We start from the raw sequence: 57,671 nt of genomic DNA, 5'->3' as shown, positions 1-57,671 counted from the left end.
CCTGAGCTTGCACGCAGGCTGATAAGTCTTTGGCTGTCAGCGCTTGCACGTCGTCCCAGCTGGCAAACTCGGTAAAATTTAGGCTGTTTAAGTAAAGCTTCAACGATTTTGACTCGACAATAAATGGCGAGCTGGCAGGAATACCAAAGCGCGCAATGGCAACTTGCGAGACGCCTTGCTTATTTAACCAAGAAATCTCAAAGGCTTGCCACCAGTCCACCCCCACCGCTAATTTATCGTCTTGCCAACCAATCGCGTCACGACCCAGACTGCGCGCAATCGGATATAGCGTCTCTGGGCTATACTGCGTCGGATAATCGGTGGTTTGCTCACCTAAGATGCCATGTATGCTCATTTACTTTCCTACTATTTAATCGTTAAACCCTAACTGCTCAACCGACAGCGCTTTGGGCATCGCTATCGCTTCACACGCTGACCATTACAAGCGCACGCGTGAGCCATTATTCAACAAACGATAAGCGATGGTATAAAATATCGCACAGAATACAAAAATCGCCGCCATCGAGTACCAAACGTTGACATCAGAATACCCTAAGATCCCATAACGGAACGAATTCACCATATAGACAATCGGGTTCAATAACGAGACGTTTTGCCAAAATGGTGACAGATTCTCCATCGAATAAAACACCCCGCCAAGATACGTCAGTGGTGTCAGCACAAAGCTTGGAATGATAGAAATGTCATCAAACGAGCGAGCGAATACCGCGTTGATAAAGCCGCCTAATGAAAACAAAGTCGAGGTGCCAAGGACGGTAAACACCGTGACAAATAAGTGCTCAATACCCAAATCGGTAAAAAATAACGCCACAATCGAGACAATGAAACCGATCGCCAGCCCGCGGAAAATACCACCACTGATATACCCCATCAAAATCGCATGCTTGGAGACCGGTGAGACCAAAAGCTCCTCAATACTGGCGGTAAACTTGGCGCTAAAAAAGCTTGAGACAACGTTGGAGTAACTATTGGTGATAATCGCCATCATGATTAGACCAGGCACGATAAACTGCATATACGGCACCCCGCCCATCTCACCGACACGTGAGCCGATCATCTTACCAAAGATGACAAAATACAGGCTCATGGTAATGACAGGTGGCAGTAGGGTCTGCGGCCAGATACGTAGGATTCGGCGCACCTCTTTTAGCCAGATGGTACGAAAAGAGATCCATCTTTTATTCCACGACATGGTTTTGTGATAGTCGATGCTCTGATCTTGATCAACGGCCTTTTGACTCATAATCCCGCCTCCTTCATACTGTCTGCACTTTGAATGTTTTTTTCTACCAAGCGCATAAATAGCTCTTCTAAGCGGTTGGCTTTGTTGCGCATACTGGCCACCGTAATGCCTTGAGCAGATAATTGGTTAAACACACCATTTAACGACTCGCCTTCTGTTAAGGTTACCTCTAGGGTCTGCTCATCTGGCTGCGACAACCCTGTCACCCCATCCAGCTCTAGCGGCTGGGTCAACGGGGTTTCAAGATCAAAAACAAATGTCTCCACCGATAATTGAGCGAGCAAATCTTTCATTTCGGTATTGATGCGTATCTCACCATGATCCAAAATCGCAATGCGTTTACACAGCTGCTCTGCTTCTTCAAGATAGTGAGTGGTCAAGATAATGGTGGTTTTTTCTTCGATATTGATCTGCTGCATAAACTCCCACATAGATCGGCGCAGCTCGATATCGACCCCAGCCGTCGGCTCATCCAAAATCAATAGTTTTGGTTTGTGAATCAAAGCACGAGCAATCATCAGACGACGTTTCATCCCGCCAGATAGCTCGCGTGATTTACTGTTGCGCTTATCCCACAGCCCAAGCGCGGTCAACAAGCGCTTGGCTCTTGGACGAGCTTCTTTGGCCGGGATACCAAAATACCCTGCTTGGGTAATCAAGATATCTTGGACTTTTTCAAATTGATTAAAATTAAACTCTTGCGGCACCACGCCAAGATACTGCTTGGCCAGCGCTGGGTTTTCGAGCAAATCGGTGCCAAAGATTTTGACACTGCCAGTGGTGGGTTTAAAAAGTGAGCTAATAATGCCAATCATCGTTGACTTACCAGCACCGTTTGGCCCCAGCAGCGCAAAAAAACCACCCTGCGGGACGGTTAAACTGACATCTTTGAGTGCCGAAAACCCATTACCATAGGTTTTGGATAAATTCTGGATAGCAAGTGCTGGTACCTCAGACATGAATACCTCTTTATTGGTTATCGATGTAAAAGCGTTTGAGAAGAGAAAAACAGCTAAATGAGACGATGTAATCTCATAAAATGAGGCTACTAGGGTCGGATTTCAACGGTGCTATACCAGAACCATCCGTTTGATAATACTCATCATAAAAAAAACGCCTACCTCATAAAATGAAATAGGCGAGTTATGGGCTTTATACATATAGCTTACAGATACATATAGTTTGCGGCAAGTCGCTCACGACAAGTCAACAGACCGTGACAGGTTACGGATGCCTATTTAATCTACATCAGACACCCCAAGCCGATAAAAGCAACTGTTTAGCTTGCTTCACCAACCATATAATCGACAGCGTTTTGGACTTCTTCATCAGGGATATCCGCACCGCCTTTGGCAGGCATGGCGTTAAAGCCATTGATGGCATGGGTATATAGGGTGTCTTTACCTTTTGAGATACGTGGACCCCATGCGCCAGCATCGCCTAACATAGGTGAGCCAAGTAGGCCTGCACCGTGACATGTCTGACATACCGCATTATACACAGCTTTGCCGTCGCGAGGACCATCGCCAGCGGCTGGGCCAGCGGCGCGCGCGGTCACGTCACACACTTCGTCGTCTTCGAAACAGACTTTGGCAACTGGCTGAATACGAGCAATCAAGTTTGGATATAGCGCGATCAGCTTTTGCACTTGCGGCGTATCCTGTGGAATCTCTTCTTCGGCGGCAGGTGCGGCAGCGGCAGTTTCTACTGCGTCATCTGCTTGACCATCTTCTGAGGCCGCAGCGTCAGTCGCAGCGTCGCCATCAGTGGTATCTGCAGCAGCTTGTGGGTCATCGCCCAACTGCTCAGGTGCGTTTTCTGCCACTTCCTGCGCTTCTGCTACATCAGAGACAGTCACAGGCGTGTCGACAACACTTTCAGCTTGGCTCACCGCGATACTAGCGATTCCTAGAATGGCAGCTGCCGATAACATAACTACTTTTCTCATTCGTCACGTTCTCTTATTACGTATACAAAGGCTGGCACGGCTCGGACATTCTGTCTGTCCTCCTTTGACGACCTCTCGTCATCAATAGCAAACAGCCATCCCGCGTGCCAGCACACTTGCAATCGGTGATTATAAATATGAATTCTCCCTGACATTATAAGGGAAAAGGCGGGTAGATTGCCATGCTTGTTTGATGACTATCCTGTTTTTTCTTAAAAAACCTCAATCTCTGCCTTCGTTTATTGGCTTTCTGACTTTTATTTGTTAGACTAAGCGGTCTTGATTTTTAAGTCTGTTTTATGCGCTCGTAGCTCAGTTGGATAGAGTATCGGTTTCCGAAGCCGAGGGTCGTGGGTTCGATTCCCGCCGAGCGCACCAATCATCGTATTTCACCCTTTCCCAGCATTACCTCAAACCTCTAAAGCCCTTTAATATCAAAACCTCAAGTCTTTTGATATTATTTATCATGACCTAGTAGCCTCTATCAAGTGTTGTTAAATTTACTCGCAGCTTCTCGCTTGTTATTCGTCAATTGACTATTTAAGCCGCCCTTTTTAAACGGTCAGCTTGTTAAATGACCAGCTCTAAAAAAACTTTCTCTTAAAATACCTACTTGCTCTTTGTCCATTAATACAAGCGCCGCCTACTCTGCCTCTTGCAAATGAGTAGCGAGCTGGGCGCGGCTGGGCACGCGGTGATAATTAATCACAGGTACTTCACCCAAACGACGCTTACCTTCAGCAATTTTTTTATCAATGGTAATCATCGCCACTTTTTTATTGTGTTTACAGATGAGCAAGTGCTTGGCTTTACGCGTGACTTGATAATCAGGAAAAAACTGCTTAAACAGCACTGAGGTTTTTTGTAGCGCGTCATTAGAAGGCAGCTGGTTTGATTGCTTACCACTGCGCCCTGTGTCCGTCTTTGCGCCACGTGATTTTGCCAATAGCCACAAGGCGGCAATCACAGTGAATAGTATGACAAGCCACCACATTCCGTCTATCATAAGAAAACATATCCATCATTAATAAGGGTTGGCTCATGTTAGCAGAATTAACACCCGCACTCATAACAGAAGTACAGCGTGCAGCACAACTGTTGAAATCGAAATCACGTATTTGCATTTTGACTGGGGCTGGTATTTCTGCAGAAAGCGGCATCCCAACGTTTCGAGATAAGCAAACAGGGTTATGGGAAAACTACGGCGTCGAGGATTTGGCAACCCCTGAGGCCTTTACTCGTGATCCAAAGCTTGTATGGTCGTGGTATCAGTGGCGCAGGCAGTTGGTGGCTGATAAAGCACCAAACCCAGCGCATCATGCACTGGCTCAGTGGCAGTATCATGCGCAAATCTCCGATCAAACAGTGACACTCATCACCCAAAATGTCGATGACTTGCATGAACAAGCGGGTAGCTCGGTGACTCATCTACATGGGCATCTGTGGCGCAACCGCTGTGGTCAGTGTAATGCGCCCTATCAGGAGCAATCAAGCGCCGCATCCGACCATCAAGACACTATGCAAAACACTATGAGCGTTAATATGCGTCTCGATATGAGCTTTGACAATACCCTACTCACCTGTCCGCATTGCGGTGGTTATATCAGACCAAATATCGTTTGGTTTGGCGAAGCCCTACCTGTACAGGCGTGGCAGAGTGCAGAAGAAGCTGCGGCTAATTGCGAGATGTTTATCAGTATCGGTACCTCAAGCCTCGTCTATCCTGCTGCGGGATTGGCGCAGTTAGCCAAACAAAACGGCGCGCAAGTTATGGAGATAAACCCTAATCCCACACCAAACACCATCGTCGATATCACATTTGCAGAAAAAGCAGGCGTGATACTGCCGCCGCTGATAGAAGCGATTACTGATTTATAAGTGCGGCCAGTGATATCGTTGAGTCCAAATAACTCAGATACGTGGCTATCAAGCCGCGCAATAAAAAGGGAGCGCGTTATATAAAGCGCTCCCTCTTTTTTGACATCGTGAGCCGTGCTTATTGCAGCGCAAGATCCACTCGTGCCAAATACGCTCGTTTTAGATCATCATCTATGAATGACGCTCTAAAGGAGTTTTTTACCAAAGTGACGATATCGTCTTCTGTCAGCGGCAAGTTTTCTACCAGATTGATAAAGTTTTGATTGATATAGCCTTTAAAATACGCAGGGTCATCAGAGTTAACGCTGACATTTAGCCCATAGTCTAACAGCGTTTTTATATTGTGATCTTGATAGCTCTCAAACACCTTAAGCTCGATATTTGAATTCGGGCATACGGTCAGCGGCATTTGCTCCGCTTTTAGGCGCTGCATCAGCGCCGCGCTATGTATCGCCTGCACGCCGTGATCGATTCTGTCACTGCGCAAAACGTCTAACGCCTCATAAATATAAGAAAAATCTGCCTCTTCGCCAGCATGGGCGACCACTTTGAAGCCAGCGGCTTTGGCCTGTCTAAACACTTCTGTAAACTTAGACGGCGGATTGCCCAGCTCGGATGAGTCAAGCCCCACTCCGACGATATCATCTTTGAATGCCATGGCCGCCTCTAAAGTTTCAAATGCTGCATCTTGCGACAAATGCCGTAAAAAACACATGATGATACAAGAGCTGATACCGTACTCAGCCTTGGCATCTGCCAGCGCTGATTTGATACCATTAATGACGGTTGCAAACTCAACACCTCTTTCGGTATGGGTCTGCGGGTCAAAAAATATCTCGGTATGAATGACGTTGTCTTCGACACACTTTAGGATATAGGCCCACGTCAAATCATAAAAGTCCTGCTGGGTGATAAGGACATTGGCACCAGCATAATAGATATCTAAAAAGGTTTGTAGGTTGGTAAAGTTATAGGCGCGGCGGACGTCGTCTATGTCTTTATAAGGTATTTGGATGTCGTTTTTTTGCGCCAATCGAAACATCAGCTCAGGCTCGAGAGAGCCTTCGATGTGCAAATGTAGCTCAGCTTTTGGCAGTTTTTTTATTAATTCAATCATAATATCTCAGTAAGGGCGATTTGTCTTAGGACAGACGATATTATATTTGAATTGACGCAAAAACCCTATAGACAAACCCTACAGGTGAATAGGTGAGCAGCACAGCACTTTAAGAATTTAACAAAAGCCTGCTAAGTAAAAGCTCCTAAGTGAAAACATTTAGTAAAATGCTTAGGGCGTGTTGATCAGGCTTTCTTTAAAAACTAGCAAGTAAAAACTAGCAAACTTACTTCAAATACACCACTGTATCAGACAGCTCGTTGCCTGCAGGGTCATGCTCGAGATGATAATACTGCCGCAGCACTTGCCCCACTTCATCTAATAGCTCAAGCAAGCTTTCTTCTGTTTTTTGGTTGGCAATACCAGCGACAGCTTTGTCACACATGGCGCGCCACACTGTCGGGCTGACATGGGCGCTGATGCCACGATCTGCCACAACCTCTAAACTGTGCTCACAGATATTGACATAGACCAGCACGCCTGTGTTTTCTTCGGTATCCCACACACGGTACTCACTAAACAAATCAATGGCGCGCTCACGGCAGCCTATATGATAAGCCTGCTGAATAGGAAGGTGGTTTTCGATAATCAAAAATACCTCGCCGCGATGACCACGCTCCGCGCTAGTTACTTTTGCTGTCAAGCGCGCTTTGGCAGCCGCTGTCAGCCACTTGCTGTGCATCAAAGGCACAAACAAGACTTGGCGCCACCAGCGGGCAAAGCTGGGATGTGCAGTATTGTTTTCTGCCATTATATTACTTCCTCAAATACGTCGTTGCTCACGATTGTTTTTTCATTGTATAAAGCTACCAAGAGCCACCGGCACCGCCGCCGCCAAAGCCACCACCGCCGCCGCCGAAGCCGCCGCCACCAAAACCACCACCACCGAAGCTGCCGCCACTACCGCCGCCCATGCCCGGTAAGAAAATCATGCCACCACCGCCGCCGCGGCCACCACGGCCACCGCCTGAGCCACGTGAGATAAGGAACATCCACAAAAATATCGCCATAATGACGGTCATAAAAAATCCGCCACCCAGCGCCAGTGAGCCTGCAAAAAAGCCGCCAGCCGTCAAGATAGAGCCAAACACACGGCCAAATATGTTGGTGATAAAACTACCGAAAATCATCGCCATGATAAACAAAAAGATCGGCGATGGTACCTCGTCACCTCCCTGCTGCGCACTACGCTCTGCTGCTTGGGCGTCGGCACGCGCCAGCACCTCAGGATCAGCGCTTAGGCGTGTCTTTAGCGCGTCTACCCCTGCCAATATACCAGCACCATAATTGTTTTGTTTAAATAAAGGGGTGATGTCTTCTCGAATGATGCGATTGACCGCAGCATCAGGCAACACGCCCTCAAGCCCATAACCGGTCAAAATATACATATTACGGTCATTGACCGCGACAACCATCAGCAAACCATCATCGATATCTTGGTCGCCAAGCTGCCATTTTTCTGCCACTTGTAACGCATAGTCAAATATCGGCAGCCCGTTGGTCGTCGGTACAATCACAACCGCCGCCTGCGCCAGACCTTGCTGATAGATGCTCTTAAGCTGCGCCTCTAAGCGCTGTTTTTCTTGCGGGTTTAAGATATTGGCTTGATCCACCACAGGCGAATTTAGGATCAGTTTGTCAGCATCGACGCTTTTGGCGCTTGATTGTATTGGCGCAGCAGTCGTTTGCGCTGCATTAGCATTGATGGCGTCATTGCTAAGAATGGCTTCGTTGATCGCCTCATTACCCAATACTGCCTCATTAATGGCTTCATTGGATTCGCCTGCTTTGGCAATTGCCACCAATTCTTCGACACTGCGGCTCTGCGCGTTTGAGCCATTATCTACAGCGACCGCATTATCAGCAGCGTCGTTGGGCGCGGCGTGCAGCATCGGTGCACCGCCCAGACTCAGTGTAAATAGTAATACTGATAAGATTGCTTTTGAATGATTCATCTAATCTATACCACCTTAAGTGACCGCTGTACTTATTGTAAAATTATAAAACACTAAAACTTAGGCTCGTAAAATTCTGGGTCATAAACATCAGCGCCACAACCCCTAAAACAAATAAAGCGGTCAACACCGCTTTATTTTATGGCGACTTAGACGCTACTCAGCGCTCGTGTTCGCCGAGTCACCAAAATCGACGCTTGGCGCAGTCGAAATAGCCTCTTCGTTGGTCACGCTAAAGTTGGGCTTAGTGTCCATTCCAAATACTTTGGCAGTGATATTGGTCGGGAACTGACGCACGGTGGTGTTATAACCCTGCACTTCTTGGATATAACGATTGCGCGCGACGGCGATACGGTTTTCTGTGCCTTCTAGCTGAGCTTGTAAATCTTGAAACAACGCATCTGACTTGAGCTCAGGATAGCGCTCAGACACTGCCATCAAACGCGACAGCGCCCCTGTCATCTGCTCTTGGGCGGCGGCGTAACGCTCCATCGCTTCTGGGTCGTTTAGCACCTCTGGCGTAACGGTAATGCTGCCGGCACGCGCGCGCGCTTCGGCCACTTGAGTAAACACCTCTTGTTCTTGCTCAGCATACTGCTGTACCACTTTGACTAAGTTTGGTACCAAATCTGCGCGGCGCTGATACTGGTTGACCACCTCTGACCACGATGCAGTCACCTGCTCGTCTTGCGCTTGCAAATTATTATAGCCACAGCCGCTGAGGCCGGCACTAGACGTCGCTAGTACCGCTGCTATCAGCATGGGTTTTACCATAGATTTACGTGTCATCGTTTCTCTCCTAATTTCATTTTTTGCGCTAGCTGTTCACGTCTATTCTGCGTCTATTTTTATCATTATAGCTTATAAGATATAGTAGTAATAATGGCGCTATCGTACTGCTTTTACAATTCATCGTTACCAAAACACAACCGCGATGCCGCCGGTAAGCAGACGCCTGTATCGTTTTTTAACAAAAAGCTTCTGCTAGGATAAACACAAACATAGGTCTACTCCCTTGCCACCCTTGAGAAAACAGCCTTCTTAAATATGAATATATACGCTTATATATAAAGAAAATTCTAGTAATTAATAGAAAAATATGGCAAATTGCAGTTACGTAGCCGTACGGTTTGAATACATTTGGTAGTGGACATATGGTTAGTTTAGTATTAGCAGCCCATCGATAGCTTGATGAAAACGTTGACAGACTGCGTAATACTTATTAAACAGATTTGTTTGTTATCGGTCCAATACCCTGTCATTGCACCGTGCTGCTCATAGCAAGTCCCGCTATCAGTTTGATGGCTATTTAATTATATAACCGCCTGTTTTGTTTGTGGGTCTACTTATAACGTATCTGAGCGCTTGGTCATTTATGCCGTGCCTTATGCTCAGACAGCAATAAATCGTAGCCGTGACTGATGTGATACAGATAGCGGCGAGCAGTAGAATGATTTGCTGATCAGCCCTACGGACAAATACAGACAACTACAGTCCATTCTTAGTGGTGACACAACGTATGAGACTGCGCTAGCACAGGTAAGTCGATGCTGATAATTTAACTGCTTAACTTGAATAAGTAAGTTAACCAGTTAGTTTACGCCTAGCATACAGCGCCACTTTGAGACAGTACTAGGAATACATGATATGGAAGGTTTAGTCAGTTTAGTAAATGGAATTATTTGGAGCCCAGCGCTGGTATATTTATGCCTAGGCGCCGGGCTTTTTTATTCTATAATGACGCGCTTTGTGCAAGTGCGTTTATTCGGCGAGATGTTAAGACTATTGTTTAAGGGTAAGCCTGATAATGATGGTATTTCATCGTTTCAGGCACTAGCCGTCTCACTGGCAGGCCGCGTCGGTATGGGTAACATCGCTGGGGTCGCAGCCGCGATCGGCTTCGGTGGCCCAGGTGCGGTATTTTGGATGTGGATCGTAGCATTCTTGGGCGCATCTACCGCGTATGTCGAATCGACTTTGGGTCAAATCTATAAAGAGCGCGACGTCGTTACTGGCGAATATCGCGGTGGCCCTGCATATTACTTCGAGCGTGCCCTTGGCCAAAAATGGTATGGTATCTTATTCGCCATAGCCTCTATCGTCGCTTGTGGTGTGTTCTTACCTGGCGTACAGGCCAACGGTGTCATCAACGCTGTCGCGCAGGTCGCAGGTGAAGGCTCGGCGATGACCCTAGCTGGCATAGAGACGGGTACCACGCGCCTGATCGCTCTTGCTATCATTTTGGTGGTTTTAGGCTTTATCATCTTTGGTGGTATCAAGCGTATCGCAACCTTTACTGAGTATGCGGTACCATTTATGGCGCTAGGCTACATTATCCTAGCTCTACTTATCATGTTTACCAATTTCAGCATGATCCCGCAAGTATTTGGCGCAATCATTGGTGATGCCTTTACTGCTCAAGCAGGCTTTGGTGCTGCCATTGGTTGGGGCGTAAAACGTGGTATTTACTCAAACGAAGCAGGTCAAGGTACAGGTCCTCACGCCGCCTCTGCCGCTGCGGTCGATCACCCAGCTCAGCAAGGTTTGGTACAAGCGTTTTCAGTCTATGTAGATACCTTGCTTGTTTGTTCTGCCACTGCTTTTATGATCTTATCAACTGGCATGTACAACATCCAAGGCGAGCTCGCTGAAGGACAGTTTATCGTCCAAAACGTCGCCGCTGATGTTGAGATCAACTCTCCATCATTCACCCAAATGGCGATGGAGTCTGTCTACGGCAACTTTGGTGACACCTTTATTGCTGTCGCGGTATTCTTCTTTGCCTTCACCACTATCTTGGCGTACTACTATATCGCGGAAGTCAATATCTCATACCTGACCCGCTCAATGGGTAAAGGCGCGAGTAAGACAGGTCAGTTTATCGTGAAGCTCGTTATCATGTTTATGGTAGCTTACGGCGCGCTCAACAGCTCAGGCTACATCTGGGGCCTCGGCGATGTTGGTGTTGGTCTTATGGCATGGCTCAATATCGTTGGTATCATCGTCATCTTCTTTGTGGCACGTCCTGCTATCGATATTTTGCGAGACTATGAAGCCCAGCTCAAAGCAGGCGGCGGTACTACTTCTAATAGGTTTACCTTTGATCCTAAGAAGTTTGGTATCAAAAACGCCACTTATTGGGAAGAGCGTCATCTAAAAGGGCAACAAAGAGTGAATGCGGACCCATTACATAAAGAGCCTAAATAATCGCTCGATTGTATTGAGTCTTAACAATAAAAAAAACCCGAGACCAGTGTCTCGGGTTTTTTTAGCCGTTATTTGGCTGCATTATCTTTAATACTTATCCATAAAAATGCTCTAGGCTAAAAGAGCTGACAGCTACTTAAAAAGCCGCCTTTAATACACTTAAAAATGACATAATGCTGCGATTACTTGGGCAATAAAACGGTATCAATCACATGTACGACCCCATTAGTCGCCATCATATCCGTGCCGACGATATTGGCCGTATTGCCATTTTCATCAGTGATAACATTGGCTTCACTGATAGAAATCGTCGCACCATTGGCGGTTTCAATGTCTGTACCATACGGGATATCAGCGGCTTTTACGACCGTTGGAACCACATGGTATGGCAGTACACTTTTGAGTGTTTCTTGATCCGCCAGTAGCTCCTCTTTTGTGATGCCCAGCTTGGTCAGCAACGCCCCAAATGCCTCATCTGTCGGTGCAAATACGGTGTACTTATCCTCAGCCATTAGCATAGAGTCGAGCCCAGCCGCTTGCAGCGCTGCGGTCAATACTGTCAGGTTTTCATTGCTGGCAGCCATCTCTCCGATGGTTTGCGTCGCGGCCATCTCACCCATAGCGTCCGTTTCGGCCATCGGCTCAGTATCAGCCATTGGCTCTGTCATCTCTACAGGCTCGCTCATGGTTTCTGTTGTTTCTGTAGTGGTATCAGGCTCGACCACCGGCTCGGTCACAGTTTCAGTATCATTACAAGCAGCCAGTGATACTGCGGCGGTAACGACAGCGATAGATAATAGATTCCTTTTTAACATGATGCTTCCTTTATTTAACGGGTAGAGTTTTGGTTGTTTGATTAATAGCAACTTTATAAATAGCAACTTTATAAATAGCAACTTTATAAATCGCAGTTTTATTAAAAGCAGTCTCAATAAAAACTGGATCAATATAAGCTGCATAATAGGATTGGGCGGAATGCGAAAGTCCAGACCATCACTGCGCTGATAACGTTTGTCGCGTATAAGCACAGTGCCCATGGTCGTGACGGCTATTGATGTTTATGATTATTTGGGCATCAACACACGATCCACCACATGTATCACCCCATTACTTGCCGCAATATCGGTTTTGATGATATTGGTAGTACGACCCATTTCATCCATCAGCTGTCCTTTTGGCGTCACCATCAGCGTATCCTTACTCACGGTCATGACATTGCCTGGTTTGACATCTTTGGCGTACATGGCCATATTGCCATTGATTACGTGATAGCCTAAGATTTTGGTCAGTAATGGCTTGTTGGCAAATAGCTGCTCTTTTGTCATGCCAGTTTCTTTTAATGCCTGCGTAAAGGCGGCATTGGTTGGCGCAAATACCGTATAGTGAGCATTGGGATTAGATAAAGCACCGGCCAAATCTGCTGCTACGACCGCTTCTACCAATAACGAAAAATCAGAATTGCTTTGTGCAATTTGCACGACGTTCATTTTTTTCATAGATTGACTGTGCATCGGCGCTTTCATTTGAGCGCTTTTGGTCGGCATCATGTTATTACAGGCACTAAGACCAGCGATTGAAACGGCCAATGTACCTATCGTAGCGATTTTAGAGAATTTCATATAAACATCCTTGATTATGAATTTTGTCAGATTGGTGATTTACTCATAAGGCCTGCTAATCCATAAGCCACTACCCTTTATCGATATTACCAACGTCAGATACTTATATAGCAATGAATGTATAGCAATAAATAAAAATGACGGTGTGCTGCACAATACCTATTTGATAACATAACACGCTACTTTGTTTATCCACTCTTTACGATATCTACTGATATGACAACTGATTGATAAACCACATTTTGACAAACCACATTTTGACAAACCGCATTTTGATAAACCACATTGTCAAAAGGCTTGTTAGTATTACTTATAAAATGCAGATCCTTATATATACAAATTAACATATGGCAATCATTCATCTATCCATATTTACGCTATTTTTTGTGCGATGGATGTAAGTTTTGTCAGTTTTTTGGGCAGGTTTTTAAGTTTCCATGGTCAAAATCAAAGCTTTATGTAATCTTTAAGCGAAATGATATTCATTTGTGCCGCCTTATCAAATGGCCTAAACTGCTATCAGCTCAAACATCACCGCTCAGCTGATAAGTGTTATAGTCGATACACTCTAAAAATGTCATAGTGCTACTGGGATGCTATTTTTAAACGTAGGTTGCGCAGCCTCTGGGAACGCAGCACGCAAGTAAAATTTATACCAGTAGCGCGTTTAAATCCGTAACATTTTTACATTCAGCTAACTATATGAGGGCGTGATTTTTGTGCAGCGTTTGATCACTCATGCTTAAACGCTTTATGATCATATGACACAAAGGAATATCGGCCTGCCCGTGTGCGATAGATTTTTCATGCTAAAATAATGCGAATTTGCCTATTCTATTTTGTGGTAATAACCGGTAGTTATATACGCGTTATGTACTGACACCTTTTTGCCCTCTCCTTTTTTAAAATATTGACAAAATAAGCAGCGCTCCTATGACTCAACAGCCGACGATTCAACAGCCAACCTCTCAGGCTTCTTCGCAAACCGATCACTCAGCACCGTCAGCGGACGACGGCTTTGTCCTAACACCACCTGCCGTCTTTCCTTATAAAGACCAACAGCTCACGGCTCGCGCGCGTATCGAAGCTGAGATGACCAAGCGTATCTTGATGCTTGATGGTGCGATGGGCACGCAGATTCAGACTTACAAATTGGAAGAAGAAGATTATCGCGGTGAGCGTTTTGCCGATATCGAGCAAGATGTGCGCGGTAATAACGATCTGCTCGTGCTGAGTCAGCCGCAGATGATTACCGATATTCATCACGATCATCTCGCAGCAGGTGCTGATATTATTGAGACCAATAGCTTTAATGGTACGCGGCTATCGATGTCTGACTACGATATGGAATATCTGGTGCCAGAGCTGAACAAGACCGCAGCGCAGATAGCACGGGCGGCAGCTGACGAATTTACCGCAAAGAACCCTGATAAGCCGCGCTTTGTCGCTGGGGTCATCGGCCCAACCTCACGTACCTGTTCGATCTCTCCTGATGTCAACGACCCTGCCTTTCGCAATATCACCTTTGATGAGTTGGTGCTCAATTACCGCGAGGCGACACTGGCGCTGATCGAAGGCGGCGTCGATATTATCTTGATTGAGACGGTATTTGATACACTCAATGCCAAAGCGGCGATATTTGCCATCACCGGCGTATTTGATGATATCGGCTTTGAGCTGCCGATTATGATCTCAGGCACCATCACCGATGCCTCAGGCCGTACGTTATCAGGTCAAACGGCGGAAGCGTTTTATAACTCAGTACGTCATGCCAAGCCGCTATCAGTTGGCTTTAACTGTGCACTCGGTGCCGATGCACTGCGCCCGCATATTCAGACGCTCTCAAACATCGCTAACACATATGTCTCAGCCCACCCTAATGCCGGCTTGCCAAACGAGTTTGGTGAGTACGATGAGACCGCCGAGCAAACCGCCGCTCTGCTTGAAGGCTTTGCCAAAGCGGGCATCCTAAATATCGTCGGCGGCTGCTGTGGTACTACTCCTGAGCATATCCGCCACATTGCAGATATGGTGGCGAACTATCCGCCGCGCGTGATACCAGAGATTGCCCCTGCTTGTCGTCTGTCTGGGCTTGAGCCATTTAACATCACCGCCGACAGTCTGTTTGTCAACGTCGGTGAGCGTACCAACGTCACAGGCTCGAAAAAGTTTCTACGTTTGATTAAAACCGAAGCCTATACCGAGGCATTGGACGTGGCGCGTGATCAGGTCGAGGGCGGCGCGCAAATTGTCGATATCAATATGGACGAGGGCATGCTCGACTCTAAGCAAGCGATGATTCACTTCGTCAACCTAGTTTCAGGTGAGCCGGACATTAGCCGCGTACCCTTGATGCTTGACTCGTCAAAATGGGACATTATCGAAGAAGGCCTCAAGCGCGCGCAAGGCAAATGCGTGGTCAACTCCATCTCGTTAAAAGAAGGCTATGACGAATTTGTCAAGCATGCCAAGCTGTGTATGCGCTACGGCGCGGCGATCATCGTCATGGCCTTTGATGAAGACGGGCAAGCGGATACTTATGAGCGCAAAATCGAGATCTGTCAGCGCAGCTATGACGTGTTGGTAAATGAAGTTGGCTTCCCATCTGAAGACATCATCTTTGACCCCAATATCTTTGCGGTCGCCACGGGTATTATCGAGCATAACAATTACGGCGCGGACTTTATTAATGCGACGAAATGGATCACGGACAACCTGCCCAATGCGATGGTATCAGGCGGCGTGTCCAACGTCTCATTTAGCTTCCGTGGTAACCCCATTCGTGAAGCCATCAACTCGGTATTTCTTTATCATGCGATCAAAAACGGTTTGACCATGGGTATCGTCAACCCGTCGATGCTTGAAGTCTATGACGACATCCCTGTCGAGGCACGCGAGGCGATTGAGGATGTCATGCTCAATCGCAATCAAGGCGAAAGTGGTCAGGATGCCACCGAACGCTTGATGACTATCGCTGAGAGCTATCAAGATGGTGGCAAGAAAAAAGACAGCACCGTCGATATGAGCTGGCGTGAGGGCACGGTAGAAGAGCGTATTGCCCATGCACTGGTCAAAGGTATCACCACCTTTATCGAAGCCGATACCAAAGAAGCATGGGAGAAATACCCCAAACCGCTCGACGTTATCGAAGGGCCACTCATGGACGGTATGAATATCGTCGGTGATCTATTCGGTGCGGGTAAGATGTTCCTACCGCAAGTCGTAAAATCTGCTCGCGTCATGAAGCAGTCCGTCGCGTGGCTAAACCCATATATCGAAGCGGAAAAAGTCGAGGGCGAAGTCAAAGGTAAAGTCCTGATGGCAACCGTCAAAGGCGATGTGCATGATATCGGCAAAAACATCGTCGGTGTGGTACTTGGCTGTAACGGTTACGACATCCTTGATCTGGGCGTGATGGTGCCATGCGAAAAAATCCTCGATACCGCTATTAGCGAGAAAGTCGATATCATCGGTCTATCAGGACTGATTACCCCGAGTCTCGATGAGATGGTCTATGTCGCCAAGCAAATGCAAGAGCGCGGCATGACCCTGCCACTGATGATTGGCGGTGCCACCACATCTAAAGCGCATACCGCGGTAAAAGTCGAACCGCAATATAGTAATGATGCCGTCATCTATGTGGCGGACGCCTCGCGCTCGGTCGGCGTGGTGACTAAGCTGCTCTCCAAAGACAACCGTCAAAGTCTCATCGATGAGACCCGCGAAGAATACATCAAGGTACGTGAACGTCTCGCGAAGCGCCAGCCTAAAGCGGCGAAGCTGACTTATGCTGAATCAGTTGAGGGTGGTTTTCAATACGATTGGGACAACTATACACCGCCTGTACCGAATCAGCTCGGTCAGGTCATATTGGGCGACTACCCTATCGATAAGCTGCTCCCTTATATCGACTGGACGCCGTTCTTTATCTCTTGGGGTCTGGCAGGTAAGTATCCAAAAATCTTGCAAGATGAGGTCGTTGGTGAAGCGGCGCGTGATCTGTTTGATAATGCGCAAAACCTGCTACAAAAAATGATTGATGAAAAGTTAGTCGTCGCTAAAGGGGTGTTTAAAATCATGCCAGCCAAGCGCACTGGCACCGACACCCTTACCGTTTATGATAAAGCGCTGAAAGACGGCGGACAGCCAACGCATACCTTTGAGCATCTGCGCCAACAATCGGATAAAGCCAGCGGCAAGCCAAACTTTAGCTTGGCCGACTTTATCTCACCGTCGGACACTCACACTGATTATCTAGGTGGCTTTACCGTCTCCATCGTCGGCACAGAAGACCTCGCTGAAAAGTACAAAGCGGCAGGCGATGATTATAATGCCATCATGGTACAAGCGCTGTCTGATCGCCTCGCCGAAGCCTTTGCCGAGCACTTGCACGAGCGCATTCGTAAAGACTACTGGGGCTATCAGGCTAGTGAGGAACTTACCAACGATGAGCTGATCAAAGAAAAATACGTCGGTATCCGCCCAGCGCCGGGCTACCCTGCCTGTCCTGAGCATACGGAAAAAGGCAAATTGTTTGATTGGCTTGGTACGACCAGCGCTATCGGTACAACGCTCACCGAAAGCTTTGCAATGTGGCCAGCATCTTCGGTCAGTGGCTTTTATTACTCGCATCCTGATAGTGAGTACTTTAACGTCGGTAAAATCGGCCGAGATCAGTTAGAGGATTATGCTAAACGTAAAGAGTGGGATATGAATACTGCTGAGAAGTGGTTGAATCCGAATTTGTAGATTATTAATGGTTTAGTGAGATATTATTGACTACATTCGGCGTACTAATTAAACGTTAGTACGCCGTTTTTTATCTTTATTATTATTTTTATCATAGTGTCTTTAGTCATATCTTATTTGACACTGTTTAATAGTGATGCCGCCATTTTTTATCTCTTAAACACAACTCAAAGAAGCTTTAACTTTTTTGTGCGACAACACTTATACCTCATCCTCTCAGCAGATGTTTACACTGTCTTTTCTTAAATATTCTAAATAGTTAATATTTTAATTCGCTTATCCAGATTATTTTTGTTATATTCATAATTATAGATATAAATAGCGTTTTTAAACTATAGATCATGCCGTAACCTTTTAACCTTTAAGGCATCTTTTAATATCAGGAGGAACAAGGACGTTCGTGTGAGCGCAGTTCGATTTTACATTTTTTATTCAAGGAGAGATAAAAATGAAATCCTTTAAATTGACACTACTGGCCATTACTACCGCGCTGTTTTTACAAGGATGTGGTGATGATAATGATGGATCGTCTACATCAAAATCTGATCAGTCAGATATCGATACCAATATCGTCGGCTTTTGGAGCGCAGACAGTAGTAATGACAACAGCTTGAGCGCCATATCTTTTATGAGTGACGGTACTTATGTGCAAGTTCAAGTTAACAACGAATCGCTGGTTGATGATCCAGAAGGCGGTCTTGAATGGGGAACCTATGAGATTAACAGTGAAACTGGAGAATTAACCACCACACAGCTGTTTGACGAAAATGGCAATATGGGTTTGTCAGACGCGCCAAACCTAACAGCCCGTGTATCTGACGGTAAGCTGATTCTGCAAGTCGATGAGAACGAAAATGGTAGCATCGATAGTGATGAACAATATAATTTCTCAGAAATCCAGCCCGATGGCATCGTAGGCGCTTGGAGCTTCGATGATGTAGACGATACAGATGATGAGCTGATTGGCGTGGCTTTTTTAGATGATAGTCAATACGTTCATGTACAGGTAAATTCGGATCTCTCAGTTGATAACGATGAAAATGGTCTTGAATGGGGTACTTACGCCATTAATCCAACCACCAATCAACTCACAACCAACCCAACCTTTGATAGTAATGCTGGAACGGGACTCTCAGAGCAAAGCACTCGTTATGCGCGCGTGACTGATGATGAGAAGCTCATCCTTGATGTCGACGATGATTCATTTAGCTTTTCAAGAACTGCTGTTAAAGGAACAGTCGATGAGCAGATGCTCTCAGGGCTGTGGCGCATGGATTTGGGTGATGAGGAGCTAGTGACTCTATCCTTTTTAGACGATGGCACTTATGTGCAGACGCAAGTAACAGGTACAACTTCTTCAAGAGACTCGGATAATGGTATTGAGTGGGGCGAATACTCGCTAAAAGCAAATAATGAATTAGAAATTGGCGATGTCGTTTTTGATAATAATGGCAGCGCTGGCTTATCAGGTGACGTGCTAAGAACCGTACAAATTACTAATGATATATTGACACTAGGTGTTGATGAAGACGATGATAAGGTTATAGAAAGCAATGAACTATATACCTTGTCAAAAGCCAAGTCTGAGAATGAGCTAGGTATTTGGAAGGCGCGAGCAGGTCAGATTAATGATGAGCTAGTACTGTTTGGCTTTTTAGACAATCAGACTTTTTTCCATATCGAAGTCGATCAAGAGTTGCCTTATGAATACAGTACTGTACCACTCTCTGGGATGGACTGGAATACCTATACTCTAGGTAATAATGGTCTGTTTACCCTTGGGCAGTCGTTGTATAGTAGTACAGGTGGTGACGACTTATCATTCTTTTATCAAATGAATATCAAAGTCGTAGACGATACTCTGACCTTCAAGGCCTATTCAGATCAGACATCAGTAAATAACGATGATGGCGAAACCGTTGTTTTTGATCGTCAGTAGCCGTCAAAATGCAAATGCAAAAATAGCCATAAAATCAAACTCAGCTTATCAATGAATAGGCTGAGTTTTTATTTGAAATATTCGCTTTTTGTCTTACTTCTTCGACACCGCTCCGAACAATAAATCACCTGCTCCCAATCCTTCTCCCACTTCTTGCGCCACGTAAACGGACGCTTGCAGACTGGGCAGATTTTTTGTGGTAAGTTTACTTTTTTATGTGCCATGATGACCCTTACCGATTACTCATAATCATCAAATATTTTGTTCAATCTATTTAGGCTATTGACAATCAGCTTACCAGATTGATCAGTACTACTATCAATCGCGAGCTTCTCATCCATACGCATCGTTAGCGGTGCAAGTGCATCTTTGAGAGCGTGTGCTATCAGCGCGGCCTGCTCTGTGACATCGGTGGTCGATGCTTGATCGTCAGCACGGCTCGATAGACTCTGAGCCATCTGCTGTGCCAGTTGCTCGAGCGCGCCCACCAGTTGTACCATCAGCTGTTTTTGCATCTCTTGGTTTTGCTTGAGGTACTCGCCTTCGGCTTTATGGTCGTGCTTGTAGAGCTGTGTTAGCTGGTTCATACTTTTCTCAAAGCCATTATCGATACTATCGCTGACGACTTTAGCATTGTTAATAAAGCTATCGGCAAGGATTTTTTGTGACTCAAGCTGGGCGTCTCGTTTGATTTGCTCAGCTGACTCTTTTAAACGCGCCAGCTGCTCAGGATCATTTTTTGTTACATAGCTCTCAAACTGACTGCTAATGGCATGAAAGCCGCTAGCAAGATCGACAAGCTGCGCGACGATACGTGCGCCGATATCGCCATCCTCGCCGCCCATGGCTTTGTTGCGCAAAAAGTCGGCTTTGATTTGCGCCCAGCGTGCCTTTTGATCCTCTGTCAGCACGCCGCGCATCTCACCAAGCTTCAGTAGATTGCTCTCTGCGCCTTGGGTGAGTAGCTGCGACTCGCCCAAATAGTGATCATCGATTAGCTGATCCAGCTCTTCTTGATTCATGACGGCCGATAGTTTTTCGGTCATCTTATTCATATTGCGATAACTGCCTTGCAGTTTAAATATCGGCTCGGTGCGGTATTTATCATCTTGCGAGGCAGAGGCAATGTAGGCCTGATTGACATCAAGAATGACTGCTTGCACGGCAAACATATGACGCAAGACAGCAACAATTTCATTAACTTCTGAGGTGCTATACGGATAGCTTAGCTCGCTAGCTTGGGCTTGCGCGAGGTTTGCATTGTCGGCCTTTGCCATTTTAATCAGTCGATGCACATCGCTTAAATCACGATTGGCAAGGGGCGCGAGTACCTTGTTTGAGGTCAAGGCGTTTTCGATATAACTGAGCGCAAACACCTCCTCCATACCGCTCATGATATCGCCAAGATTATAGATATCGGCGCGGTTGGCGAGCATATCAGGGACTTTAAAGGCTTCGCCGCTTTCGGTATAGGGGTTACCCGCCATGACCACACAGAACTTTTTGCCGCGCATGTCATAGGTTTTGGTCTTGCCTTGCCAAACGCCATCGATACGCCGCGTGCCATCGCCCAGTGAGATGAATTTTTGTAAAAACTCGGCGTGCGTATGCTGGATGTCATCCAGATAGAGCATGACGTTATTGCCCATTTCAAAGGCAAGGTTGATCTTGTTTAGCTCCTCGCGTGCGGTGGCATTAGGCGCTTTTTCGGGGTCGAGGGACGTGACATCATGACCGAGCGAGGGGCAGTTTATCTTCATAAAGATAAGCCCTAAGCGGCTCGCCACATATTCCATCAAGGTGGTTTTGCCGTACCCTGGCGGTGATATCATCATAAGGATACCCATCAGGTCGGTACGCTTGTCCTCACCGACGGTACCCATTTGCTTGGCAAGATTGTCACCGATCAATGGCAGATAGCTCTCATTAATCAGGCGGTTACGCACAAAGGATGATAGCGGACGCGGCATAAACTCATTTAGCCGCAGCTCGTCTTTTGCCTCATGCAATATCTCAGTACGCATTGCCAGATAGCGCCTATAGGCCGGAATGACTTGGCTGTCGTGATGATGCAAACGGCTTAAAAAATCATCGACCGCAAAGGTGAGGGTCTGCTGATGAATACGCTGATGCTCGCCCAATAAGCTGCCCACCTGTATCTCAAGCGCCACCTTACTTATACTACGTGCAAAGCTTTGTACTTGATTTAGCGGGTGCTTGCCATTGGATAAAGACGAGGAGGATGCTATAAAGGATAAGGTCGATGCCGAGGCATGCTCCGACGCCCTTGCATCAACGCTGACGCCCGACGCACTCAAGCGCTGCAATAAAGATGCGCGCATGGGGTCATCTAACTGGGTAAGCATGATAGCAATCGCTTCAGGTACATAATGGCGACCGATCTCCACCTGCTGCTGACGCTGCGCTTCTTCTTCTGCTCGCTTAGTGCGCACATCTTCGCTAGGCGCATCACCATCATCAGCACTGCTACCATCTGTAGTCTGATCTGTAGCTATGCTATCTAGCAAAGCATAAAACCAAGTGGCTAGTAGCTCATAGGCAGATTTGGGCTGCAAGGTCAGCTTACCAATAGAGGACTGCAGCTGCGTCATGCTTTGAGTAGCTTGCCCGCCGCTTCGGTTAGCATCCAATGCTTGGCGCAGCTGATCACACAGCGCTTGTGCTTGTTGGCTGGTTTGCCATGATAATGATAGCTTGTGATCGACAGTATCACTATCTAGACCACTGGCGAGCATCCCACTTGCATCAGTGCCAGCCTGCCCCATGACACTGACCAAGTATTCGCAGGCTTGCTGTACGTACTGGTGTTGAAAGATAGTGGCGTCATTGCTATTGCTAGTATGATGACTATTACGGCCTGTATGGCTGCCATCATAAGCCGTAACAAACTCGCGCATGAGCATGGTCATATCAGCAATTAATAGCGCCTGCGCCCGATCGCTGCCAAGGCTACGCCGCAGCTGCTCGGCAGTCACCGCTCTATCGAGCCAGCTGCCGACTTGTATCAGCACGTTTTCATTTAGCCAAGTGTCATAGCCAAAGGGTCGCAGAGCTTCTAGGCCAAGCGCTTGTACAAGGGACAGTTGCCAATAAAACAGCTGCGCCAGCGCGCGCACTTGCGGCGTATAAATAAGTAAACCGGCATCGCGTAGCGTGGGCAGGATTTGGAGCAATAGCAATGTGGCGTCATGATCATGAATGCCTTTATCAAACCCAAGCTGATAGCGCGGCGTGGCATAAGCTTTGACCAATGCGGCCAGTGGACTGCTGGCAGTAATCTCGCCGCTGCTATCTATCGTATGAGCCGTATCGGCCATACTGACCGTGTCGTCATAAGCCTGATACAGACGCGCCTGAGTCAGGCCGTCTTGATTGTTTTTCGCGCTCTCGATGATGCGATAGGCCAAGTATTCAGCGCGGTACACCGTATCAGACTCAGAGGCGATACTCATGTCCCAATACGGGCGCAGCGCATTTAATTCTACATTATCGAGCACTTCATAATAGTCGGTACCCGTCAGATGCAAATTGAGCACGCGCGTACCATCGGACTGCTGACGACTGAGCAGCGTTAAGTCCAGCGGCTGAGTGTTGACCGAAAAGCGATGACGGCCAAGCTTGATGATCTGCCCACCGTCTTCAAACAGATCCGACTTGTCTTTGAGGCTCTTATAGCTTTCAACCTGAATGGCTTTGAGGCGTGCGTCGATATCGTCTGCTTTGACGCTAAACCCCATCTGTTGTAAGTCTTTGGCGATGCTCCGTACTTTTTGTACCAGACCATCAGAGGCAAAGTAAGTATTGAGCGCTTCTTCCTCGGTAAATCCCGTGACGCCAGTGCTTTGGGTGCGTTTTTTGATACTCTCAAGCATCCGCAGTGCGCCATCGCCTAGGTTTTGCGCCCGGCGATTACGGGCATCGAGCAGCTGCTGTTTATGATTTTCAAAAGTATCAAAAATCTCTTCGCGTTTGGTGATGATATCTGCCAAAAACTGATCGCCGCCCCCCGTCTCAGGATCAGCAAACTGACTCTCAAGCTCCTCTAGCTGCACCAGTAGCTTGGCCATTTGCTCGTCTGATTTCTCCGGCGTATTGGCAATCGATAAGGCATTGGCAATCGACTGACCAAACAGCTTAAACTGCGCCCCAAATTGCGCAATCGCTTCGGCAGAACCTAAGCTTTTACGTTTATGATTGAGCTTGGCTTTGTTTTGATTGAGGCGCGAGTAAATGGACGATATGTCATCGATGATTTGCGTACGGACGGTGGCATCAGCGACATCGAGGGTGCCCAGCAGCTCGGTCAACAAGTCCAGCCCTGCAGCGGTATCGTCGATTTGCTCAAGCACCGGTTTGAGCTCGCTATTGGTTTCGGCGGTTTCTAGACGTTCGCTGACATCTGCTAAGATATCCTCATAGCTGGATAATGCCTCCTCACCGCTTAAAAACGTCACGGTTTTTTCGGCCAGCTCGCTCTCTGCTTCCTCCAATTGCTTTTGCAATGCTTGTAACTTATCACTATCTAAATAACGCAAGTCCTCTAAGCCGACCAGCCGACCTTTTTGCCGCCTGAGCGCCGATAACTGCGCCACATAGTCACTGGCTGACTCAAAGTTTGTGATTTTTATTTGCCGCAGGATATCATTTTGCTGAGCGTCGGCATCCGCTAGTGCTGCTTGGGTTTGTTTTTGGATGCTTTGGACTTTGGCAAACTCATCAATGACCAGCTCGGCGGTGGCGGTGACGTCTTTGATACTACCTGCAATATCGGCCAGCTCTGGCTCGGACAACCAATAATAGCTATCAAAGAGACGGCTGGTATTGTCGGCGAGCTCTTCATAAAGCTTTTGCGAGACGCTTTGATTGTCAATGAGGCGAGTGATGCTATAAAGATCTGAGATACCGCGTACCAGCTCTTTGTTACCGATTTTGCCATAAAAGCTCGTGCTTTCAGGCAACTCGCTGACATACTCATGCGACGCATACGGCGTATGCCATATCTGCATTGGATGAATGCGTGACGGCTCATTTTGCGCACTAAACAGCACCAAACGGCCGTTTTCAGCCAGCGCCATGCCGTTACAATAAATGGGGTTTGCCAGCTGTTTTTTAATAAGGTTATAAGGAAATAACCCCGTGATGCCAAGTGCTCGGTCATAAAACAAAAACAATACATCTTCGCCATTGGGCGAGATGATCTTACGTTTAAACTTTAGGTTTTTTCCCGTGCCGCTACCCGTACTGGTGTTGGCATCGCCATTATGAGCATCAAACAGCTTATACTCGCCTGTCTGCAGATAGTAGCCTCCAGGGAAGATGATGCCGTGATCCTCAGGCAGCTGCACACACGACTGCCCGATGGCATCCAGCCGCAGCACAGCCTCGGTCAAGGTGTTATAAACAAAGTAGCGATAGCTGTCCTCGCGATACGGTAATATCTTGAGCAAAATCAAGCTGCCCACCTTGGCATAATCAATCTGAGCATCGGTAAGCGATTGGGTACGGTCATCGACCGGCTCACTATAGATGCCCTGCCCTGACTCGGTATTGTTTTCGATTTTGATGGTCAAGTCACCGCCAACCGTTTCCACAAATATGGTGTCTAGGATATTCATGTGCGGATATTTGCCATTGATCATCTGCTCACGCGTGGTTTCTATCCACTCAAAATCATAAGCAGGTGGTAGCTCAATATCGCGCTCACCGCGATTGTCGACATAAGCCACTTGCGCAGCCTTTGGTGTGCCTTCGCTAAAATCGAGCGCAAAGCGAAACACCCGAATATCGCTGATACGCTCACCGATCTGAAACGCCAGCAAAAGCTTGCTGTCTTTGACCGTCAGCTGCATAAGGCGCGTTTGCTTGTAATAGCGGTATAGCTCGTTGAAGTCTTGCACAAAAGCTTGCTGATCTAAAAAAGTCCCTGCCAACTCGACTTCTTCTAACTGATACGCCTCTTCTTGATTGGCTTGGCTTTTCGGCGCGCCCTCCTCAGCCGTATCGCCACCATCAGTTTCCTTGCTCAGACGATATAGCGATAGCACATCCTTGATACTACTGGCGCGCTTAAGCCCCATAAAGACGTTGTAACCAAACAGCAAATAATCACCGACCTGTACCATATCTTGCGCCACGCAGTTATATTCGGTACGAATGCGCGTGCGGGCAATCACTTGCATCTGTTTGCTGCCAAACTCTTGTAGGCGTGCATTATTTAAAGTCGCGGTTTGCTGCTCTAAGCGGCTACCTTGCTCGGTAAGGCGTTTTTTTATAAGCTCATAGGCGTTACCTGAAGCGACGGCCTGATCGGCTTGACTGCTGGGCTGGGCTTGATTGGCTTGGCTATCGTTGTCGGTGCTATCTAGATTGGTTGGGTTTTGCGTATCCGCCATCGTGAGTCGTCCACTTCTGTTTTTATATAATAAGAGAGTTTTGGGCAATAAGAAAAGATGAGATAAATCTAAGAAAATCTTGACTGGTCTAAAAAAACGAAAAGTAACGTTAAGCGACAAAGACGTGGATAAGCTTTTTTAGACCAGCCAGCTCGGTACTGTCATGAGCTGACCAAAAAACCTGCCGCCACAGCAGCAGATTTTTGACTATCAAACATACTAATCATTATATTGAGTCGGCGCGTTATCTGACTTATTGGCTTTATTCATTGCCTGATTGGCCAGCACACCATTGAGGATACCGCTTAGGGTATCTGACTTACCAGCAAGGCCATCGATGGCTTTGCCGATAGAGAGTGATTTGGCAAAGTTGTCAAAGAAGTGGGCTTCGCCGCCGACGATATCGATTTTGGCTTTTTGGAGTGCCACTGCCAATACGTCAGCATTTTCTTTGGCAATCTCTTTACCAGCATCGATAGACGCCATGGCTTCTTGCAAGGCAGTCTCAAGCCCCATACGGAACTCCTCGTGCTCACGAGCCTCTTTACTCATGCTGCCCATGGCGTTGAACTTCTCAACCAGACCATCGGCCTCAGCTTGGAAGTGCGCACGCGTGACTTCGGCTTTTGCCAGCCCGACGTCGCGTTCAGCCTTGGCATCCGACTCACCGCGAGCGGCAACGACTTGCGCATTAGCCATACCAACATCGCGTTCGGCTTTGGCGTTTGACTCACCGCGAGCGGCGATTACCTCGGCATCAGCCAGACCTTTTTCGCGCTCAGATTGCGCTTCGGCCTGCCCTGTTGCTTTGATGATATTGGCTTTGGCGATGCCTTCTTTTTCTAGCGATATAGCCTTGGCTTCTTGGATGGCCGCTTCGGCAAAACCATGCGCCGACTCTTCGGCCTTGATTCCTTCAGCCAGCTTAACTTTGGCCTCAGCATCTTTGGCCGCCGCCTCTAAATTGGCGTTGGCAAGGGTGGTAATCTCCACCGCCTTATGCTTCGCTGACAGCTCTTCAGCTTCGGCTTTTTTGACTTGACGCACTTTGAGCTCTTCTGCATCTGCCTCAGCGGCAAGGACGCGCGTTTGCTTGTCACGCTCCGCCTCACTGACTTCGCGGACTTCTTTGATGCGCTCTTCTTCTTGCGCCACGGTCTTATCGACTGCGATACGCTCACGGATGACGTTGGCGATTTCTTTTTTCTCAAGCTCGATGGCACGCTCAGCTTCGATGCGCTGCAAGTCAACTTCACGCTCACGCGAGACGATCTCTAAATCCTGCGCTCGCGTCACTTTTTCTTGCTCGATGATGACGGCGCGCATACGGTTTTGCTCTGCAACCTCGATTTCGCGCTGCTGGTTTTCGCGCTGAATCGCCAGATCCTGCTCGACGATGATGATAGCGGTTTCTGATTTTTTACGCTCTTCTTCTTCAATCTTGCGCGTCTCGGCTGTTTCACGAGCGATGACTGACGCAATTTCGCGTTTTTGTTTGGCTTCGGCATCTGCTTGCTGACGCTCCAGCTCTAGCATCGCCTCGACGGTTTCGACGTTTTTCTTCTTCACCGCCAGCTCTTCGTCACGCTCAAGCTCATTGGTGATGACGTTTTGCATCGCGGTCAGCTGGGTGATTTTTTTGATGCCTTCAGAGTCCAAGATATTACTGGCATCCAGCGACACTTTTGGCGTTTGCTCCAGATAGTCAATCGCCACATCTTCTAACACATAGCCATTGAGATCATTACCGATTTCTTGCACGATGCTGTCACGAAACTCGCTACGGTTTTCGAAGAGTTTGACAAAGTCGATTTGTTTGCCGACCGTCTTTAGTGCTTCAGAAAATTTGGCATTAAACAGCTCATTGACCGCCACTTTATCAGAGGCGCGCTCCACCCCGACCGATTTGGCGACTTTGAGCACATCTTCTTCGGTTTCGTTGACTCGTAAATAAAACGCCACCGTAATATCGGCACGCATATTATCAGCGCAGATTAGCCCTTCTTTGCCGCGGCGATCGACCTCTAAGGTGATAAGCGAGATACGCATCAGCTCTTTTTTGTTGATGACCGGCCAGACAAAGCCACCATCAAAACGTACCGCGATTTTGTTCACGCCGTTGATAATCAGTGCTTTGCCCTGCTCTACCTTAAAATAAAAGGCCTTGAGCATCAAAAGGGCTGCCATAATAAAAACAAACGCCAGCACCACAACCACGCCGACGATGATAAGTATGTCCATATTTATTCCTCTAATAAAACGCAAGTGTAAAACTATATAATGTAAAGCTATATATCGTCTCTTTCATAAAATTTGACTGCGGTATCATCACAGCGGCGGGTATTTATTGGTGGGTATTGATTGACGGATAGTTAGCAGTTGGTCTCACTGCCATACTTTTTAGTCTAATAAACGCAAAGCCTAATGAACACACAGCCTAATCAAGACAAAGCCTAATCAAGACAAAGCTCAGTGCTTATCGCCTGTCCTCGATACAATATATCGCTGTTACTCGTCTTTGGCCGCCGTCACATAGTAGGCATTGGCGGTTGCGATATACTCAACCAATATGACCTTATCGCCTTGTTTCAATAGATTGTCAGCGCTCTGTGAGCGCACCTTGAGAATCAGTCCTGCACCGCCATCAGCCAGCTCAGCCTCGCCATGTTTGTCGGTCACGCTCAGCGTCCGCACGATGGCAACTTTACCGACGTTGCTTGCGGCGCTGCGTTTGGGAATGTTGGCGATGTTCTTGCGGATAGGCGAGATGATAAGACCAGTTAGCCACATCGATACCACCAAGACAAACACCAACGCCCCGGTACCAAACACATAATAAAGCGCACCTGAATGAAAGTATTGATGCAAAAAGCTGGTATACAGATAGCTAAGCAGCCAGCCGATAAGGCTAATAAGGGTTAAGATAATAATAAGCGGCACGCCATAAAGACCAAACTTGAGCATAAGACCGGTAAAAAAGCCCGTCGATGACAGATCGGAGATATCTGCCTCACCGCCAGCGTCGCCAAGCTCGACCGTATCCATGTCGGCCATGCCAAGTAACGATACCAGCCAATACAAGGTGACAAACATCACCAAACCCGTAAAGATCACTGTCGGATAAAGACTTATCTTAGTGATAAATACCGCAAAAGACTCCTGCATCAAACGCACACTCCTTATCCTACAACCAAACCGGCTGTTGCAACCGACTTATGTTTCGTTATTACCGATTATACCTATTTATCAGGTTCAATATACAACTTTTGTCGTCAACGTCCCCAAACTGGCGAGCGTATCACCCCGCCATCTTGGCTGCTGATGGTATAGCTTGGATGACCAGACAGTGAGTGAATCACCACATGACTGCGCTGCGAGCCGTCTACATCTGGCGCATACGCTGGATAAACGGCGTACGTACCCGAAGGCGACAGACGCGCTGGCTCATCGAGCCCTGTATATGCCAAATTGAGCACGTGCCCAGTCGCCAGCGTCATCACCGCAGCCTTGCGACCATTGAGATACGCCAGATGCCGTCCATCCATACTCAACTGCGGACTGGCAGCATAGCCAGCGGTGGTGATAGGCACGGCCGTCTGGGTAGCAAAGTAATAACGATAAAGACGAGGACTGCCTGCACGTACTTTGTCACTGACATAGACAAAACTCTGAGCATCAGGCGCATAGCTTGGCTGCACTTCGGTACTGGGCAACGTCGTCAGCTGGCGGGTGTCGCCATCACTGAGGCGCTTTTCATAAATATCAGCATTGCCGCCGACCGTAGAGCTATAGAGCAGATATTGACCATCAGGTGAGAATGACGCTGACATATTACTGCCTTCAGCATTGACCACCAGATTGCGCGTTTTACTGCTTTTATCATAAATATATATTTTAGGATGCTCGCGCGGTGCTTGTTTGCTATAGGCGAGCTGTTGACCATCCGCTGACCACGCTGGCGCGTAGATATAGCCATTGATTTGATCGATCAATCGCCGGTCGCGACCATCAGGACGGATACTATAGAGTGTCGATACTTTGGCGCTTCCTACCCCTTGCTCTTCTACGTAAGCAATGTGTCCTTGACGATCAATGGCAGGCATAGCAGCAGTTAACGGGTTACTATCCACTACTATATTGTTCGGCTTTTTGATTTCAGTGCTAAGCAATGTCTGACAGCCAGTGAGAGCTGCCAGTATAGCGATCGTCGTCACCCCTTTTATCATGATGTTATTCGTGGTTGGTTTCGACATAATGGTTTTAGACATAAAGTAGTATCCAGTGAAATCTATAAGGCATAACAGCAGCTTTACGCTAGTGTAGCGCAAAGTTCGACAAACTTCGGATAAAAAAAGGCCCCACATATGAGTGAGGCCTTATCAAATCTAAACAGAGTGTTTATATTGCTCTTATACATCGTTAGCTTATTTAGACACAGCTTTAAAGTAAGCCACTTGATTGTCATTTTTGATGGTTAAGATTGGCACTTTTTTGGCGTTTTTGCTGAGGCTATACTTGCCTTGCACCGTGGCGACTGCTGCTGTATCGAAGCTGGCTTGCGGTTCAGGACAGGCCATCATTGTACTGATGCCATTTTTGATCTGCACATCACCATTGACGACACTGTAACCTGCGCTCATGTTGTTGCAGGTATTCATAAATGCGACATAGTTTCTACCGTTATCATTCATAAAGCTCAAAGTGAGCGGCTTGGCTGGATTAAAAAATAGTGCGGTTACTCGCTCACCATTCATACGTTTGGCATCAACCAGCTGCCAGTTGTGCGCTTGGAGCGCCGTTTCGGTCACTGGCTGACTGACTGGCGCTGGGAGAGTCGCCGTCGTTTGACAACCAGCAGTAAGCGCACCTATAACAAAGGTGGCACCCGTTATCATTTTTGTCATATTTTTCATACTTATTCCTTCTATTGAATTCAACAAGTTTATCGCGTCTTAAGCTTGCGCTTAGGGCAACTGCTAAAGACCCAATCAAAATTTTTTTATTGCTATGAATGATCTTGAGCAGTCGCGATATAGTGTCTCACCCAGCGCTTGCTGTCATTATTAATTGAGTTATTACTTGGCAGATATTTGTTGCCCGATACAATCGCGACAATGTTGGCAATTGAGGGTAAGCTCCAGTCATCCAACGCACCAACTCACCAAAAGCTCGATAACTTTTGATGATTTTGGCTGGTGACATTTCTCTCAAACCAAAACACCCCACTAAATAGTGAGGTGTTTTTATCGCGCAACTATCGCATCTGATGACTGATATCGTTTATCGAAACGGTAGATACAACGTCAGTCTTAATAAGCGTATGTACCACTATTTTAGATCACATCTGTACCAATAATGTTTGGCTCTTCATTAGCAAAGTATCACTATCGTTGTGTTAAAGCCACAGCCATTGGAACGTACCCTTCCCAATCGCCACCGCTTATCCACACTTTTAGCATACCTGTCCCTTACATTACGGTAAGTTATTCAAGGTTAATAAAGTGCATCTATTGAGTCTGTGTTTTTTGCAGCGCAGCATAACCGGATAAACGCTTGCGCTCAGCGTCATCAAACAGTTGCTGCTCAAGCTGCTCGATCTGACTTTGCGCCGCTGCTGGATTGGCACTTTGACTCAATAGCTGCGCCTTTTGCGTTTCATACTGAGTAAAGCGCTGGTCAAAATTGGCATCCTCTTGATCGACTTGCGCCAGTCTCTTTGCCGCTGGTGCACCCACTAACTCTCGGCGCATATTGTATAGCGCTTCAGGGCTGGCACCTGCCGCTTTCATCTGTTCAGTGCGAGCCATAAGCTCATTAAGATTGGCTTGCTGCATGATATTGGTTTTGATCGCACCATCTGGTAGACGGCTCACATAATCTTGTCTGGCAGCCTGTTTTTGTGCCTCACTCATTTGCTCGTTTTGGTTGATTCTGACCATCTCTATACTATAGTCATCGTAGTTATCTTCTGCACCAAAGAAGGATTCGATGGTGGTTTTGTCAAAATACTGCTGACGTAATCTTGCCACCTCTTGCTTTTGCTGAGCAATGGCATTCAAATCCAGCTCACCGCTTTTGCTCGCTTGCAATTGCAGATTGCCATAGCGTTTTTCTATATCAGGCAGCGCTTTGAGATACGCCACATAGTTGCCAAAGATAGCGACCGCTTGGCTGGCCGCAGGCTCTGGCGTGTGATGGCGAATATAACTCTCGACACGCGCAAATATAACCGCTTCCTCCTCCTCTCCTATTGCTGATAAAAAATAATCGAATAAACGCCGTAAGCCTTCCGTAACGACCAACTGCTTGTTTTCATCGATGATGATTTCGCCGTCCACTTGCGTGCCTCTTAATGAGCGCGGCAAACGCTCCAATCCAGTGACAAATAAAGCATCGCTTTGAGCAAATGGTGCCTCAGCTTGAGTATTGCTTTGCGCCGTGGACAGTGTACTCTCAGACTTATCAGTGGGTGAAGCAGATAGCGACTGCTGAGTCGCCATCGGTTTATTATCTGGTTTAAACCACACAATCACCGCCGCCGCGATGACTATGATGACCACAGCGATTATAACAATCGGTAGATAAGCGGGGCGGCAATGTTTTGACATAGGTACGAGTTCTTAGACAATCATTAAATAGATGGTCATTGGGGTTAGAGATTGGCGTTTTTTAGGCGATTGACCTGAGTACGATAAATGGACTTGGGCTTAGACTCGCCCCATGCGGTCAAACCTAATACCTGATCGGCTGAATCTAGATGGTTCATGATGTAGTTGTCACGAATCACATACCCGAGTCGGCTTGAGCAGACAGAGACCAGACCATCATTGGCATCAAATAAAAACGGTACGCCTGTTACTGCAAGCAGATAATCACTAGGGTCAAGGGATCTCATGACTTGTCCTACCCCACTAAATGAGTAATATTTGATACCGTTTGCAGAGGTACTGGTTGGCTGACCACAGTAACTTGTTGGCATTGCTGCGGGGAATTTGGCATTGAATTTGGCCGCACCATCGGTTGATAGCGCCATGAGTGCTTGCCAGCCATCTTGCGCTTGTATCTCTTTAAAACTGATGCCTGATCCCACATCTGTAAAGCCGCCAATCAAATTAAACACCCCTGATACCAGCTGTGTCGTGACGTTTGATGGCTCACCTGTGTCATTGTTTGGTTCAAGGACGTTTTTGACAAAATCGGCTGTTTTTGAGCCTTGCTCTGGGCTTGATACGGCGGTGACCGAGGCGACGTATTTTGGTGCAACGCCAGCGACATAGCGGATGTCTATACCGCCTTGACTGTGCCCAAACAAATTGACTTTTGGATCGCCTGAAATGGCAGTGATGGTTTTGACTTGCTGTAATAGCTGCTCACCGCGGACTTCACTATTATTCACCGCTGATGTTTTGGTGGTGTACACCTCTGATCCACCTTTCATCAGCTCACTAGGAATCCCGTTGAAATAATCTAAGACCCCAAACATCTTGGTAAAACCGCCAAGCCCATGAGCCATGACCACTGGATACTGAGTCTTGGTATAACTGGAGGTAAAGTATTTGCTATCGACTAGCGTGCAGCCATTTGCGTTGGCACAATTATAGTACTGCCCTGCCGCTTGCGCTGAAGTGGTTTGCATGGTCATTAATAAAACGCCAGTACTGATAGAGCCCAGTATTGGTAAAAAAGTGCGCGGCGTGAGCGCAGCACGAACGTACGAGGAGAGCGTCATAACAACATCCTTGTCATCATTAATGGTGAGTGCCTTTACCTCATAACGTCGGCAAAGACTGCTGCTAATCCCTTTAGCATGCAAAATTACATTACTTCTATCTTTTACAAGATTCAACTAAATTGTCAAAATATGAATATATTATCGTGACTGGAGGGTCATAACGGCTCGAATGGGGCTGTAAAGTAACTATTGTCAATAATAATGATAGATTTAATATCAATTATCATAAAACTGCCATCGGTCCATTTATGGTATAATCTCTCCACATTAACCTCATAATTATAAGACACAAGATGATGACTAAAAAATCCCTTATCCAGTCCCCAGAGGCCATAGAAAAAATGCGTGTGGCCGGCAAACTCGCCAGTGATGTCCTTGTCATGCTCGACGAACATGTCAAGGTCGGCGTCAGTACCGAAGCCCTCAACCAAATCGCTCATGACTATATAGTCAATGTGCAAAAAGCCATTCCTGCTCCGCTGAACTACAATGGCTTTCCAAAATCTATCTGCACCTCTGTTAATCATGTGGTTTGTCACGGTATTCCTACCGAAAGCAAGCTACTCAAAGATGGCGATATCATCAACATCGATGTGACCGTGATCAAAGACGGCTACTATGGCGATACTTCAAAGATGTGGATCGTCGGTAACGGCTCTATCATGGCTAAGCGCATTTGTGATGTCGCGCAAAAGGCACTGTATGCGGGTATGAGCGTAGTCAAAGACGGCGCGCGTCTCGGTGATATTGGTGCAGCGATTCAAGAAGTGGTCGAGCCTGAGCGTTTTAGTATCGTCCGTGAGTTTTGTGGTCATGGTATCAGTGATGAATTCCATCACGAGCCACAAGTGATGCACTACGGCAAAAAAGGCACAGGCTTTGAGCTAAAAACGGGCATGACCTTTACCATTGAGCCGATGATCAACCAAGGCACATGGCAGACCAAGATTTTACCTGATGAATGGACGGCGATTACCAAAGACCGTAAGCTGTCGGCTCAGTGGGAGCATACGATGGTCGTGACCGACAATGGCTGTGAAGTGTTTACCACGCGCCCTGAAGAAGACCTGAGCTTTTTGACCCAGTAAGATAAGAAAAGATCGCCTAGGCGGTCTTTTTTTTGGACTATAATTGCGATACTTTTGGTATCAACAATTTTTTTACCCTATTAATTGGATATCCTCATGTTTAATTGCGATGTCACCTCTATCGATTTGACACCCTTACCCCTATTTTCCAAGCAATCAGTGACTACCGACGCGCTGCCAGCAAGCGCCAGCGCCGATAGCACCTCAGAGCCTGCTTTGTTGGGTATTCCTGAATGGCTGAGCCAAATCAATGAGGATATCAGCCGTGCCCTTGAGCGCGGTGTCAATATTCGTCAGCTGGTTGGCGCGCGTAGCGAGGCGATTGATGAGCTGCTGATTGCTTTGTTTTATTGGTTTGAGCTGGATAAGACGGATTTGGCCCTGTTTGCGACAGGTGGCTATGGACGCGGTGAGCTGTCGCTTTATTCAGATATTGATATCCTGCTGTTATCTCCTGACGAAGTCGGCGCTGATGCCAGTAGTAAGATTGATAAATTGGTCGCATTGCTGTGGGATATCGGGCTGGAGCCTGCGCTGTCGGTACGCAGTGTCAACGATGCGTTAGAAGCTGCACTTGACCATACGATAGCCAGTGCCCAGCTCGAAGCTCGATTGTTAATCGGCAACGAAGCACTGCGAGATATGCCCATCCAAATCGTTAACAAGCAGTGGTCTCCTCGTGCCTTTTTTGATGTAAAAATGGAAGAGTCTAAGGCCCGTTATCTACAACATAATGCAACTGAGTATAATCTTGAACCCAATATCAAAACGGCGCCTGGGGGATTACGTGACATTCATATCATCGGCTGGGTGACCAAACGATATTTTCGCGTGGGCAAGCTCTATGACTTGGTGCAACAAAACTTTTTGACAGAAAAAGAGTTCGATGAGCTCAGCTTTGCAGAAGGCTATCTATGGCAGATACGGCATTATCTGCATGTGCTGACCGGACGTAACGAAAACAAGCTGTTGTTTGATTATCAGCGTGAGATTGCCCAATTAATGGGTTATGAGACTCAGCCAGACGATCAGCCAAATGCGGCTGTTGAACGCTTTATGCGCGATTACTATCGCTGTGCCATGCAAATATCAACGCTGTCTGAGATGCTGACCAATCACTACTATGAGACCATCATAGAGCCGCAACTGCCTGATGACGAGCGCCCCAAAAAGCAGCCGATCAATGCAAGATTCAACCGTGTTGGTGATCATATTGCTATAGCGCACCATCGGGTTTTTGCTCAGCATCCTGAATCTATTTTAGAGATGTTCTTATTAATGGGTCAGCACGGTATCGACAAGGTTCGTACCCACACGCTGCGTGCACTAAAAATCGCCGCGCGCGGCATTGATCAGATTTATCGCGACAACCCTGCCCATCAAGCGCTGTTTTTGGCCAACTTAAAAGAACAAAACTATTTGTTCCATCGTCTGCGCACCATGAACCGCTATGGCGTCTTGGGAAATTACATTCCAGCCTTTGCCCAAGTCACCGGACTGATGCAGTATGATCTATTTCACCGCTATACGGTCGATGCCCATACGTTGTTTTTGATTCGTATTTTGCACCGCTTTACCGATCCGCGGTTTTTTGAGGACTTTCCTTTGGTCAGTGCGATCTTTCAGCGGATTGAGCGCAAAGAGATATTGGTACTGGCAGCGATGTTTCATGATATTGCCAAAGGTCGCGGCGGCAATCACAGCCTGCTGGGTGAGACAGAAGCGATTGAGTTTTGTTTGGCGCACGGTATGAGCAAAGCCGACGCGCATCTGGTCGGCTGGCTGACCCGTCACCATTTACTGATGTCGATGACCGCCCAAAAAAAGGACATCTCAGATCCAGAGGTGGTCACAGTGTTTGCGGATTTGGTCGGCAATGTCACCCACCTCAATCATTTATACGTCCTGACTGTCGCTGACATGAACGCCACCAATCCGCAGCTCTGGAACAGCTGGCGGGCGACCCTGATGAAACAGCTCTACTCGCAGACACGCCGTATCCTACGCGCCGATATCGACGCCCCGACCAATCGCCAAGATATGATCAGCGCTACGCGTAAACAAGCGCTAAAGATGCTCGACAATGTCGACAATCAGCATATGAATCGCGAGGAAGTGTTACGTCTTTGGGACGATCTGGGCGATGAGTACTTTTTGCGCGAGATACCAGAGGATATCTTTTGGCACACCGAAGCCATCCTAAACCATCCGCCCATCGGTCTGGCATCTAATGCCGATAGCCCGCCACTGGTGGTATTGCGCGAGCATCGTGAGCTGGCGCTTGATGCCGTTCAGGTCTTTGTCTACACCCAAGATCAGATGAATCTGTTTGCTGTGACCATGGCCGTCTTTGATCAGATGAACCTAGATGTGCTCGATGCGCGCATCATCACCGCCACTCGCGACTTTGCCTTGGACTCCTATGTGCTGCTCGATCCGAGTGGTACGTTACTGGTCGATGAAGACAGCCAGCAAGAGCTCAAGCAGCGACTGATTGACGCCTTCAAAGCCCCTGCCTTACCAAAGCTGGTGCATAAACGCATCCCTAGGCAGCTGCGCCATTTTGAGGTAAAAACGGAGATTAGCTTTGAGTTTAATGACGCCTCAGATCAGCATATCATGAGCCTAGAGACTTTAGATCAGCCAGGGCTGCTGGCGCGCGTTGGACAAGTGTTTTTGCAAGAAAAAATAGAAGTGCACGCTGCTCGTATTACCACGTTAGGCGAGCGCGCAGAAGATATGTTTTATATCAGTGATCAAAACGATGAGCCGCTGTCCGCTGATAGGCTAAGCGCCTTAAAAGCTGCGCTGCTTGCCAGCCTGACAGCTCCAAAAGACACGAGTAGAGGATAAAGTGGCCAGCCTAAAACCTATCATAAACCTCGCTATAATCGGTTCACTATAAAAATGTTATAGCAAGGCTGATAGAAATTTTTGCAGCCTCTGTCTGCGTAGGCACAGCACGCCAGAAAATTTTTATCGGTCTTGCTGGTTAATCAACGCATGATTCTCTTATTTAGAATCAACTATACTGTTCCGTAAAAACAAGCCCCATCATTGATAATACATTGATGGGGCTTATCGCTATAGCGTCACTTATAAGGTGCTTTTATATACCATCTCACGAGCATGCTCTTTTAGCTCATCATCGGCCAGCTCTAGTGGCAAAACCTCCGCCTCCACTTGCGTCTGTGTCAATATCAAACGCCCCGCATCGACTTCTTTTTGTAGCAAGCATTGTAAGCTGGCTAAATGAAACCGCCCATCTAATGCCTCATACAACTGCTCTAACGAAATAGGCGACTTGGCATGCACATCAGGATACAAACAGTCTTCTGCCAGTATCGCCATCTCATTGAGCGCCTGCTCGCGGAGCAGCTCATCATTATCGATTTTTTGTTGTAGCTTGTTGGCGAGTCGCCCCTTACTCATCAAGATGACGACAAATATCGCCGTCTGAATGACAAATAACCCCACATACTGCCAAAGCGGTAGCGAGAGGTCTAAAAATCGGCTCAGCAGCATTAGCGCCATAGCCACCAGCACATAGCTGACCAGCTGCCACATCAGCCACATCATCAGGCTGTTTTCGCCATACCAAAACACCTGTCGCTCTTTTAGGTTAATCAAATTCTGACGCGTCTGCCACCAGCACTGCTCGCGCTCTTGTAGCAGCTCGTATAATTTGACACGCGTTACACTATTATCAACGTCATTGTTGATATCTTTAGCGTGAAGTTGGTCATTATTTAGGACACTAGACATATCAAATTACCCTTACTATCAGCCAACATATCGCGCCGACCGCTGTTTTTTATTATGAAAAGTTATCAATAAATGCGTCTTTATAGACAAGAGAAGCAAAAGACAAAAAATATAAGAAGTGCTACACTGCTCAAATGTAATTTTTTTTTATAACTTTATTATTAATTGTCTATTATAGTTACCCTACCTATGAATCACAACTTAACACACCTGCATCCGTATCCTTTTGCCAAGATGGCTGCTTTGTTGGCCGATAGCACACCAGACCCCCGTTACAGTGCGATAAAGCTAGGCATCGGTGAGCCAAAACATCAGCCACCGAGCTTCGTCTTGGACGCATTACACGAAAACTTGGACAAAATAAGCCTTTATCCGACCACCAATGGTCTGTTTGAGCTTCGTCAGACCATCGCGCATTGGTTGGAGGGGCGGTTCTTTTTGCATCATGTCGATCCTCGCACCCAAGTGCTCCCTGTGATGGGCACGCGTGAAGCGATTTTTAGCATTGTACAAGCGGTCATCGATCATCGGTGTGATGACGCACAACCGGCAACTGGCGCACCCCCGACTGTCATCATGCCCAATCCGTTTTATCAGATCTATGAAGGTGCGGCGATATTGGCGCAGGCGACGCCGTACTTTGTGCCTTGTACTGCGGAGAATGATTTTAAGGGTAACTATCGGGCAGTGCCAACAGATGTGTGGGCGCGCACGCAGCTACTTTTTGTCTGTAGCCCCAACAACCCGACAGGCTCGGTGATGACGATGGAGGATTGGGAATATCTGCTGCGCTTGTCAGATCAGTATGGGTTTATCATTGCCAGCGACGAGTGCTATAGCGAGCTGTATTTTGATACAGCACCGATAGGTCTGCTACAAGCGTGCGCCGCGCTCGGTCGACATGACTTTAAAAACAGTATCGTCTTTCACTCGTTATCCAAGCGCTCCAACCTACCGGGCTTACGCTCAGGGTTTGTCGCTGGCGACGCTGAGGTTTTGCAGGCCTATTTGCAATATCGCACCTATCAAGGCTGTGCGATGCCAATACCGCATCAGCTGGCCTCTATCGCCGCGTGGCAAGACGAAAAACACGTGGCGCACAACCGCGCGCTGTATCAAGAAAAATTTACGCTATGGATGGCAGAGCTTGGCGATGTATTATCGCTACGTATGCCTGAGGCTGGCTTTTACTTTTGGGTCAAAGTCCCTGAGCAGTTCGATGGCGATGATGAAGTCTTTGTCAAAGTGCTGTATGAACAGGCCAATATCCATGCCTTAGCAGGGCGCTATCTGTCGCGTGAAGTCGCTGGACACAACCCCGGTCAGGGCTATGTGCGTATCGCGCTGGTGGCCAGTGTAGAAGAAAGCCGCGAAGCCATCCGCCGTATTCGGGCGTTGCTTTAGGTGTAAAACCGGCAAGCAGCCCCATTCTCCTTAGCCTGAGTGATACACAGAGCGACCGTTTTTATAGCCATCAACACCCTTTAATAACCATGATGGGATGCTGGTTATTAAAGGTTTTTTGGTTAAATAGTGCTATAGTAAAATAGACTGTCGCAACGATGCCATCAAGGATGATGCCATGCCCCATCTTGATTTTACCCAGCCGCCTTTTGATGTGCTGAGCTTGGCTGAGCGCCAAAGCATCAGAAAACACACCAAAATCCGCTACCTTGCCAAAGACGAAAGCCTACCTGCAGACGAGATGTCATACTTATATGTGGTCATCAAAGGCCAGATTGAGCAGTTATTGGCCGGTCATTTTGTCGCGGCCTACTTGGGTAGCAATCACTCAGATGAGCCCAATAACAACGACTGGTTTGACAGCCGCCGCTTGCCCGAGTCCTCCAACGCACCGCAGCTATCAGCCGCCTCAGACGCGCAGCTAATGGACGAAGACAGACAGCGTTATCAGTTTCGCGCCACCGAAGACACGTTACTGCTACAAGTTAAGGGTGCAGCGGTCGATAAAATCAGCGCACAAAATCATCTGGTGCGGCAAATGCTCTCTGACAAACTGCCTGAGCGTCTAAAAGCCCTGCAGCAGCGCCGCAATCGTAAATCTGCTGTCCATGCCGCCTACGATGACCAGCAAGAAGTACAGCAGATCATGCTGCAGCCGGTCATCTCTGTTCGTTTACTGCCTGTACATATCGTCGATGCTGATACCAGCTTACATGAAGCGGCGCGCACGATGACGGATGCTGGATTAAAGCACGTACTGGTGCGAGCACCTGCGCATCGACTAGCCATAGCAAACGCGCAACATGGCATCGATGAGACATTGGGCATCTTGACCGATACCGATATTTGCCGCGCGGTCAGTGAGCAGAGAGATCCTACCACCACGCCATGCCAGCGTTATGCTAACTTTAACGTACGTACCATCAAGGCGAGCGATGAGATCGGTGATGCGCTGCTGACCATGACGCGCTACCGTATTCATCGCTTGCCGGTCATCGATCACCATGGTGCGGTAGCAGGTGTGCTTGGTCAAAGCGATATGCTCGCGCACATCAGCCACCACTCGCAGCTCATCAGTATTCAAATCGAGCAAGCCCAAGATTTTAGCAGTTTGGACACGGCCGTCGAGAGGATAGGACGCTATATCCGCGCCCAGCACCAAAACGGGGTAAAAATCGGTAACATCAGCCGCATGGTACAGACCTTGAACGCTCAGGTATTTACCAAGTTGTGGCAGCTGCTCGTTCCTGATGAGGTGATGAGCCACACCTGTCTTATCGTCATGGGCTCCGAGGGTCGCGGCGAGCAAATCATGCGCACCGACCAAGACAATGCACTGATCATCCGTGATGGCTATACTCATCCGGATCTACCGCAGTTTGCTGCGTGCTTTAATGAGCAGTTGGCGCAACTTGGCTATCCGCTGTGCGACGGCAATATCATGATGACCAACCCGATATGGCGACAACCATTACAACGGTTTAATGCCCAAATCAGCTCATGGTTTAAAAACACCGATCCCATGCACGCCATCTACTTGTCTGCCATTCTCGATGGCGAATACGTCTGCGGTGATGAGACGCTCTTGCAGCACGTTCGTCAGCACCTCAAGGCCGCGCATCGACGCTCAGACCCTATGTTTGTGCGCCAGTTTGCGCGGGCAGCACTACAGTTTGGCGATGTCCATCAATGGTGGCAAAAATTTGTACCATTATTAGCAGGTAAAAGCGCCTCGCAAGATATCGATCTAAAAAAAGCAGGGATTTTTCCGTTAGTACATGGTATTCGCGCCCTCGCTCTAGAAAACGATGTCTTGGCCGTCCCTAGCAGTAAACACCGCCTAAAAGCCTTGGTCGAAGTGGGCGCACTGACCCAAGAGCGGGCTGACACGCTGTTAGAAGCGCTGGAGTTTTTTATGGCGCAGCGACTCTCTGTTGCGCTCTCGACCGATGACAAACATGCACGGCAGGTCAACCCCATGACGCTAACCGCGCTTGAGCGTGATTTATTAAAAGAGTGTTTGGCTGTTGTCAAAAGCTTTAAAAACCAGCTGCGGCAGCATTATCAATTAGAGATCGCCTAGAGCGGCGCAAAGCAGCAAAAAGAGAATACAGAATATGAGCTGGCTGACCCAACTATCATGCAAATGGCAAAAAATGCAGCTGCAGCGGCCTGAGCTGGCGGCGATGTTTGATCAACCTGCCACTGAGCGGTGGGTGGCACTCGACTGTGAGATGACGGGGCTAAACCCCAAAAAGCACCACCTACTATCGGTGGCCGCGATTCATATCGATGGCTCTAGCATCGATACGGGCAATGGCATCCATCTGGTCTGTCGCCCGCCCGTCATGCCTGACCGCGACACCATCGTAATCCATGGTCTACGTACCGCTGATGTCGAGCATGGTATGAGCTATGATGAGATGCTGGCGCGGCTACTGCCCTTTATCGGCAACCGTCCGATTGTGGGGTTTTGTCCGCAGATCGATATGGGGTTTTTAAACCCATTGGTAAAAGACTACATGGGCACCACCTTGCCCAATAAAATCATCGATATTCGGCACTTATACAGTCGGCGTCTGAGTGGTCAAACCCAAGGGCTCTCCAGCCAAGCGCAGCAGCTGACCAACATCTTAGCGTATTATCAGATTCCTGATTTGGGTGCTCATGACGCCTATAATGATGCCACCATGACCGCCATGGCGTTTTTGCATGTGCGCTAGACTGATACATGCCCTTGATAATCAACACGCCCCATCTACGCGACAAGCGAAACTCATGATACCATAGGCTATTTTTGCCACCTGATGAACGATACTCATGCAATCCACTTCTACCCCCCATTATTATGACAAGCCTTCTGCCTTTGATACGCCGCCGCACGCTGCGGTTGCGCCGTTACGACTGCATCGACTTGGCAGGCGCTTTGTCAGACAAGCATTATTGGCCACTGCGCTGGCGGCACCGCTTGTTTCCCAAGCGGCGCTACCAGAGGGCATCCAAACCGCCTTGTCACGTGCAGATTTGAGCGCCGCCGACATCAGTATCGTCATCACGCCAGTGGGCGACAAAAACGCCAGTCACTTACCAGCGCCTATCAAAGTCATCGACAGCCAGCATCCAGCAGAGCGCTCAAACAACGCTGCCAGTTATCAAAGCGCGCTTGTGACCATAGAAAAACGAACCATCCAAAAGCATGAGCGGCAGCTACACGCTTATACCGACGACCCTTCTACTTATCAAAGCTTAGAGAGCATTCCTACCCTACCGTCAGAGGCCAAATGGCCAAACGCTAAAATGCAAACAAGCCAAGACAGTAGTACCGACGATAGTAGCGTCAATGACGGCGCGGATGTCGAGCAAAAAAGCACCGCACATACAACGACCAAGATAGTTTTTTCACCCTTACTGAGTCATCAAGCTCAGGTAGCGCGCACCCCTGCCAGCACCATGAAGCTGGTGCCGAGCTTTATCGCACTAGATACACTTGGCGCAGATTTTGTCTGGCATACCCGCGTCTATCATACTGGCGTGATCATCGGCGAGCGCCTGTATGGCGACTTGGTGCTACAAGGCAGCGGCGACCCAAAAATGACGCATAAGCGCCTACAGCAGCTGCTCTATCACGTGCAAGCCTCAGGTATTCATCATATCGACGGGGATATCATCGTCGACAGCACAGTGTTTGATAAGGTGGGCAAAGACCCTGCGGCCTTTGACAACGCGCCATTGCGTCCTTATAACGCAAGTCCTGATGGTTTTTTGGTCAATTTTAGTACCATCGGTATCAAAAGCTATCCGCTGGACACTGACCGCGCGCGACTCACATACACACCGCAGCTGGCCGATTATCAATTGCCCACCACCATAGCCACTCGCTCAGCGAGCTGTGGACAGGCGCGCTATAGCCTTGCGCCAGTATGGCAAGCCAGCCAACTAGTGTTTCATCAAAACTTGCCAAATAGCTGCCAAGAGCACGCGTTTTATGTGGCTTATCCTGATGCCAAAGACTTTGCCGCGCGGGTCATTAAGGCCAAATGGCAAGCACTGGGCAATACCCTGACAGGCGATGTGCTCAGCCGCGAGACGCCCTATAATGCGTCATCTCATAAACAGCCAAAAACAGGTTTGCGTGCGCTACCGATGTCACCGCTGCCACAGGTCAGCTATCCGTCGTTAAACTTGGCTCAGCAAATCCACGACATCAACCATTTTTCAAACAACGTCATGACTGAGCAAGTGGCATTATCCATTGCCGCTTACGCCCCGCCATCTGATACTAAGACGACCGCGGCTGACACTGCTACACCCACTCAAACTGCCGTTAGCAAGCCAAAAGGACAAGAAAAAGCAGGAGGCAACAAGACGAGTCTCTATCAGTTTGGCAAACCTGCAACCACTAACTATCCGGTAGCCTTACAGACCATCAACCAGTGGTGGCAACACCATCTAGACACGCCTGCGCCATATCTGACCAACGGCTCAGGGTTGTGCCGTGACTGCACGATCACCGCGGCCAACCTAAACGAGCTGCTAATCTATGCCTACGATCACCCAAGTTTTGACGCTTATGTCAACTCGCTCGGCATCGCTGGTGTCAGTGGCACCATTAGCGCGCATAGTGACCGCTTGCCTGAGTCAGCCGCCATTGGCCGCGCTTGGATTAAGACAGGTACGCTCAATAACGTCACCTCTATGGCAGGCTATGTCAAAGGCCTATCGGGGCAAGACTATGTGGTCGTGGGTATCATTAATAGCGAGCAAACGCTCAATGCTTATACGGCAAGACCTGTACTCGATGCGATGCTGGACTGGACCGCGCAGCACTAGGGTGTGTCTTCGTTTCAAAAATGGTGATAAAGATGGGATAAATTGCGGTCAAACATTGCGGTCAAACAAGGAAAATAGCGCCGTTAATATCGGGATATAAACCCGCTATTTGACGATGTTTGGCAAAATTTGGCCATTTTTAGCCCATTTAGATATAGTTAGCTGAATGTAAAACTGTTATGGATTTAAACGCGCTACTGGTATAAATTTTACTTGCGGGATGCGTTCCCAGAGGCTGCGCAACCTACGTTTAAAAATAGCACCCCAGTAGCGCCATGACATTTTTAGAGTGTATCGACTATAACTATCGAATGAATTGAAGACACACCCTAATACGGCAACTCTCTTTTTATCTGAATAAGGCGCGCTTATGTCACGCAAAACCACCAATCTCAATAAACCCAGCCCCGCTACCAACCCCCACGGACTGGCCACGACACGCGCGAGCACTCAGCCTCAGCTTCCGCCATACATTGGATACTTTGCGATCGGTTATGTACTGGCCAGCGCCCTATTTATGCTGATTCAAACCAAACTGGCATTAAATGCACAGCTGGTCACCGTCCTATCCATCATCCTTGCAGCCTATATCGCAGTCAGCAAGTTTGTTAAACATCAGCAGCGCGCTCTTTACAAAGACGAAATCAACCGCTTGATGCTGGGCGGTATCATGGTCGTCTGGCTATTGACGGGGCTGTATTTTTTAGCGTTATGGTTTTTGCTTTTTGACGATATCAGCCGTGAGGTTTTGCTGGCGATGGCCAAGCAGCAGCCATTACCGTTACTCTCTGCGCTAGTGATGATCGTGGTGCTGTCACTGGTCAGCGCGCGCATCAGCATCTGGGCATTTAACCGCCTACTCGATCCTGCGCCCAAAACCCTATAAGACGCTCTAAAACCCTAAACGACCCGACAGGATTCTGTTCACTTAAAACACGATGACATGCTGAGCCTACGCCGATAGATGCTATAAATGCTATGCAAAATGAATACCCGTAAAATATGACGGCGTGGCACCTGCTATCCTGCCTGTCAATTTATTTAGGATTGACTAGGGCGTGTTGAACATTCAAATATTAGGACTGCTGATAGATAAAATCACCCCAAACTAGGCGTAAACCGACGATAATGTCGAGGCCTTAGCTAGGTTTACAACACCGTTTGGGGTGATTTTAGCATCAGCCCTTCGGGGCGGGGCTCTTTTTTGCCAATACATGGTGAAATTGTCTATCATAGAATGACTAGGATTCGAAAATTTCACTGCGTATTGGCAAAAAATAGCCGCCGCCAGTGCCACATTTGAATGTTCAACACGCCCTATATGAGTGCCTTAAAAAACGCTGACTATACACGGTGCTACAAAGTTTTTTTCTATTGCTGAGCAAAATCCGTTAGGCTAAGGTAAATGCCTACTGTGTTAAGCGACTTGCTTTGGTATTTTCAATAGGAGCTAGCTTTATGGACATGATTTTTTTTGACAATATAGACAAGCTTGGCCGTATCGTGTTGACGAGCGTCATGGTGTACGTCTTAATCGTACTGGTGACCAAAGTCTCAGGCAAACGCTCCACCTCGCAGCTCAACAACTTCGATTGGGTTGTCACGGTGATGATCGGGTCTCTGGGTGCCAGCACCATCTTGCTCAAAGACGTTCCGTTTATCGAAGGGGTCTCCTCGATATTGGTGCTTTATCTGTTGCAGTTTTTGGTCACCAAATATGCCTCGGTATCACCGCAGTTTAGCAACTTTATTTTATCAGAGCCGCGTATCGTCTTTTATCAAGGCCAGTTTTTGTCAGATGCCATGCGGTCTGAGCGCCTGACCCGTCAAGAGATAGAATGTGCGATGCGCTCTCAAGGTATCAACAGCTTTGATGATGTCGAAGCGGTGGTCTTTGAGTCTGACGCCAAGCTGACCATTATCCCCAAACCTACGGATGACACGCACGGCAAAGAAAACACTATCTCGCAAACCATTAAGCCTTTGATGTGAGGGGTTTTGAAGCGACTGGTTTTGAGATGACTAATGCAGTAAGCATTCTATTTGATGCGTTGCCACGTCTGTGAGCGGCCAAACAATGGCGTGCCGACATAACCGCGCAGATCAAGACTTTGACCATTGTCACTTAAGGTGATTTTTCCTGAATACACTTTGCCAGACTCAGGATCGACCAGCTTACCGTCGCTCCATTGGTTGTTGCCCTCTGCCTTGAGACCGGTCAAAATCTGCAAGCCTTCCACTGGCTGGTTTTTAAGATTACCAGGACATTTAGTACAGACGGCTTTGGCTTTTTCTTTATTAAGCACCTTAATAATTTTACCTGAGACCTTACCACCTCTTTCATTTAGCTGAATGATGGCTTTTTTCTCCCCTGTCTTATCATCGATGGTTTGCCACTGTGTACCATCTAGTGAGGCTGCTTGCGCAGATATGGACAATAAGGCTCCTGCCATAAGAGTGAGCGTACTGGCTGTAATACGGTTCATAAACGACTCCTTTCGTTAAAAACGGTCTACCTGAATGTGTAGTCACATAAGTGAGAACTAAAAAATAAATAGAAAGAACAACTGTTTGTCAAACGCTAGTAAAGCACAAAAAAATGCGAGGTAAAAGGCTTGTTTGTTACAATATCTTAAGCGTAGAATTCTTTTGTTACATTCTCTTTTGTTATATTTTTTAATTATCGAATTGGTACATCATATGAAGGTAAGAATCTTGGCCGTAGGCACTAAGATGCCAAAATGGGTACAAACTGGTTTTGATGAGTACTTTAAACGTATTCAGCCCATGCTCAGTACTGAGATTGTCGAGATAGCGGCAGCAAAGCGGGCAAAGAACCCTTCTAAAGCCAACCTCGCTCAGTACCGCGAGCAAGAAGGACAAGCCATATTGGCCGCTCACCAAGCATCCAGCCGCGAGCAACTGTGGGTACTAGATGTCAAAGGTAAGATGCTCTCGACAGAAGGGCTGGCGGAAAAACTGGCAGACTCGATGCAGCAAGGCGATGATATCGCGCTGGTCATTGGCGGCGCTGATGGCGTGTCGCCAGAAGTGTTGGCAAAGGCCGATGTCAAATGGTCACTATCGGCGCTGACACTGCCGCATCCACTGGTACGCGTGGTATTGATGGAGCAGCTCTACCGCGCCATGAGCATCAATCACAACCACCCCTATCATCGTGGCAACTAAATACTCACAAGACAGATCAGGCTTTTGGTAGGATAACAGACAGGCAGGATTGAAATATCGCTGCAAGCCCTAATAAACGCTACATGACTCATCCAAAAAACACAGCACTTACTGCTATGGCGCCGAGCGCCGAGCAGCAACCATCAGGCAGCCACACGTCAGCGCCCATTAGTGCCGCTGATGCGTGGCCCGATACTTCTACCCTCTCTAAGCACGCAAAGCTGCCTGCGCTATTTGTCTCGCACGGCGCGCCAAGCCTAGCCACAGAGCAGTCAGCGACGACCAGTGCCTTGGCGCGTATCGGCCAAAACCTGCCTGTGCCGCGTGCCATCGTTATTATGTCGGCACATTGGCAATCAGCAAAGCTTGAGATCAGCAGCAATCCTCAGCCAAAGACTTGGCATGATTTTTCTGGGTTTGGCGCTGAGCTGTATGAGATACAATACCCTGCCGCAGGTCATCCGCTGCTTGCCGAGTCGCTTGCGCAGCAGCTCAGCGCGCGCGGTATTACCTGCAGACTAAACCCCATGCGCGCCTCTGATCATGGCGTCTGGGCGCCGCTCAAACATCTGTATCCAGAAGCCACTATTCCGATCGTACAGATTTCTTTGCCGCAGCATTATGACAGTCTCGCCTGCTATCAGTTAGGGGCGCAGCTGGCGAGTTTGCGTGATGAGCAGATACTGATCATCGGCTCAGGCAATATCACTCATAACTTGCAAGCCCTGCGCTGGCAGGCGGACAGCATCGATCAGAGCGCCAATAGTTTTAAAATATGGCTACTCAAGCAGCTCAAAACCGACATTCCAAGCGCTCTTGATTGGCAGCGTTATCCCAATTATAAAGACATCCATCCTAGTGATGAGCATCTGTTGCCACTGTTTTTTGCCTTGGGTGCCGGCCAGCGCGTCTCAGTGATACATCAAAGCATGGCGCACCATAGCTTAGGTATGGATATTTATCGCTTCGACTAAGGTGTCTTAGCTGCTGCGTTTTGACGACGTTGTTTTGAATAGCTTGAGCTACTTCTCAAACGCTGACTTCGTAAACAGCCCTGCACGCTCCATCTCACCTGCGATACTAAACAACGTCGCCTCATCATTCATCCGTCCGATCAGCTGCATACCAATCGGCAAGCCTTTTTTGCTCATGCCTACCGGCAGTGACATCGCGGGCAAACCTGTGACATTAGCTAGTAAGGTAAAAGCCATCTTACTCAACACAGGCTGGCTCAGCTTTTCTATCATGCCTGAGCTAAAGGCGTATTTCCCCATATCTATGCCTTTATTGAGCAGCTCTGCGCTACGCATCAGCATCTCATCCATACGGCTAGGCGGTAGTACGCCATGCTTGACCGCTGGTGTCGGTACGGTCGGACACAAAATCATATCGTACTCTTCTAGTAATAAGCCTGTCTGATATTGACTGTGATGCCAGCCGTGTTTGGCATGCGCCAAGTCTACCGCTGATAAGGAACGACCCAAAAGCGCCATATTGTAGGTTTGTGGCTCTAGTTTTTTGATATGCTGCGGCCCAAAATCACGCTCGATATTATCGATGGTAAATGCTGTATGGGCGCACACCACAACCATAAAATCATGCCAAAATTGCTCGATATCGATGTTAGGCTCGGCAGGCACCACGCGATGCCCCATGGCCTCTAACTGCTTGGCGGTTTGTTCAAGGACCGCCAGCACTTCCTTGTCCACCACCGTACCTGCGATCAGTGGCTGCTGATGTAGCGCAATGGTCAGCTGCCGCGGTGCGCGCATCGCAGCCTGCAAAAACGACCCCTCTGGCGGCGCAATGATAAAGGGCGCGCCAATCTCAGCGCCACTGGTGGCATCGAGCATCGCGGCACTATCGCGAACGGAGCGGGTAATCACATGATCGGCGACAGCGCCTTCCCAGCCCTCCCCAAATGTCGGGCCCATGGGGTTACGGCCACGGCTAGGCTTTAAGCCAAACGCGCCGCACCACGCCGCAGGAAAGCGTATCGAGCCGCCACCATCACCAGCGCCTGCCATCGGTACAATACCGCTTGCCACCGCCGCTGCACTACCGCCTGAGGAGCCGCCAGCACTGTAGCCTTTTTTAAAGGGATTATGCGTTGCGCCATGCGCCTTGGGCTCGGTGGTGATGATCAACCCAAACTCAGGGGTATTGGTCTTGCCAAAGGTATTGACGCCAGTGGCTTTCATACGCTTGACGATTTCGCTGTCGTCTTTTGAGACAATATTGACACTACGGCTGCCCATCGTGACAGGCTCTCCCTCAAAGCTAAACGACAAATCTTTGAGCAAGTAAGGCACGCCTGTAAACGCGCCTGCCGGTAGGCCTTGCGCCGCTGCGTGATAGGCACGCTCATCAAAACGATGAATGATGGCATTTAGCTTAGGGTTGAGCTTATTGGCTTGATAGATAGCCGCATCCAGCAGCTCTCTTGCGCTGACCTCTCCGGCATTGACCAATGCCGCTAGCGCTATCGCATCATACTGGGTGTATTCTTTAAACATAACCGAGCTTCCTTGTTCTTAAGTTATTTATCACTTTTAGTATATCGGTTTCATCGCTTCAATAGTAACCACCTTATCGACACTGCTGTGTTCACTCCATACCAGACCATGAATTTATGCTTGACACTAATACCTATCACTGTGCCGCTTTATGCGGGCAACTTTGCCAATAATATGACTGTGCTACAAACGCTCATAAAAAAAGCGAGCTACTTACTGTAACTCGCTTTTTGTCACTCAATCAAACTCACACTGTTCATCACATCAACAGCTCACGCTTGCCGCTTTTGCCCATCGAGCTGACCAGCCCAGCCTCCTCCATGGAGTCAACAATACGAGCGGCGCGGTTATAGCCGATACTAAATTTACGCTGAATACTAGAGGCTGATACTTTGCGCGTTTCCATGATAAAGGCGACTGCCTCATCGTATAAGTCGTCGTCTTCACCCGACGCATTGCCAGTACTACCGCCGCCAGGGCTAGATAGCTCAAAGTTCCCCGCCATGTTGTCAATATAGTCGGGTGCGCCGCGCTCACGCCATGCGTCACAGACACGGTTGACCTCTTCGTCACTGACGTAAGCGCCATGCACACGATCCGGCTCAATCTGTCCTGGCCCTAAAAACAACATATCGCCGTTGCCCAGCATGTCCTCTGCACCGCCACTATCCAAGATGGTACGCGAATCGACCTTTGAGTTCACACGGAGGGCGGCTCGCACTGGAATATTGGCTTTGATCAAACCGGTAATGACGTCGACTGACGGACGCTGAGTGGCGAGCATCAAATGAATACCAGCCGCGCGTGACTTTTGTGCCAACCGCGTGATCAGCTCTTCGGCCTGTTTACCGACCTGCATAATCATATCAGCAAACTCATCTGCGACAATCACAATCATCGGTAATGTCTTGAGCTTAGGCGCTTGGCTCATACTGACGCTGTCGTTGGGTCGCCATAGCGGATCGATAATAGGCTTGCCTGCTTTTTCGGCGGCGACGACTTTTTTATTAAATTCGCCCAGCTTACGTACCTTCAGCAGGCTCATGAGCTGATAGCGGCGCTCCATCTCCGCCACGCACCACGAGAGGCTACTGGCCGCTTCAGTCATGTCAGTGACCACTGGCGTCAGTAGATGCGGGATATCATTGTAGTTGGCAAGCTCAAGCTGCTTTGGGTCAATCAAAATCAGGCGCAGCTCATTGGGGGTATATTTGAGAAGCATGGACAGTAGCATGGAGTTGACCAGTACCGACTTACCAGAGCCTGTGGTGCCGGCGACCAGCATGTGCGGCGCCCGTGCAAGATCGGTGATGATCGGATTGCCACCGATATCTTTACCCATCGCCATGCTAACCTGCGCTTTAGGGTCTTTGTATGTTTCCGTATTAAGCAGCTCAATCAGACGCACCATTTCGCGTTTTTTATTGGGTACTTCGATACCGATATAAGGCTTGCCTGGGATCACCTCGACCACACGCAAAGACGCCATCGATAGCGAGCGCGCCAAATCTCGCGAGATACCCGTGACTTTACTGGCTTTGACGCCTGGTGCCAACTCGACTTCAAAGCGGGTCACCACCGGCCCTGGTATGGCATTCACCACGCTTGCTTTGACATTGAACTCCTGCAGCTTAATCTCTAATAACTCAGATAACTGCTCAAGCTCTGCGACGGTATAGCTGGGCTTACGCTCAGGGTCTGGCTTGTCCAAGATAGACATCTCAGGTATCGGCGTGAGGCTATTACGATATGCTGCTGTTTGCATTGAGCGTGACTTTTTACTAAATGCGGCATCATCACTGATATCTGGCATGACGGCTGCAACTGTCTCTGCATCATCATCTGGCATCATATCGGTGATATGATTGCTACTATCTCCCTCTGGTACCGCAAAGCTCACCGCAGGCTTGGTAGATGTTTCTGGTGTCAGCGCCGCCACTGTTGGTGCTTGTTTGGGGTTGGCAGGCGGCGTGTTGGTCGGGGTCATATCCGCGGTGTCTGCAGTAGCGGTAGCGACTTCTGAGGTAGGCTCTACAGCAGAGGGTTGCGTGTTAGACGCCGAGCTGAATGATGGCTCGACAGGCTCTACCTCTGAGCTATGTGATACGATTGCTTCTCTTGCCTCTGCCGCTGGTCTACCAGCTGCCGGACTCTCCATAGATACGGAGCTGGGCGCGGCAGCATCTGACGTCGATTCCTTATATACGACGTCATCGACTGCTGCAGTATCAGGAGTGAGCGTCTCTGCGTGTTCTGCCAACCATGCCTCAGCCAAGGTATCGACATCGTCAGTTGCCGTATCATCAGTATCGGGAGTCTCTATAGCTGACGTTACAGAGGTCGCCTCATTATCTAGCGTTTCATTACTATTGTCATAAGAGGCGGATACGGTAGATGCAGTCTCAGAGATATCGTCGGTCGTATCTGCCATATAGCTATCGCCAGCAACAAAGCTACCATCAGTATGGTAGTGCGCCTGCTCGCTGGCCAATAAATCATCCACCGTGCTCGCATCATTCCATGCAAAGCTTGGCTCTACTTTGCGAGTCATCACAGGGGTGGCCGTCGCCGCGGCTGCATCGCTGGCACTGACCGCGCCACTTTTGGCAGCAGCTACGGGGCTTTGCGGCTCGGCGCTCGACTGCGTCGGCATGGCAGGCGGCGCTACGCTGTCAGGCGATGTAGTCGCTTTTGCAGCTTGTGTCGCGGCAGCCACCGAGGCTTTGACACTATCAGCCAGTCCTGATGTGGTCAAAAACTCGGACAACACATTGCCAAATCGGCCACTTTTATCCGCAGACTGTGCGCCATCCGTAGCATCAGCAGTGGGCAGCTCTAATGCTAGCTGCTCGTGCTCTGATGCTGCTGGTGTTTTGAGCGCCTGTTGGTCATCACTATACCCAGCAGCGCTGTACTGCTTGCCCGCTTGCTCATCAACAGCGGCCGCCTCTTTGTTTTTGACCCCTGAGCCTAGCCAAGCCAGCGTGGTGATTTTTTGATAAATGCTCAGCCAGTGAATATTAAACGCAAAGGTTGCAGTGATGGTGACAAACACGGTCAAAAACACCACACTCCCCCACTGCGATAATAGCTGCGCCAAACGGGCTTGAAGCTCAAGGCCGATGATACCGCCCGCCACGCCTTCTAGTTCAGTGGCCACAGGATCTGCAACCTGCTGCACCAGCGCGACCAATTGAGCAAACAGCGCACTGGCACTTAATAACAAAAACACATAAGCGACCAAGCGCATCAGCCAAAATGTTGGCTTATTGTCCCACCAAATCAAGATGGACTCATAGACCATAAACGCCAGTAGCCACCACGCGCCAAAACCAAAAAACCGATACAGCAAATCTGACAACCATGCACCAGTTTTACCGCCCATATTGTTGATCGTGGTCATATCGCTGCTGATATGCGACCAGCTAGGGTCATTACCCGTATACGTCATCAAAATGACAAACAGATAAACGGTCAGTATTAACCCAAGCAGGGTAAATATTCCTTTTTTTAAATACTCAATTAGCGGTGCTGATATCACGTAAGATCTGCCTTGTTAATAATACTAAATGGTCGCCAACCCATGATTAACGCTAACCATGCTGGCATAAAGTGCTGACATAAACGGTACCGATCAACCTGTACCAAAATACCGAGCGCAGCGGCAATGGCTACTTGTATAAAACAATTATAAGCGCGGTTATCAAAATAGATGACAAGATTACTTAGCCCTTACTGCGCTTGGCATAACTTCTTATAATAACAAATACATAGGGACAGTGGCGACAGTCTTCTTAAGAAAATAAAACAATACACCTTTATCATCACCATTACACCGGATTTGATAAAGACTTGGCCGATTAGCGTCTACCTTTAGCGCCCTAAAATTCAAGGGTTTGATGCTTTGATTGTAATGATACCCATGTTTGCTTTAGCAAACTTGCACTTTTTGCCAACTGCCCTTATGTTATTATCACATAGCAATTAGAAGAAGCATATTTGTAGTCATTTTTGATATTCGTCTTTTATTATATTTATAACTTACATTTTTAATTCGTATATTTTTAATTCGTATATTTAGCAAGGAACAACTCATGGCAACTGACACTACTGCCCCACGTCACGAAAAGCTCATTATTTTAGGCTCAGGCCCTGCCGGTTATGCCGCGGCTGTCTATGCTGCGCGCGCTAACCTAAAGCCTGTCATGATCACGGGTATGGAAGTTGGCGGACAGCTGACCACCACCACAGAAGTTGATAACTGGCCAGGCGATGCGTACGATTTGACTGGGCCTGCGTTGATGGAACGTATGAAGAAACATGCCGAGCGTTTCGGTACCGAGTTGGTCTATGATCATATCAATGACGTCAATCTAAACGAACGTCCGTTTCAATTGACGGGCAACAATGGCAGCTACACGTGTGATGCGCTTATCATCTCAACGGGCGCTTCGGCGCAGTATTTGGGCTTGGAGTCAGAGACCAAATTTAGAGGTCTTGGCGTATCTGCTTGTGCTACTTGTGACGGTTTCTTTTATAAAGACCAAAAAGTCGCGGTCATCGGCGGCGGCAATACCGCGGTCGAAGAAGCTTTATACCTATCAAACATCGCCTCTGAGGTGACCTTGGTGCATCGCCGCGACAGCTTGCGCTCCGAGAAAATCCTGCAAGACAAGCTGTTTGAAAAAGCCAAAAACGGTAATATCAAAATTGAGTGGAACCATCAAGTCAAAGAAGTGGTTGGTGACGACATGGGTGTCAATGGGGTGTTGATCGAATCTACCGTCGATGGCAGCACCAAAACCCTAGATGTCATGGGTATGTTTGTGGCGATTGGTCATAAGCCAAATACCGACTTGTTCAAAGGTCAGCTAGCTATGAAAGACGGCTATCTTGTCGTCAATAGCGGCCTAAATGGTAACGCCACCCAGACCAGTGTCGAAGGGGTATTTGCGGCAGGTGATGTCGCCGATCACGTCTATCGTCAAGCCATTACCTCAGCAGGCACCGGCTGTATGGCCGCCCTTGATGCAGAAAAATATCTCGATGCCATCGGTGAGGCAGATGCTTCTGACCATACCTACGCCTCGACATTGACTGCTGATAAAGAAGCCTAAATGAGTCATCTTTGGCAACAAAACCATAATCCCATCACGCCTGAGACCCTAAAAAGTCTTGGGCGTTATGACTTTCCCAACCCCGCCACCATCGACCCTGATGGCATCGGCATCGTGGCGCTGGGTGGTGATTTGGCCTCCGAGACGCTCATCTCTGCTTATGCGCAGGGGCTGTTTCCTTGGTTTAATGAAGACGAGCCTATCGCGTGGTGGTGTCCTGAGCCGCGCTGCGTCATGGTGCCGGCTGAGTATATACCCAGTAAGTCGTTGCGCCGTCAGGCCAAAAAAGAGCGCTGGCAACTCACCCTCAATCAAGCGTTTGACGAAGTCATCCATGCTTGTAGCTTACCGCGTAGCAATGGTCTGCCTGAAGGCGAGCATACTTGGATTCATCAAGAGATGATCGACGCTTATGGCAAGCTACATGCCCAAGGCTTTGCCCATAGTATCGAGGTATGGGATGAACAAGGCACGCTCGTTGGCGGTCTATATGGTCTAAAGCTGGGCGGTATTTATTTTGGAGAATCGATGTTTCACCGTGCGTCAAACGCATCCAAGATGGCGTTTTGGGGTTTAATGCGTTTATGCGAGCAAAGTCAGGTCGCACTGGTCGATTGCCAATTGCCAAACGAGCACCTCATGAGCTTGGGCGCCACCACCTTACCTCGTGCTGACTTTTTGCATCAGTTAGATAGCTTGCTCGTAAGTGGTACTGAGCATTGGCACAGTGACTCCCACCAACCGCTAGCAGTCTCGCTGCTTGATACACCACACCCTTGGCAAAGCGGCAAATAGCGCCCCACTTTTGAGATTATTATGGCACTTGATACCTCATTTTTGTTAATTGGAAAACTGGCTGCCAAAGCCAATACCACCAAAGACACGGTGCGTCACTATGACCAGCTAGGCCTACTCAGATCGCGCAAACGTCAGGCAGGCTCACGGCTATATACTGAGTTTCATCCTGAATGTGTTGAACGTATTGAGCTGATAAAAAGCGCGCAAGCCATCGGTTTTACACTCACCGAAATCAGAGACAGCCTCAATGATTATTATGATGGCCAATTAGACATCGACCTACAATTACTCCTCACACAGCAAAAACTGGCACAAGTAAAAAAACAACAAGCCAATATCAATGTCATGGTTGAGCTGCTCACCGAGCGCATTGAGGTGCTTGAGCGCATGAAAGCAGACAGTGACTACAAACCCAACGTCGACGTTTGCAAAAGAAAACTCCCCACAGACCTGTAAGGTTGCACAGCTGCATTGCTAAACAAGCGCATTACATATCATCTACCCATCATTTAAAATCACGATAAGTCAGCTGCATGATCAGGGCATCGACAGCTGGCTTTTGGGCTAGCTGGTAATAGTTTTTACGCTGATGGATCACCTCAAAGCCTTGCTGCTTATATAGCGCAATCGCAGGCGCGTTGTCCGCTCGCACCTCTAATAACAGGCTCTCTACTTGTTTATCTCTCAGCGCTAAGTGTAACTGCGCAAAAATTTGCGACGCAAGCCCGCGGCGCTGATAATCAGGATGAGTGCCAATGCGTAAAATTTCTGCTTGTTCAAAGACGCTTTGATATAGGCAGTAACCTTGCACGGCTGCAGCCGACTCTGCTGACTCATAAGCGATCAGCAGATGGACACTGTCTTGCTCAAATAAATCAATCATCGCCTGATACGACCACGCATCCTGCGGCTGGACGATAGACTCGATAGCAGCTACCGCTTGCACCACTTCCTTAAAGTCTTGAGTGTCTTTTGACAAAATTTGTATTACAGTCATGCCGCCCCCTTTCCAATAAACCCCATAACACCTATAAGCGCCCAAAAAAAAGCCACCCTATAAAGGATGGCTTTTCACTACTCAAT

41 protein-coding genes and 1 tRNA gene (1 of these 42 running past the window's edge) are annotated in these 57,671 nt (G+C 48.1%); 18 read left to right on the top strand and 24 right to left on the bottom strand.

The window, feature by feature from the left end:
* The 4 genes from queF to JFC05_RS09160 form a co-directional block, all read right to left on the bottom strand.
* A protein-coding gene (gene queF, locus JFC05_RS09175) for an NADPH-dependent 7-cyano-7-deazaguanine reductase QueF (RefSeq protein WP_198336671.1) crosses the window boundary here: on the bottom strand, nt 1-355 show its beginning. 515 nt of this gene lie to the left of the window's left edge; 355 of the gene's 870 nt are visible here — the first part of the coding sequence; its start codon is at nt 353-355; its stop codon lies off the left edge, out of view.
* 84 nt (nt 356-439) lie between these two features.
* Nucleotides 440-1,213, bottom strand: a complete 774-nt coding sequence (locus tag JFC05_RS09170; protein ID WP_198336674.1) for an ABC transporter permease — start codon at nt 1,211-1,213, stop codon at nt 440-442.
* 47 nt (nt 1,214-1,260) lie between these two features.
* Nucleotides 1,261-2,223, bottom strand: a complete 963-nt coding sequence (locus tag JFC05_RS09165; protein WP_198336670.1) for an ABC transporter ATP-binding protein — start codon at nt 2,221-2,223, stop codon at nt 1,261-1,263.
* A gap of 320 nt (nt 2,224-2,543) precedes the next feature.
* On the bottom strand, nt 2,544-3,212 hold the full coding sequence (locus JFC05_RS09160; RefSeq protein ID WP_198336669.1) for a c-type cytochrome: 669 nt from the start codon (nt 3,210-3,212) through the stop codon (nt 2,544-2,546).
* Nucleotides 3,213-3,513: 301 nt separating this feature from the next.
* Between JFC05_RS09160 and JFC05_RS09155 the strand changes: the two genes are divergently transcribed.
* Nucleotides 3,514-3,590: transfer RNA gene (locus JFC05_RS09155), tRNA-Arg, on the top strand.
* A gap of 265 nt (nt 3,591-3,855) precedes the next feature.
* On the opposite strand, the gene JFC05_RS09150 is transcribed toward JFC05_RS09155, so the two are convergent.
* The gene (locus JFC05_RS09150; protein ID WP_198336668.1) at nt 3,856-4,218 is read right to left on the bottom strand and encodes a hypothetical protein; all 363 of its coding nucleotides are present in this window, start codon (nt 4,216-4,218) and stop codon (nt 3,856-3,858) included.
* 35 nt (nt 4,219-4,253) lie between these two features.
* Between JFC05_RS09150 and JFC05_RS09145 the strand changes: the two genes are divergently transcribed.
* Complete coding sequence (locus JFC05_RS09145) at nt 4,254-5,090, top strand: SIR2 family NAD-dependent protein deacylase (RefSeq protein ID WP_198336667.1); 837 nt, start codon at nt 4,254-4,256, stop codon at nt 5,088-5,090.
* 118 nt (nt 5,091-5,208) lie between these two features.
* Here JFC05_RS09145 and JFC05_RS09140 read toward each other — a convergent pair whose 3' ends face one another.
* From JFC05_RS09140 to JFC05_RS09125, 4 genes are all read right to left on the bottom strand, one after another.
* Nucleotides 5,209-6,207, bottom strand: coding sequence for an adenosine deaminase (locus JFC05_RS09140; protein WP_198336666.1), 999 nt, complete (start codon nt 6,205-6,207; stop codon nt 5,209-5,211).
* 226 nt (nt 6,208-6,433) lie between these two features.
* Nucleotides 6,434-6,958: a TPM domain-containing protein gene (locus JFC05_RS09135; RefSeq protein WP_198336665.1), complete on the bottom strand. Its 525-nt coding sequence runs from the start codon at nt 6,956-6,958 to the stop codon at nt 6,434-6,436.
* A 55-nt stretch (nt 6,959-7,013) separates the two neighbouring features.
* Nucleotides 7,014-8,162: a TPM domain-containing protein gene (locus tag JFC05_RS09130; protein ID WP_198336664.1), complete on the bottom strand. Its 1,149-nt coding sequence runs from the start codon at nt 8,160-8,162 to the stop codon at nt 7,014-7,016.
* 156 nt (nt 8,163-8,318) lie between these two features.
* Nucleotides 8,319-8,951: a LemA family protein gene (locus JFC05_RS09125; protein ID WP_227697498.1), complete on the bottom strand. Its 633-nt coding sequence runs from the start codon at nt 8,949-8,951 to the stop codon at nt 8,319-8,321.
* Between the two features lie 858 nt (nt 8,952-9,809).
* Between JFC05_RS09125 and JFC05_RS09120 the strand changes: the two genes are divergently transcribed.
* Nucleotides 9,810-11,369 (top strand): alanine/glycine:cation symporter family protein, encoded by a 1,560-nt coding sequence (locus JFC05_RS09120; RefSeq protein ID WP_198336663.1) that lies wholly within the window; start codon nt 9,810-9,812, stop codon nt 11,367-11,369.
* A 182-nt stretch (nt 11,370-11,551) separates the two neighbouring features.
* Here the strand turns inward: JFC05_RS09120 and JFC05_RS09115 are convergent, their stop codons facing one another.
* Together JFC05_RS09115 and JFC05_RS09110 are read right to left on the bottom strand one after the other, a co-directional pair.
* Nucleotides 11,552-12,184 carry a fasciclin domain-containing protein gene (locus JFC05_RS09115; protein WP_198336662.1) on the bottom strand — a complete coding sequence of 211 codons (633 nt, stop codon included), beginning with the start codon at nt 12,182-12,184 and terminating at the stop codon, nt 11,552-11,554.
* Nucleotides 12,185-12,433: 249 nt separating this feature from the next.
* Nucleotides 12,434-12,988: a fasciclin domain-containing protein gene (locus JFC05_RS09110; protein ID WP_198336661.1), complete on the bottom strand. Its 555-nt coding sequence runs from the start codon at nt 12,986-12,988 to the stop codon at nt 12,434-12,436.
* Nucleotides 12,989-13,921: 933 nt separating this feature from the next.
* Between JFC05_RS09110 and metH the strand changes: the two genes are divergently transcribed.
* Entirely contained in the window at nt 13,922-17,737 is a 3,816-nt protein-coding gene (metH, locus tag JFC05_RS09105) for a methionine synthase (RefSeq protein ID WP_198336660.1), read from the top strand.
* A gap of 448 nt (nt 17,738-18,185) precedes the next feature.
* Complete coding sequence (locus tag JFC05_RS09100; RefSeq protein WP_198336659.1) at nt 18,186-19,676, top strand: hypothetical protein; 1,491 nt, start codon at nt 18,186-18,188, stop codon at nt 19,674-19,676.
* 68 nt (nt 19,677-19,744) lie between these two features.
* Here the strand turns inward: JFC05_RS09100 and JFC05_RS09095 are convergent, their stop codons facing one another.
* The 8 genes from JFC05_RS09095 to JFC05_RS09060 form a co-directional block, all read right to left on the bottom strand.
* On the bottom strand, nt 19,745-19,900 hold the full coding sequence (locus JFC05_RS09095) for a DUF2256 domain-containing protein (protein ID WP_198336658.1): 156 nt from the start codon (nt 19,898-19,900) through the stop codon (nt 19,745-19,747).
* A gap of 15 nt (nt 19,901-19,915) precedes the next feature.
* Nucleotides 19,916-26,089 (bottom strand): DNA repair ATPase, encoded by a 6,174-nt coding sequence (locus JFC05_RS09090; protein ID WP_198336657.1) that lies wholly within the window; start codon nt 26,087-26,089, stop codon nt 19,916-19,918.
* A 219-nt stretch (nt 26,090-26,308) separates the two neighbouring features.
* On the bottom strand, nt 26,309-28,330 hold the full coding sequence (locus tag JFC05_RS09085) for a flotillin family protein (protein WP_198336656.1): 2,022 nt from the start codon (nt 28,328-28,330) through the stop codon (nt 26,309-26,311).
* 267 nt (nt 28,331-28,597) lie between these two features.
* A complete protein-coding gene (locus JFC05_RS09080; protein ID WP_198336655.1) occupies nt 28,598-29,254 on the bottom strand; it encodes a hypothetical protein in 657 nt (218 codons plus the stop codon).
* A gap of 107 nt (nt 29,255-29,361) precedes the next feature.
* Nucleotides 29,362-30,357, bottom strand: coding sequence for a PD40 domain-containing protein (locus JFC05_RS09075; RefSeq protein WP_198336654.1), 996 nt, complete (start codon nt 30,355-30,357; stop codon nt 29,362-29,364).
* A gap of 156 nt (nt 30,358-30,513) precedes the next feature.
* Entirely contained in the window at nt 30,514-31,002 is a 489-nt protein-coding gene (locus JFC05_RS09070; RefSeq protein ID WP_198336653.1) for an META domain-containing protein, read from the bottom strand.
* A gap of 594 nt (nt 31,003-31,596) precedes the next feature.
* Nucleotides 31,597-32,697, bottom strand: a complete 1,101-nt coding sequence (locus JFC05_RS09065) for a lipase secretion chaperone (RefSeq protein WP_198336652.1) — start codon at nt 32,695-32,697, stop codon at nt 31,597-31,599.
* A 44-nt stretch (nt 32,698-32,741) separates the two neighbouring features.
* The gene (locus JFC05_RS09060; protein ID WP_198336651.1) at nt 32,742-33,818 is read right to left on the bottom strand and encodes an esterase/lipase family protein; all 1,077 of its coding nucleotides are present in this window, start codon (nt 33,816-33,818) and stop codon (nt 32,742-32,744) included.
* Between the two features lie 299 nt (nt 33,819-34,117).
* Between JFC05_RS09060 and map the strand changes: the two genes are divergently transcribed.
* Both map and glnD read left to right on the top strand, forming a co-directional pair.
* Nucleotides 34,118-34,909 (top strand): type I methionyl aminopeptidase, encoded by a 792-nt coding sequence (map, locus tag JFC05_RS09055; RefSeq protein WP_420850568.1) that lies wholly within the window; start codon nt 34,118-34,120, stop codon nt 34,907-34,909.
* A 96-nt stretch (nt 34,910-35,005) separates the two neighbouring features.
* Nucleotides 35,006-37,762 carry a [protein-PII] uridylyltransferase gene (gene glnD, locus JFC05_RS09050; RefSeq protein ID WP_198336649.1) on the top strand — a complete coding sequence of 919 codons (2,757 nt, stop codon included), beginning with the start codon at nt 35,006-35,008 and terminating at the stop codon, nt 37,760-37,762.
* A 243-nt stretch (nt 37,763-38,005) separates the two neighbouring features.
* On the opposite strand, the gene JFC05_RS09045 is transcribed toward glnD, so the two are convergent.
* Nucleotides 38,006-38,674 (bottom strand): hypothetical protein, encoded by a 669-nt coding sequence (locus tag JFC05_RS09045; RefSeq protein ID WP_198336648.1) that lies wholly within the window; start codon nt 38,672-38,674, stop codon nt 38,006-38,008.
* Between the two features lie 189 nt (nt 38,675-38,863).
* Here JFC05_RS09045 and dapC point away from each other — a divergent pair, with 189 nt between their 5' ends.
* The 6 genes from dapC (at nt 38,864) to JFC05_RS09015 (ending at nt 46,960) form a co-directional block, all read left to right on the top strand.
* Nucleotides 38,864-40,078 carry a succinyldiaminopimelate transaminase gene (gene dapC / locus JFC05_RS09040; RefSeq protein WP_198336647.1) on the top strand — a complete coding sequence of 405 codons (1,215 nt, stop codon included), beginning with the start codon at nt 38,864-38,866 and terminating at the stop codon, nt 40,076-40,078.
* A 178-nt stretch (nt 40,079-40,256) separates the two neighbouring features.
* Nucleotides 40,257-42,221, top strand: coding sequence for a DUF294 nucleotidyltransferase-like domain-containing protein (locus JFC05_RS09035; protein ID WP_198336646.1), 1,965 nt, complete (start codon nt 40,257-40,259; stop codon nt 42,219-42,221).
* Nucleotides 42,222-42,255: 34 nt separating this feature from the next.
* Nucleotides 42,256-42,861 carry a 3'-5' exonuclease gene (locus JFC05_RS09030; RefSeq protein ID WP_198336645.1) on the top strand — a complete coding sequence of 202 codons (606 nt, stop codon included), beginning with the start codon at nt 42,256-42,258 and terminating at the stop codon, nt 42,859-42,861.
* A 97-nt stretch (nt 42,862-42,958) separates the two neighbouring features.
* Nucleotides 42,959-44,968, top strand: coding sequence for a D-alanyl-D-alanine carboxypeptidase/D-alanyl-D-alanine-endopeptidase (locus tag JFC05_RS09025; RefSeq protein ID WP_198336644.1), 2,010 nt, complete (start codon nt 42,959-42,961; stop codon nt 44,966-44,968).
* A gap of 370 nt (nt 44,969-45,338) precedes the next feature.
* Nucleotides 45,339-45,854: an ABZJ_00895 family protein gene (locus tag JFC05_RS09020; protein ID WP_198336643.1), complete on the top strand. Its 516-nt coding sequence runs from the start codon at nt 45,339-45,341 to the stop codon at nt 45,852-45,854.
* Between the two features lie 572 nt (nt 45,855-46,426).
* Nucleotides 46,427-46,960: a DUF421 domain-containing protein gene (locus tag JFC05_RS09015; RefSeq protein ID WP_198336642.1), complete on the top strand. Its 534-nt coding sequence runs from the start codon at nt 46,427-46,429 to the stop codon at nt 46,958-46,960.
* 47 nt (nt 46,961-47,007) lie between these two features.
* Here JFC05_RS09015 and JFC05_RS09010 read toward each other — a convergent pair whose 3' ends face one another.
* Nucleotides 47,008-47,454 carry a DUF2147 domain-containing protein gene (locus JFC05_RS09010; RefSeq protein ID WP_198336641.1) on the bottom strand — a complete coding sequence of 149 codons (447 nt, stop codon included), beginning with the start codon at nt 47,452-47,454 and terminating at the stop codon, nt 47,008-47,010.
* 214 nt (nt 47,455-47,668) lie between these two features.
* Between JFC05_RS09010 and rlmH the strand changes: the two genes are divergently transcribed.
* Both rlmH and JFC05_RS09000 read left to right on the top strand, forming a co-directional pair.
* Nucleotides 47,669-48,157 carry a 23S rRNA (pseudouridine(1915)-N(3))-methyltransferase RlmH gene (rlmH, locus tag JFC05_RS09005; RefSeq protein ID WP_198336640.1) on the top strand — a complete coding sequence of 163 codons (489 nt, stop codon included), beginning with the start codon at nt 47,669-47,671 and terminating at the stop codon, nt 48,155-48,157.
* An 83-nt stretch (nt 48,158-48,240) separates the two neighbouring features.
* A complete protein-coding gene (locus JFC05_RS09000) occupies nt 48,241-49,131 on the top strand; it encodes a DODA-type extradiol aromatic ring-opening family dioxygenase (RefSeq protein WP_198336639.1) in 891 nt (296 codons plus the stop codon).
* Nucleotides 49,132-49,179: 48 nt separating this feature from the next.
* On the opposite strand, the gene JFC05_RS08995 is transcribed toward JFC05_RS09000, so the two are convergent.
* Nucleotides 49,180-50,673 (bottom strand): amidase, encoded by a 1,494-nt coding sequence (locus tag JFC05_RS08995; RefSeq protein WP_198336638.1) that lies wholly within the window; start codon nt 50,671-50,673, stop codon nt 49,180-49,182.
* A 259-nt stretch (nt 50,674-50,932) separates the two neighbouring features.
* The gene (locus tag JFC05_RS08990; protein ID WP_198336637.1) at nt 50,933-54,214 is read right to left on the bottom strand and encodes a DNA translocase FtsK; all 3,282 of its coding nucleotides are present in this window, start codon (nt 54,212-54,214) and stop codon (nt 50,933-50,935) included.
* A 553-nt stretch (nt 54,215-54,767) separates the two neighbouring features.
* Here JFC05_RS08990 and trxB point away from each other — a divergent pair.
* The 3 genes from trxB to JFC05_RS08975 are packed head-to-tail and all read left to right on the top strand — an operon-like array spanning nt 54,768 to nt 57,044.
* Complete coding sequence (gene trxB, locus JFC05_RS08985; RefSeq protein ID WP_198336636.1) at nt 54,768-55,790, top strand: thioredoxin-disulfide reductase; 1,023 nt, start codon at nt 54,768-54,770, stop codon at nt 55,788-55,790.
* Nucleotides 55,791-56,585: a leucyl/phenylalanyl-tRNA--protein transferase gene (aat, locus tag JFC05_RS08980; protein WP_198336635.1), complete on the top strand. Its 795-nt coding sequence runs from the start codon at nt 55,791-55,793 to the stop codon at nt 56,583-56,585. It begins immediately after the preceding gene.
* 21 nt (nt 56,586-56,606) lie between these two features.
* Nucleotides 56,607-57,044 carry a MerR family transcriptional regulator gene (locus JFC05_RS08975; protein ID WP_198336634.1) on the top strand — a complete coding sequence of 146 codons (438 nt, stop codon included), beginning with the start codon at nt 56,607-56,609 and terminating at the stop codon, nt 57,042-57,044.
* Nucleotides 57,045-57,093: 49 nt separating this feature from the next.
* On the opposite strand, the gene rimI is transcribed toward JFC05_RS08975, so the two are convergent.
* Complete coding sequence (gene rimI, locus JFC05_RS08970; RefSeq protein WP_198336633.1) at nt 57,094-57,585, bottom strand: ribosomal protein S18-alanine N-acetyltransferase; 492 nt, start codon at nt 57,583-57,585, stop codon at nt 57,094-57,096.
* Nucleotides 57,586-57,671: the final 86 nt, after the last annotated feature.

The organism is Psychrobacter celer (assembly GCF_016107555.1).
In the GTDB taxonomy this organism is placed as follows: domain Bacteria; phylum Pseudomonadota; class Gammaproteobacteria; order Pseudomonadales; family Moraxellaceae; genus Psychrobacter; species Psychrobacter celer.
Note: the sequence above shows the minus strand (reverse complement) of the source record. Positions and strands in the feature narration are given on the sequence as shown.

Coding starts and splice junctions, on each gene's coding strand:
- JFC05_RS09170 (WP_198336674.1), bottom strand. CDS start 1,213: ATGTCGTGGAATAAAAGATGGATCTCTTTTCGTACCATCTGGCTAAAA.
- JFC05_RS09165 (WP_198336670.1), bottom strand. CDS start 2,223: ATGTCTGAGGTACCAGCACTTGCTATCCAGAATTTATCCAAAACCTAT.
- JFC05_RS09160 (WP_198336669.1), bottom strand. CDS start 3,212: ATGAGAAAAGTAGTTATGTTATCGGCAGCTGCCATTCTAGGAATCGCT.
- JFC05_RS09150 (WP_198336668.1), bottom strand. CDS start 4,218: ATGATAGACGGAATGTGGTGGCTTGTCATACTATTCACTGTGATTGCC.
- JFC05_RS09145 (WP_198336667.1), top strand. CDS start 4,254: ATGTTAGCAGAATTAACACCCGCACTCATAACAGAAGTACAGCGTGCA.
- JFC05_RS09140 (WP_198336666.1), bottom strand. CDS start 6,207: ATGATTGAATTAATAAAAAAACTGCCAAAAGCTGAGCTACATTTGCAC.
- JFC05_RS09135 (WP_198336665.1), bottom strand. CDS start 6,958: ATGGCAGAAAACAATACTGCACATCCCAGCTTTGCCCGCTGGTGGCGC.
- JFC05_RS09130 (WP_198336664.1), bottom strand. CDS start 8,162: ATGAATCATTCAAAAGCAATCTTATCAGTATTACTATTTACACTGAGT.
- JFC05_RS09125 (WP_227697498.1), bottom strand. CDS start 8,951: ATGACACGTAAATCTATGGTAAAACCCATGCTGATAGCAGCGGTACTA.
- JFC05_RS09120 (WP_198336663.1), top strand. CDS start 9,810: ATGGAAGGTTTAGTCAGTTTAGTAAATGGAATTATTTGGAGCCCAGCG.
- JFC05_RS09115 (WP_198336662.1), bottom strand. CDS start 12,184: ATGTTAAAAAGGAATCTATTATCTATCGCTGTCGTTACCGCCGCAGTA.
- JFC05_RS09110 (WP_198336661.1), bottom strand. CDS start 12,988: ATGAAATTCTCTAAAATCGCTACGATAGGTACATTGGCCGTTTCAATC.
- metH (WP_198336660.1), top strand. CDS start 13,922: ATGACTCAACAGCCGACGATTCAACAGCCAACCTCTCAGGCTTCTTCG.
- JFC05_RS09100 (WP_198336659.1), top strand. CDS start 18,186: ATGAAATCCTTTAAATTGACACTACTGGCCATTACTACCGCGCTGTTT.
- JFC05_RS09095 (WP_198336658.1), bottom strand. CDS start 19,900: ATGGCACATAAAAAAGTAAACTTACCACAAAAAATCTGCCCAGTCTGC.
- JFC05_RS09090 (WP_198336657.1), bottom strand. CDS start 26,089: ATGGCGGATACGCAAAACCCAACCAATCTAGATAGCACCGACAACGAT.
- JFC05_RS09085 (WP_198336656.1), bottom strand. CDS start 28,330: ATGGACATACTTATCATCGTCGGCGTGGTTGTGGTGCTGGCGTTTGTT.
- JFC05_RS09080 (WP_198336655.1), bottom strand. CDS start 29,254: ATGCAGGAGTCTTTTGCGGTATTTATCACTAAGATAAGTCTTTATCCG.
- JFC05_RS09075 (WP_198336654.1), bottom strand. CDS start 30,357: ATGTCTAAAACCATTATGTCGAAACCAACCACGAATAACATCATGATA.
- JFC05_RS09070 (WP_198336653.1), bottom strand. CDS start 31,002: ATGAAAAATATGACAAAAATGATAACGGGTGCCACCTTTGTTATAGGT.
- JFC05_RS09065 (WP_198336652.1), bottom strand. CDS start 32,697: ATGTCAAAACATTGCCGCCCCGCTTATCTACCGATTGTTATAATCGCT.
- JFC05_RS09060 (WP_198336651.1), bottom strand. CDS start 33,818: ATGACGCTCTCCTCGTACGTTCGTGCTGCGCTCACGCCGCGCACTTTT.
- map (WP_420850568.1), top strand. CDS start 34,118: ATGACTAAAAAATCCCTTATCCAGTCCCCAGAGGCCATAGAAAAAATG.
- glnD (WP_198336649.1), top strand. CDS start 35,006: ATGTTTAATTGCGATGTCACCTCTATCGATTTGACACCCTTACCCCTA.
- JFC05_RS09045 (WP_198336648.1), bottom strand. CDS start 38,674: ATGTCTAGTGTCCTAAATAATGACCAACTTCACGCTAAAGATATCAAC.
- dapC (WP_198336647.1), top strand. CDS start 38,864: ATGAATCACAACTTAACACACCTGCATCCGTATCCTTTTGCCAAGATG.
- JFC05_RS09035 (WP_198336646.1), top strand. CDS start 40,257: ATGCCCCATCTTGATTTTACCCAGCCGCCTTTTGATGTGCTGAGCTTG.
- JFC05_RS09030 (WP_198336645.1), top strand. CDS start 42,256: ATGAGCTGGCTGACCCAACTATCATGCAAATGGCAAAAAATGCAGCTG.
- JFC05_RS09025 (WP_198336644.1), top strand. CDS start 42,959: ATGCAATCCACTTCTACCCCCCATTATTATGACAAGCCTTCTGCCTTT.
- JFC05_RS09020 (WP_198336643.1), top strand. CDS start 45,339: ATGTCACGCAAAACCACCAATCTCAATAAACCCAGCCCCGCTACCAAC.
- JFC05_RS09015 (WP_198336642.1), top strand. CDS start 46,427: ATGGACATGATTTTTTTTGACAATATAGACAAGCTTGGCCGTATCGTG.
- JFC05_RS09010 (WP_198336641.1), bottom strand. CDS start 47,454: ATGAACCGTATTACAGCCAGTACGCTCACTCTTATGGCAGGAGCCTTA.
- rlmH (WP_198336640.1), top strand. CDS start 47,669: ATGAAGGTAAGAATCTTGGCCGTAGGCACTAAGATGCCAAAATGGGTA.
- JFC05_RS09000 (WP_198336639.1), top strand. CDS start 48,241: ATGACTCATCCAAAAAACACAGCACTTACTGCTATGGCGCCGAGCGCC.
- JFC05_RS08995 (WP_198336638.1), bottom strand. CDS start 50,673: ATGTTTAAAGAATACACCCAGTATGATGCGATAGCGCTAGCGGCATTG.
- trxB (WP_198336636.1), top strand. CDS start 54,768: ATGGCAACTGACACTACTGCCCCACGTCACGAAAAGCTCATTATTTTA.
- aat (WP_198336635.1), top strand. CDS start 55,791: ATGAGTCATCTTTGGCAACAAAACCATAATCCCATCACGCCTGAGACC.
- JFC05_RS08975 (WP_198336634.1), top strand. CDS start 56,607: ATGGCACTTGATACCTCATTTTTGTTAATTGGAAAACTGGCTGCCAAA.
- rimI (WP_198336633.1), bottom strand. CDS start 57,585: ATGACTGTAATACAAATTTTGTCAAAAGACACTCAAGACTTTAAGGAA.